The following is a 56,430-nucleotide window of genomic DNA, read 5'->3' as shown; positions in this document are numbered from 1 at the left end:
GGCGCAGGATGCGCATGTTCGCGGCGATGTTCTCTACAGATTATTCCCTGTTGTCTGGCAGGCGCGGATTGATTTCGTGCTGTATCTGTTTTTCTTCTTCCCCGGGATCCTGGCGCTGTTCTGGTTCGGGGCTGAGATCGCCGCCGACAGCTGGCGCTATCAGGAAGTCAGCTGGAATTCACCCGCCAGAATTCAGGTCTATTTTTTCAAAACCCTGATCCCTGTTGCTGGATTCCTGTTGATATTGCAGGGATTTGCCGAGCTTGTGCGGTGCTGGCGCGCCATGCAAACCGGTGTCTGGATGGAGCGCCTTGACGATGTCAAGGAAACCGAAGACGCCCTTATGGAACAGGCCTGACGGCCGGTAACCCTACCTTTGTCTCTGATGTGAGTGCCCGATGACTGATCCACAAGTCGCCATATTGATGCTCTGCATGTTTATCGTGCTGGTGCTACTTGGCTTTCCAATTGCTTTTACGCTGCTCGCGATGGGCGTTGGGTTCGGGTATTACGCCTATTATCAGGGTGGGGTCGACAGCATCGGCGATCTGTTCAACAACAATATCTTCTATCTGTTGAACCAGAACACCTATTCGGTGATGGAAAACGACACCCTTGTCGCCATCCCGCTGTTCCTGTTCATGGGTTATGTCGTCGAGCGTGCCAATATCGTGACGCGCCTCTTCTATTCGCTACAAATGGCGGCGCGCAATCTGCCAGGGTCCATGGCCATCGCGGCGTTGGTCACCTGTGCTGTCTTCTCGACCGCGTCGGGGATCGTTGGTGCCGTGGTGACGTTGATGGGCCTGCTGGCCTTTCCGGCGATGGCCGCGGCCAATTATAACAAGCAGTTTGCCTCGGGTGTGATCTGTGCCGGCGGTACGCTTGGCATCCTGATCCCGCCCTCGATCATGCTGATTGTCTATGCCGCGATTGCTGAACTGTCGCCGTTGCGGCTCTATGCGGCGGCAATGTTTCCGGGGCTGCTTCTGGCCGGTCTGTATATCGTCTATGTGGTGATCCGGGTCTTCATGCAGCCATCGCTGGCGCCAAAGCCGCGGGCCGAGGATGTGCCGCCGGCGGCCAAGATCTATCTCGACCTTGTCGTCTCCTTTGTCCCACTCACGGTTCTTATTGCGGCTGTTCTCGGATCGATTCTCGGCGGGCTTGCAACGCCAGCCGAAGCCGCAGCGATGGGTGCGCTTGGCGGGCTTGTGCTGGCTGCCATCTATCGCTCGCTAAGCTGGACGAAGGTCAAGGAGTCCGTCTTCCTGACGGCAAAATCGACCGCCATGGTCTGCTGGCTGTTTATCGGGTCATGGACTTTTGCCTCGGTATTCTCCTATCTCGGTGGTCACGATGTGATTGAACATTTCGTGCTGTCGATGAACCTCGAACCGTGGCAGTTCCTGGTGATGGTGCAGTTGATCATCTTCCTTCTTGGCTGGCCGCTTGAATGGTCTGAAATCCTGATCATCTTTGTGCCGATCTTCCTGCCGATGCTGGATAATTTCGGGATCAACCCGTATTTCTTCGCGATGCTTGTGGCGCTGAACCTTCAGACCTCTTTCCTGACGCCGCCGATGGCGATGTCGGCCTATTATCTGAAAGGGGTGCTGAAAGACCAGATCGAGCTGATCGACATCTTCAAGGGGATTCTTCCCTATCTGGCGATTGTGATCTTCTCGATGGTCCTGCTCTATCAGTTCCCCGGGATCGCCCTGTGGCTGCCGGAATATCTGTTCGGCCCTTATATTCCATAGGGGTGTGAGCTATGCGCGCCACGGACATGGTGGTGGCTATTCGTGATGGCCACACCACTTCGCGAAAAATCGTTGAGTCATGTCTTGCGAGGATCAACGACGATGCCGCGCTTTCGGCATGGGCGTATGTCGATGCCGAAGGGGCGCTGGCCCAGGCCAATGAATGCGACAGGCTGCGCCAGGCTGGAAGGCCGCTGGGGCGTCTTCACGGGGTTCCCGTCGGGCTGAAGGACATCATCGATGTTGCCGGCATGCCGTGTGAATGCGGCGCGGTTGCCATGGCCGGGCGCGTGCCAGAGGCCGATGCGCGCCTTGTCGAGGCACTGCGCTCAGAAGGTGCGGTGATCCTTGGCAAGACGGTGACAACCGAACTGGCCTTCATGCAGGCTGCCGCCACCCGCAATCCGGTCAACCCCGCGCACACGCCCGGCGGGTCTTCATCCGGGTCGGCAGCCGCCGTCGCCGCCGGTCATGTGCCGCTTGCGGTGGGTTCGCAAACCAACGGGTCGGTGATCCGCCCGGCATCCTTTTGCGGCACCTTCGCCATCAAGCCGACCGCCGGTATCATCTCGCGTACCGGGGTGCTGGCAACGTCCGGAACGCTCGACCAGATGGGTGTCTTCGGCCAGTCGCTCGAGGATATCGGCCTGCTGTGTGATGTTCTCGGCGGCTATGATCAGCGTGATCCGGCAAGCTATGCACGGCCGCGTCCGGCGATGCGCGCCGGGGCCGGTGCCGAGGTGCCGATCGAGCCGAATTTCATCTGGTTCGACATGCCCTATTTCGACCGGCTGACGCCGGCCGCGCGTGCCGGTATGGACGAACTTCTGGATGCGCTTGGCGACCGGGTGGAACGCATTGATGCCGCCGATTCCTTTGCCGGGTTCATCGCCGCGCAGAAGATCATTCACGGCCATGAATATGCCGATCTTCTTGGCTGGATCCTTGATGAAAACCCGGACGGCATCAGCAAAGGATCGCAGGACGCCATCGCGCTTGGCCGGACCTATGGCCAGGCCGCCTATGACGAGGCGCGGGATATGCGCCGCCAGGCCATCGGCTTTTTTGCGACGCTGTTCACCGAGTTTGATGCGGTGATCTCGCCGTCGGCGCTTGGCGAGGCACCCTTGTTTGAGGATGGCACCGGCGATCCGATCTGCCAGACGATCTTCACGCTGGCGGGATTGCCGGCGGTGACAATGCCGCTGCTGGTCGGTGACAACAACCTGCCGATCGGGGTACAGTTGATCGGCGGCGCTGAAGAGGATGACAGGCTTCTTCGTACGGCGAACTGGACGCTGGCCGCGCTGGCGGCCTGAAGGACAGAAAGATTAGGGCCGGCAGATGCCGGCCCGAACCCCGTTGATGCGGGACGTAACAGGAGGACACAGATATGCTTTCACACAAGACACGGTTGGCGACAGCGGCCATTGGCACGGCACTTGTGATGATCTTTGTCTTTGGTCTGGCGCACAGCATCTCAACCGGCTTTGCCGGGTTCTGGGGCGGGCTGCCGTTCTGGATCATCGCCATCGGTGTGATGGCCATGGCCGCCTACGACTTCTATGACGAGGCCGTCCGCAAGCGGGATTAGGGGCGTCAGAACTGGATGTTGTACGGGTGCTGACGATTAGCGGTTGGCCAATATGGCTTTTGGATCAAATCGTCTGATATGTCTGACAAGTGTTGCTGCAACGAAGGCACCGAGGCAGGTGATGACAATGGCATTCAGGATTACCACCAACAGATTTAAGGTAAATGGTGTCAAATCTGTATCGATGGTAATAGAAAATCCACCATCGAACCCGATGATGACAGCTTCCGGCCAGAGCAACCATGCGAGGCCGATTTCCAAAGATAAAATGGCCGGAATGTAAAGAAACAGATATCCGGTGATCCGGGCTGCGGTGCGGCTCACAGACCCCTGCGGCGCAATCTCTGCACATCGTGCGAATGCCTCCCTGAATTTTATCCGCGTCACCGTTCTCGCCGCGATGCCGACACCGGTAGACAAACGAACATAAACATAGACCCCTAGAAAATGGATTGTGAAGGCGACAGCCAGCAATGCCGGAATGGCAATCAGAATACCCAAATAGGCTGGACTGTCTGATTTCAGAAAAAATGTTTTAATCAATGGAATGAATATTAGGTTCAGAGTGAGGTAGGATGTCACAAGTCCAATCAGGAAGAACGTCGCCAGGCCCCACAGCGCGGCAAGCCCCTGTTGGATTGCCACATAGCGAAAGTGGGATTTCGATGGCTGTTGCTCACTGGTGCCAAATTCGGTACTCAGCCATCTTGTCAAGAGCCAGCAATAGCCAAGGAACAGCGCAAGAATATGAAGGCAAAATAATGCCCCTGAAATCAGGAAGAAACTCAGTGGCGCATCGCCTCCTTCTGTCGGCAATGCACGCGCGTCTCCCTTGAAAAGGTTGGCGTTTACAAAATATAGAATGTCAGCAGTCACAACAGTCACCGCACTCACAGCAAGCGGCCACTTGCCGATCTCAAGTCCCGTTTTCAGATCCGAGAGCAGCGAAGGCTGGGATGGTGCTGTCATGTCCGATCACCCCTTTGAATAAGGTTTTCAGGACAGACTGAGGGGTTTAACCTCTTTTGGCCATGCTTTCAATTTCGTGAAGAAATTGTAAATAAACCATTAAATTCAATTGGCAACACAGCCGTCACCCACCCCCGCTCAGCGCGTTCAGGATCGGGCAGTCGGGGCGGTTGTCACCATCACAGGCCGATGCCAGCCCCGACAGCTCGTCTTTCAGTGACTGCAGTTCGGCAAGCCGTGTGTCGATCTCGCCGATCTTCTTCAGTGTCAGCGCCTTGACCTCGCGGCTTGGCCGGTTGCGGTCCTCATACAGCATCAGCAGCTCGCGGCATTCCTCGACCGAAAAATCGAACTTGCGGGCCTTGCCGACAAATTGCAGCTTTGCCACGTCATCATCGCCATAATTGCGATATCCGGTGGCCGGATCCTGATGCGGTGTGACCATGCCGATATTTGCATAGTACCGCACCGTCTTTACCGTCAGGCCGGCGCGCCGCGCCGCTTCACCAATCTGCATCCACATGATCCTTTCGTGCCACAAGGCGGTCTTTCCACGGGAAGGGGCTTTACCTTCCCCTTGGGGGAAGGCTTACATAGGGGGCATGTGGAGGTCAAGATGACAGCAATTACATCGACATTGGGAATCAGCTGGCGGTGCCGCCATACATGGCGGCGCGCGTCCTACAACACCTCATGGTGCCTTCTTGGCTGCGCGATCGGTGATCTTGGCACGATTTTGTTCTTTCAGGTTACCGGCATTCCGTGGCCTGTCTGGGCGATCATGTCGCTTGCCATCATGAATGGGCTGCTGACCTCGATCATTCTGGAAACGGTGATCCTGTCGCGCCAGATGCCGCTGCGTCTGGCGCTGAAGACGGCGCTTGGCATGTCGCTGATCTCGATGATCGGCATGGAGGCGGCGATGAATGTCACCGATGTGCTGCTGACGGGCGGTGCGATCCTGACATGGTGGGCGGTGCCGATCATGCTGCTGGCGGGGTTTCTGGCACCGCTTCCCTATAATTACTGGCGTCTGAAGGCGCTTGGCAAGGCATGCCACTAGGCGGGAAGACCGGATCATGACGCGATTTCTCCTGTCTCTGTTCACCGGCCTGTTCCTGAGCGTTGCGGCACGGGCGCATTCGCCGCTGACATCCGTCACGCCGGCTGATGGCGCGCAGCTGGCAACGGCACCGACGACCATCGAAATGCGGTTTCGCGACGCCTCGCGGCTGATCAGGTTTGATCTTGTCCGTGACGAGGGTGGGGCGGATATCGACCTTGATGACGCGCATCTGATGGTCGAGGCGGTCGACCATGTTGTTGTGCTGCCGCCGCTTGCGGGTGGGCGCTACACCGCCAGCTGGCGGGCGATGGGCGAAGATGGCCATGTGATCAAGGGGCGTTTTTCCTTCACCGTCGCGCCGCGGTGAGCTGGCAGATGTTCGAGATCTGGGACGTCCTGAGGCCGCTGACCAAATTCGGTCTGTATCTGGCGATGTTCCTGGCCGCCGGGGGGCTGATTTTCGAGCTGCTGTTCCGTCGTCAGATGCCGGAACAGACGCAGCGCTTTGTCAGTCTGCTGGTTGCCGTCGCGGCCTGGGCGGGGCTTGTCCTTGTCGGGGCGCGGCTGGCGGTGGCGGCGGGAAGTCTTGGCGGGGATCTTGCCAGCGCGGTTGATCCGGTGCTGCTGGATCTGGTCATCAAATCGCCGCTTGGCCTGTCGAGCGTGGTGGCGGGGATCGGCTTTGCGATGATCACCGTCATCAACAGGGTCAAGGCGCGCGGCGAGCTGTCGGCGCGGGTCGTTGCCGCGGCGACGGTGTTGCTGTCGCTGACCGTTGTCGGTCATGCAACGATGCAGGGTGCCATCACGGGCGTGCTGCTGGCGCTGCATCTTGGCGGCGTGGCCTTCTGGCTTGGGGCATTACTGCCATTGCGCCAGATGTGCGGCGCGGCGGGTGATGCGGATCAGGCATTGGTGCTTGCCGATGTCGCCGACAGATTCGGTCGCATCGCCCAGCATGTGGTTGCGGTGCTGATTGTTGCGGGCGTGGCCTATGCGGCGCTTTTGCTGGGATCGGTCACGGCGTTGCTGACCACCGGCTATGGGAGGGCGCTGCTTGTCAAAATACTGCTTGTGGCAGGCCTTCTGGGGTTGGCGGCGCGGAACAGGTTTCACATTGTGCCGGCGCTTCAGGCAGGTGATCTTTCGGCAGCGACGAGGCTGCGCCGGACGATCGATCACGAAATTCTGGCGGCGCTGGCGATACTGGTGATGAGCAGTTTGCTGACAACGTCACTGACCCTGCCATTGGGGGACATGGGATGAAAAGACGAAGCTTTATCAAGGCCGGTATCAATGCCGGTGTTATGGCAACCATGATGACAGCACTGCCGCTACCATCGCGTGCGGCCGGCGTGCGCCGCTATGCCGTTACCGCCGCACCGGCAGCCCGGCACCTTGGTCCGGCCGACCGCCCGGCGACGGATCTGTGGCTCTATGGCGGCACTTCGCCAGGCCCGCTGATCGAGGGTGTCCGCGGTGAGGAGATCGAGGTCGAGTTCCTGAACAATCTGGAAGTGCCGACCACGATGCACTGGCACGGCATCCGCAACCTGAACGAGATGGACGGGGTGCCGGACCTGACCCAGTCTGCCATCGAGCCGGGAGACAGCTTTACCTATCGGTTCCCGCTGCGTGATGCGGGGACATTCTGGTACCACGCCCACAACAAGGGATGGGAGCAGCTGGCGCGGGGGCTCTACGGCCCGCTGATCGTGCGTGAGGCGGACCAGGCCGCCGGGCCGCGTGATATCACGCTTGTCGCCGATGACTGGCGCCTTGATGAGGATTACCAGATTCACGAAGACAGTTTTGGCTCGCTCATGGACTGGTCGCATCAGGGGCGGCTCGGCAACTGGCTGACTGTGAATGGCGCGACCGATCCCGACATCCAGGTGGCGGCGGGACCGGTACGCCTGCGTCTGATCAATGCCGCCAATGCGCGAACGCTGACCTTCCGCCTCGACAATCTGCTGCCAATGCGGGTTGTCGCGCTGGATGGCGCGCCCTGCACGCCGTTCGAGGCCGAATCCATCCGCGTGGCGCCGGCACAGCGGGTCGACATCATGGTCAAGCTTGCCAAGGGCATCACACGCCTTGAAGAGGTCAGCACCGCAGATGCCGTCAGCGCCGCACGCCTTGTCGCCGCGCAGGATGACATGCCGGCGGGCCCCGTGCCGGTCGGCACGACCTGGTATGACCGCCCGGACACCGCCGGGGCGCGTGTGATCGACATCCATATGCAGGGCGGGGCGATGGGCAATCTCGATTCCGCCATGTTCGAGGGCGAGATGCTGCCGCTTCGACAGCTTGCCCGTGACCATTCGAAATTATGGGCCTTCAACGGTGTGGTTGGTGGCTATGACCACATGCTTGCCGATCTGTCCCTTGGCGAAGTGGCCATTCTGCGCGTTCGCAATGACACAAGATGGGAGCATGCGATGCATCTTCACGGGCAGCATTTCTGGGTGAAATCGCGCGAATTCGGCGATGTCGCGCGTGATGTGCTTCGTGACACCTATCTGATGGCCCCGGGTGAGGTTGCTGATCTGGTATTTGTTGCCGACAATCCGGGTCTGTGGCTGTTCCATTGCCATATGATGGAACATCATGCAGCCGGGATGGGTGGTGTGATCAGCATCGGCTGACGGCCTGTCTGCGCCGGGGGTTACCGAAGACAGGCAAGGGTGGCAAGGCAATTTGCCACAAAGCTGGCGCGCTCCGGTACCGATATGGGCGGGGTGCCGGTATCTGCCACACCGTCCGGCTGATCGGCAATCTGCGCGGCACCGGTGACGATGGTGTAATAGGCCCAGGACAGATCCTCGGCCCCGCTTTTATCCACATAGCCGTAATGCACAAGCAGTGTGGCGAGCCCGGCCAGCTGGTCGGATGTATCGGCTGTCAGCCCGGCGAAAGCGGCGGGGTTCAGCTTTGGTGCCATCGTGGCGGTCAGGTGGTTTGTCAGATGACGCAGAAGTGGCTGCATGGCAAAGCTTTCAACAAACAGACGGTTGAAGCCATCACGGGGCAGGGGATGGCTCGCGGCCATCAGTGAGCGGTTGAAATCCGCCAGCCATCGCTGGACAAGCTTCTGATATATAACCAGAAACAGCGCCTCGCGATTGGGAAAATAATTGTAGAGCGCCGGTTTTGTCAGATTGCAGGCAATGGCGATATCCTGCATCGACAGAGCGTAGATCCCGCGCGCACCAAGCTGTGCGGATGTTACCGCGATGATTTCATCGCGCCGCGCCGCCTTGGCGGTTTCAGATCGTGCGCGTCTGGTGGTCATGGCTCTGTTTCATATTAAATTTATAGCGGTAATTTAATAAAATACCATTAGTAAATTATATTGACGGCTTGCCGATGTAAAGCCCCTGTGTCGCATCCCCGATCCAGCGGACAAAGGCCTGGCCACGGGGTTGCTGTGACGATGGCAAAAATCTTGCTTCGGTTGTGGTTCTGCGATCGCCAGGGAAATCTGATCCGGTCTAGAAGATCAGCTCTCTGTTTTCCTTGATGCACCGATAGCGTTCGACGACAAGCGCCGACCGTTCATCCGATGTCTGGCTATATCCTTCAAAGACCGTGTCGCCGCTGGTGCGCGAGACGAATATCTGGCGATGCTCGTCATCATCGCGTGCCTCGCAGGCCACCTTCATTGCCGACAGATCGCATTGCGAGGGCGCGAACAGCACTTCGTCAGACGGAGCGTCGATGATGGTGGCGCCCTTTGCAGTGTCTATTTCGATGCGGATCCGGCGTGTTGCCTTGTGTCGTTCCTCGATTTTCAGGTCTGCGGCCGTGAAAGCCAGAAGCCGCGATCGGGTTTCGCCGTCACATTGCAGATGAATGTCGTTTATGGCCGGCGATGCGTCGCTGGCCGAGGCTGTCGCGGGGCCCGATACCAGCGCGACGGCAAGCAGAAAGGCAATTCTGTCAGGAAATGTCATCGGCAGATCAGATCAGTTCCGGTCATCGCAGCCGGATGGCTGGCAAAGCTGGTGTCGTGAACGGAATTCCAATCCCTTTCCTTTTGGTTACAACAATCTGCATCAAGGTGTGAACCGGCATGCCGACCGGGCCCGATGGAGGAGCAGTTTTCCGTGCATTTACCTTTACAAGCAATATCTAATGTAATGGGGCAAGGCTTATCCGGCTGAAATCACAGCATCGCATCGGCGGTAGCAGGCTTGTCTTTCAGCCGGCACATGCGCTACCACAGTGGGATGCGGTCCTTTGTTGAAAAAACACCTGCTGAACAGGGGTTTGGCGCCAGCTGGCGACAGGAAGTCGTGCCGTGTCTGGAACGCGAGGAGGCGCGCCGTCGCCGTCGCATCATCGGCGGCAGCCTGATCACCGGCTGTATGGTCGGCGTTGCCGGTGTGGTTCTGTTGCAGCAGGCGCAGCTCGTCAGCCTCGGCTTTCCGGTGTCGTCGCTTACCCGGATGCTTGTCCTGGCACTGGCGGGTCTGGTGGCAGTCATCACCTGGATGGTGCTGTTGCCGGTCAATGGGCCGGGGGCGTTCAAGGGAACGGGTGCCGTGCGGCGTGCCGTTGAGCTGCATTTTGCCAACCTGTTGACACAAGCCGACAATGCCGGCTTTGCCGAGGTGATCCTGCAGGATCTGGTGACGGACAACATTCTTCCCGATCGGCATTACACCCTGATGGCGGCCTATGCCGGAACCTATGGTGATTGCCGTATCTGGATGATTGAGGCCGCTGTCGACCGGCCATCAAACCGGCCATCAAAGAGTGGTCATGACGGGGCGGATCTGCTGGTGTTTCGTACCAGTCTGCCATTCCGGCTGCCGGGGGAGACACGGGCCGACAGTCGGGCTGACCATCTGTCGTCGATAGTTGCCGGCCAGCATGGTATTGCCGGTTATGACGCCGACCATGACGAGGTCAATGAGATCTTTACCATCGCCACAACCGATACAGGCGCGGCGGCACAGCTGTTCACATTTGGGTTTGCCGAGACGCTGTTGCGGGTGCATGAACACCTTGCCAGCCCGTTGTCGCGGCGGCGCGGCGCGCAACCCCACCTTTCGCTACAGGCGACGCGGGGAAGTCTTGTGATAGCGGTCGACATGCGGGCCGGTGGCGGCATCGGCGCCGCGGCACGCGATGCCGAACAATTGGCGCGCGAACTGATCGTGCAGTTTGCCACGCTTCCCGCGCTTGTCGACGGTATGCAGGGCGAGGCGGATACATCGCCTGTTTTTTTGACGCCGGCTTCGGGTAAGGCCCCGCGCCGCGCCATGTCCGTCTAACTCAAAATGGGGGTGGCATTATGAAGCTGTCTGATTTTTCGGTGCTGACTTTTGACTGCTACGGCACCCTGATTGACTGGGAATCCGGGATGATCGCCGGCCTCAGGCCACTGACCGATCGCGTGGCGGCGCATGGCGGCAGACATCTTGACCGCAATATGATCCTCGAGGCGCATGCAAGGCAGGAATCAACGCACCAGCGCCAGACACCCGGCAAGCGCTACAGTGACGTTCTTGCCTGTGTCTATCGCCGACTTGCCGAGGAATGGGGCATGTCAGTCAGCTGGGACGAGGCGATGGCATATGGCCGCTCGGTTGCAGACTGGCCGGCCTTTGCCGATTCAGCGGACGCGCTGGCCTATCTGAAGCAGCATTTCAAGCTGGTCATTCTGTCGAATGTGGACAATGCCAGCTTTGCGCACAGCAATAACAGGCTTGGCGTGGCGTTTGATGCCATTTACACGGCCGAGGATGTCGGCAGCTACAAGCCTGATGACGGCAATTTCACCTATATGCTGGCCCAGCTTGAGACGCTTGGCATCGGCAAGGCGGACATTCTTCACACAGCCGAAAGCATGTTTCATGACCATGCGCCCGCCAACCGTCACGGGCTGGCGAATTGCTGGATCTACCGGCGCCATGCGGACAAGGGATTCGGTGCCACCATGAACCCCGGTGACATGCCATCCTATGATTTTCAATATACCAGCATGGCGGCGATGGTTGAGGCCCACAAGGCCGAGCTGGCGGGTGGTTAGAGGGCGTCGAGAACCCTGATATCCCGGTCTGCGGCATCGCCCAGCGTCGCCAGCGCATCGGCATAGGCATCGCTGTTGTAAGTGTCGATGGCGGCCTGGGCGCTGGGGAATTCAATCAGCACCGTGCGCGTCGCCTGGCTGCCTTCAAGCATTTCGACCGGCATGCCCCGCGACAGGAACGTACCACCGCCGGCCGCGATCGCACTCGTTGCCTTCTTGGCATAGGCCGCCAGTTGGTCTTCGTCATGAATAGCCCGGTAAATGGCCAGCCAGTATCCCTTGCTCATCTTCATCTCCTGTTGCCCTGACAGCCCATGACGGGCGGCATGTCGTTGTATCTCCGGCAACATTAGAAACCGCCGCCACGGCGGCGTCAATGTGCTGTTGGGCGGCTTGACGGTTGAGCGGCGACATTATCGCGGCTATCGTCGGGATATCACCGCTTCATGCAAGGACATCGTGATGATTCTCTATTCTTCCCCGGCCTCGCCCTTTGGGCGCATGGTCAAGCTCACCGCCTATTGTCTTGGCCAGATTGACGATATTGACGTTCGCGCGACAAATACCGGTGACCCCGATGACGGCATCCGTCAGGTAAACCCCCTTGGCAAGATTCCGGCGCTTGTCATTCCCGGTCAGGGCGAGGCTGATGCCGCCACGCTGTATGACAGTCGGGTGATTGTGGAATATCTCGACTCACTTGCCGGTGGCGGGCATATCATCCCGGCTGGTGGGCCTGAGCGGTTTGCCGTGCTGACCCGTATGGCGCGGATGGTGGGCATGCTCGATGCCGCCCTGCTGGTGGTTTATGAGGGCAGGTTCCGGCCGGCCGAAATGCGGGTTGAAAGTTTTGTCGACTATCAGCGCGACAAGATCATTCGCGTTCTGGAAACGGTCGGCACTCCGGTATATCGGAACGGGGCGATGCCCGATGCCGGCGAGATCACCCTTGTCTGTGCGTTGGACTATCTTGATTTCCGGCAACAGCTGAACTGGCGTGACCACGCCCCGCAGCTGGTGGACTGGCTGGCGGCCTTTGCCGCGGATGTGCCCGGCTATGCCGAGACGCTGCCGCGCGACTAGCGCCGGTATATGGTCTGATCTGCTGCTGGCATCGCTGCCGGGTTCCGCTCACACCACCTTCATGATGATGTAGAGCGCAACCGGCACGGTGATGCTGGCCAGAATGGTGGTCATCAGAATGGCCGAGGCGCTGCGTCCGGTATAGCCGCCATAATGATCCGACAGCACGAACACATTCGCTGCCACAGGCAGGCAGGCCGACAGCAGCGCTGCCTTGATCCACAGCGGATCGACACCGGGAAGCAGCAGAAACAGCGCCGCCATCAGCAATGGATGGATGATCAGCCGCGCCACACTGATTGCGGTCAGCTCGCCAATGGCGTTCTTCAGCGGCTGGCCATAGACCGTCGCACCAAGCGCAAACAGCGCCACCGGGGCTGCCGAGTCCGCAATCATGTCCAGAAGCGTGGCCAGCATGCCCGGTGTCGGCACGTCGCCTGCCGCGTAGGCCAGGCCCAGCACCGCCGAGATCAGCAGCGGATTCTTGGCGACGGTGGCAAGGGCCTTCCACAGGGTTCTGCCAATCGCCCCTCCGCCGGCGTCGGTATTCGATGTCGCAAACCAGCCTGTCAGCACCAGAAGGACAACCGTATCCATCGCCAGGATCAGGGCAAGTGGCAGCGCTGCAGCATCGCCAAGCGCAAGAATGGCCAGGGGTACGCCGATATAGCCATAATTGGGATAGGCGGCGTTCAGCCCGAAAATGCCGCTTTCCAGCCGGGACAGTGAAAAGAGTGGCCGGGCAACAAGTGCCGACATGATGAAGACAATGGCGGTCGCCAGCTCATACCGCCAGATGAACCCCCAATTCAGGAAATCCAGCGCACTGCCCGCGCCGATCTTCACAAACACCATCGTCGGCATCGCGATGAAGAAGGCATATTTCGCCATCATCCTGGCATCGCGTTCGTCGACGAAGCCGATCGCCCGGCAGAACATGCCGAGAAAGATCAGCGCGAAGAAGGGGATGGTCAGGTTGAGAACGACGGACATTTGGGTGACGGGGTTGACAGAGGGATGACGAGACAGCTGTGGGGCTGGTGCGCCCGCAGCGACATGCTGTCTGCATTACAGGTAATATCCGGCGGCGACAAGCGCGCTGATCAGGCCCCGGACCGCATCGCAAGCAGTGATTCCATCGCATGATGGCCCGACAGAAAGGCATCCTCGACACGGGCACCGGCCACCCAGTCACCGGCAATGCCGATCATGCCATCGGCCGAATGACGGGGCGCATCCGGTGATGCCGCTTGCACAACTCTGGCAAAGCGCCATCTGTGCGCGGCCATATAGTCCGGTGCCGGCAGTGATGTTCCGGTTGTCTCCTGCCAGGCTGCCAACAGACGTCCGGCAATCTGGTCGGCCTCGCCTTCCAGTTCCGTTTCGCTCCAGTCCGGCGCGCCCTGTACGGTCAGCGCGGCGCCGGGCTGGTCGGTGCCGCCGGGACGCTGACTTTCCCAGCATGCCCATCCGACCGGCCCGCTCTTGGCGCTCACCGGGTCTGCCATGCTGGCCAGCGAGGCGTCGGCAAACCCAAACATGCCGGTCCAGCAGGGTGCGTAGACCGCACTGCGCGCGGTGGTGGCCAGTTCCGGGGCAACGGATTCAAGAAGGCGTGCCGTCTGTGGGGCCGGGGCGGTAACCAGTATCTGACGTGCCTGTGCCACCGGCCCGTTCTTGTCATGAAGCGTCACCACCCCGCCGTCACGTGTGATCGCGGTGATCTCGACCTGCTGGTGGATGGTGTGACCCGCGCCAAGATGGGCGGGAAGGTCACGCATCGTCGGCGCGCCGCAGAAGGCATTTCGGCCAGCAACCTGCCAGGGCACAAGCGCGCCGTCTGCCGTGGCTGTTTCGCAGGCGGCAATGAAATCGGGGTGCCGCGCCGTCAGGAACTGGGCACCGTGATTGAAGGTGAAGCCGTCGGCCCGGCGGGTCGATACCCGGCCACCGATGCGCCGTCCCTTGTCGAAGATACAGAGCGAGCGCCCCGCAGCACGCGCGCGGCGCGCGGCGGCAAGCCCCGCCATACCGCTGCCGATGATAAGGATGTCGAAGGAATGTGGTGAAGACATGAACCTGTTCCGTAATCCGCCCCGGTGTGGATCATTCCATCAACAGGGTACTGGCATGAATTTCTCCGGCATCGATTGCCCTGCTGGCGCCGTCATCCGGATATGGGTATGGTGTCGGCAAATCACCAGCCGGGATCAGGGGATATGCTGTCAACAAACGCCGCTGCCATGCTTCGGGACGAGGCTGCCGCACTTCACAAGATTCATCTTCGCGATCTGCTTGGCGATGCCGGGCGTGCGCAGGGTCTTGTCCATGAGATGGGCGATCTGCGGGTCGACCTGTCGCGGCAGAAGGTAACGGCGCACACGATGCGCTGTCTGCTTGATCTGGCAACACAGACCGGGCTCGAGGCAAGCATTGCCGCCCTGTTTGCCGGCGAGCGGGTCAACCGGTCCGAGGATCGCGCCGTCGTCCATATGGCGCAGCGCGCCGCTGAACGCCGCAACAGCGCGGAATTTGCACGATTGTCTGCCTTTGCCGAGACGGTGCGCAAGGCTGATGTTGCCGATGTGGTGAATATCGGCATTGGCGGGTCCGATCTGGGGCCGGCAATGGTCAGCGCCGCGCTGGCAGGGCATGCCAGCGGGCCGCGTGTGCATTATGTATCGAATGTCGATCCAAGCCATCTTCATGATGTGCTGGTATCATGCGACCCGTCCCGGACCATGATCATCGTGACGTCGAAGACCTTCACAACGGCAGAGACGATGCGCAATGCGGCGCTGGCGCGGGAATGGCTTGGCGCGCCCGGTGCCGGCAGCATGGCGGCGGTAACCGCAGCACCGCAGGTGGCGCGTGACTGGGGGATCGACCCGGACCATATCTTTGATTTCGACCAGGGTGTCGGCGGGCGCTATTCGCTGTGGTCGGCGGTTGGTCTGCCGGTGATGATTGATCTGGGGCCGGCCTGCTTTGCCGAGATGCTGGCTGGCGCGGCGGCGATGGATGATCACTTCCGTACCGCGTCGCATGCTGAAAACCTGCCTGTGCTGCTGGGGTTGCTTCGGGTCTGGAACCGCAATTTCATGGGCTGTGCGACGCATGGCATCATGCCCTATGACCAGCGGCTGCATCTGGTGCCGGCATGGGCGCAGCAGCTGGAGATGGAATCCAACGGCAAGTCGGTGACGGCGATGGGCGAGTCCATCGACTACGCCACCACGCCGGTCATCTGGGGGACGGCCGGCACCGGGTGTCAGCACAGTTTCTTCCAGGCCCTGCATCAGGGGTATGATATCGTGCCGCTGGACATTCTTGTGCCGCTGCAGCCGTCGGGGCTGCAGCTTGCCGGTGACTGGGCGGCAAGTCACCGGGTGCTGGTTGCCAATGCGGTGGCACAGGCCGAGGCGCTGGCCATCGGCAGCCCCAACAGCGCCGAACCACACCGGCATTTTGCCGGTGACCGGCCATCGACCATCATCAGCTGGGATGCCACCACGCCCTTTGCGCTTGGCAGGCTGCTTGCCCTTTACGAGCATGTGACGGTGGTCAGCGGCTTTGTCTGGGGAGTCAACAGCTTTGATCAGTGGGGGGTCGAACTTGGCAAGGTGATGGCCAAACAGGCCGAAGCGGTTCTGGCCGGCGAGGCGAGCGCCGACGGGTTGAGCGTGACAGCGGCCGCGCTTCTGGCGCGCATGCCGGATCCATCTGACGGCTGATCCTTGTTCCGCGGTTTCATTGGCATCGACTGGTCGGGCGCGCGTGGGCCGCGCCAGCCCGGAATCCAGGTCGCACGGGCCGGTCCCGGACATGGCGCACCCGCAACCATATTTCCTGCCGACGGGCGGCATTGGGGCCGCGAGGCGGTCTGTGACTGGCTGCTGGGCGAGGTGGCGGACACATGCGAGGCACCGGTTCTTGTCGGGATTGATTTTGCCTTTGCCCATCCCTTCATCGATGAAGGGGCCTATTATCCGGGGCTTGCTGACTCTCCGTGTGACCCGGCGGCGCTGTGGGCACGGGTCGAAGCCGAATGCCGTGCTGATCCGCATCTGTATGGCGGGGCGATGTTTTCGGCACCGGGGCTTGCCGATTACTATCTGTCGCCGCGCCACCACCGCGCACCGCGCTACCGCAGCCGCCGGCGGGTGACCGAACTGGCGGCGCGGGCCTCGGCGCGGGCACCGTCACCGACCTTCAAGGCCATTGGGGCGGACAATGTTGCCACAGGTTCGATGGCCGGTATGCGGTTGATCCAGGCGTTGCGGGGTGCGCTGGGGCCGCGCCTCGCCGTCTGGCCCTTTGATCCGGTTGATCCGCCAAGGACGGGTGGATTGGCGATGGTGCTGGTGGAAATCTTTCCAAGCTATTATTTCCATCTTGCCGGCTTCAACCCGGCCAGGAATGCCGCCGCCGACCCGGCCTTCATGAATGCGGCGCTTGCCGCCTATGACAGTGCCGGTGTCGGGCCCGATTTCGCGCCGCGCGGGGCCGATGCCGACGAGGCGGACGCCATCATTTCGGCCGCTGCCCTGCGCTGGTTCGCGGGCAGGGCGGATAGCTGGACAAGACCGGCCGCCGCCAGTGAAGGCTGGATTTTCGGTGTGCCGGATTAAATGGTGTTATGGTTACCGAATTCGTCAACAGGAGCAGCACATGCCAAAAATCAACCTTCAGGACGTCCCGGTTCAGGGCCGCCGCGGCTATCCCGAACCCTATACCGGCGAGACGGCGGGTTATGAGCAGCAGCGTGTTGGCGACGCGGCCGGTCTTGCCAAAATGGGAATCAACCGTGTTGTCCTGCCGCCACAGTCAAAGACTGCACTTCGGCATTGGCATGAGGTTGATGATGAATTCGTGATCGTGATCTCGGGCGAGGTGGTGCTGCGTGAAGAGGATGGAGAGACGCTGCTTCGTGCCGGTGACTGCGCCGGGTTCAAGGCCGGTGTCGCGAACGGTCACGCCATCGAGAACCGCGGCGATGAAGCTGCGGTGCTGTTTGAAATCGGTACCCGTGACGATGTCGAGACGGTGCATTATCCGGATGTCGACCTCCGTTTGGAGATACGTGACGATGTCAGGCGCTTCGTCCGGGGGGACGGCACGCCTTATCCAAAATCGGGCGATTGAACGTCAGGCGTTGGCAGCCAGATAGACGGCGCGATGCCAGTGGAAGATGCCAATTGTCAGCGCGATCAGCGCGGCAAGCAGGGCATAGATCAGCAACCGTTTCCGGCGATCGGCCATGTCGGATTTGCCAATCTTGTCGATGGCGAGGAATATGATCCCCGCCGCCAGAAGAAATCCGCCGCCGCCAACCAATACCGTATCCATGCCATCCCTCCGCTGTTGCCGGGGCGCAGTCTTGTCAGGCCTGTGGTCAGCCCATGACGGCGCCTGTGGCAGAATGTCACGGGGTGAGCATGGCATGAAAGTGGCGACGCGACAACGCTGTTGCGCGCAAGGTTTGTGTGGGGATTGTCAGGCGGATTTGCTGACGGGTTCGAAATCGGTGCCGTTGTAATAGAACAGGCTGCCTTCGCCGATATTGTTCCACAGACCGTGGATCGACAGCGTTTCCGCCTCGACCGCTTCGCGAACAAAGGGAAAGCCCATCAGATTGTGCATCGATTCCACAATCCCCTCGCGTTCCAGCGCGGCGATCTGGTCGGTTTCGTTGCCCTTGCCGACAACACGGTCATAGGCCGGGCGGAGAATGTCCATCCAGCGGCCAACAAAGCTCGACCGTTCCTCAAGCTCCGGCGCATCGCCGTTGCACATCCGGAAACAGCCATTGATCCCGCCGCAGCTTGAATGGCCAACAATGATCACATGCGATACCTTCAACGCGCAGACGGCATATTCCAGCGCCGCCGAGGTGCCGTGGTGATCGCCGTCCGGGTTGTAGGGCGGTACCAGATTGGCGACATTGCGGTGAATGAAGAACTCGCCCGTGTCCGAGCCGAAGATCGAGGTGACATGCACACGGCTGTCGCAGCATGAGATGATCATCGCGCGCGGATGCTGTCCATCTTCGGCAAGATGTTTGTACCACACCTTGTTTTCGATGAATTTTGTCGCTTTCCATCCTTCATAGCGCTGCACGAAATAAGGGGGCAGCGGCAATCCGATCGTCATGGCAGTCCTCTTTTCCTGTTCTCCCTTTCTACAGCGCATGGGCGCGAAAATCTACTGGTCCACATCGTCGCTGTAGGTTGTGCGAAGCCTGGTGATGATGTCATCGAGGAACTTTGCCGCCGCCACGGGAAGCACGCGCCCCTTCAGATGGCAGATATGAAGCGTTCCCACCGGCACATCGGCGGGGTCGATCGGCCGCGCGACAAGGCGCGGGTCGAATTCAGACGTCCGGTCGCCGACCCCGCCAGCCTCGGTAGCAGCTATGGCGATGGGGATTTGAAAGAAGATCGATGATTCGAAATGCAGAAAATTCTGCATGAATTCGAAACTGTCCGATTCCAGGACCACCTCCATATCGACATTCCGCCGCAGCAACCCGCTATCCAGAAGTTGGCGCACACCACTTTGTGCGGTTGGCAGAACCAGCCGCTCGCCGGCCAGATCCCGCAGCCGGATCATCTCGCGTCCGGCCAGCCTGTGATCGGTCGGCATCACACAGTGGATCTGCTGGCGAAGCGTTGCCGCGACATGGACATGCGCGGCCCGGATCGGGGCAAAGATCAGCGCAATGTCGGCGTCGAGGGAAAACAGCCGGGCTTCGGCCTCTTCGCCGTAACAGCGGGCCAGATTGAAGCTGACGGCGGGGTGTTCGGCGCGGTAGGCGGCAATGGTTTCCGGCAGCAGCCGTCGCAGCGCATCGGCACCACTGGCGATCTGGACATGGCCGCGCCGAATGCCGCTGAGATCGGCAATCTGCGACTGCACCCGCGCCAGATCGGCGAATTGCGAGCGAATATGCTGCACGAAGATTTCGCCGGCTGTATTCAGCCGCACCCCGCCAGGCAGCCTTTCGAACAGTGGCTGGCCGATTTCGTCCTCTATTTGCAGGATGCGCCTGTTCAGCGCCGTCGAGGTGATGGCCAGTTTGTCGGCCGCCTTGCGAATTGATCCCTCTCGGGCAACCACATCGATGAATCTCAGGCTGGTCATGAACCGCATGGTCAGAAACTCCACAGCATCGGTAACGCGTGGCTTCCTATAGCAGCGTGATGCAAAAATTGCACTGCTTACCTGCAAAATTAGCAGAATTGCATTTCGCCCAGTCCTGATACCACCACCGCATCACAGATGGCTGGTGCCGCACCCCTCCCGCGGGCCAGCCATCAACAGACCTGTCGCATGGAACCGTGATGGCGGCAGCGCAAAGGAAGGACGGACTATGAAATATATCGTGGCAATCATTCAACCCGGTCGCCTTGCCGCCGTGCATGAAGCCCTGGTGGCAATTGGCATCGAGGGGCTGACCACATCGGAAGTTCAGGGATATGGGCGTCAGAAAGGCAAGACCGAAGTCTATCGTGGCTCCGAATACACCGTGAATTTCCTGCCGAAAGTGAAGATCGAAATCGCCGTTGGCGCGGACATGGTCGAAGCGGCCTGTGACGCCATCAAGGGCGCCGCCGAGTCGGGCAAGATCGGCGACGGCAAGGTGTTCGTTCTGGACCTCGAATCAGCCCTGCGGATCCGCACGGGCGAAGCTGGCGTTGCGGCGCTGTAAGACCAAGGAGTTTTCCCAATGTTGAAATCCGTTTCCTCTGTTCTGGCAATCGCCGCCGCTGGCGCGATGCTGGCCACACCGGCACTGGCACAGGACGTGCCGGAACATGGTGTCTTTATCCTGAACTCGCTGTTGTTCCTGATCGGCGGTGTGCTGGTCATGTTCATGGCCTGCGGCTTCTGCATGCTCGAGGCGGGTCTTGTGCGGGCCAAGAACACCACCACCCAGCTGACCAAGAACGTGGCGCTCTTTTCGATTGCCGCAGTCGGCTATTATCTGATCGGCTACAATCTGATGTATCCGCTTGGCACCTGGTCGGTTGACGGAATCCTGTCGGGCGTCATCGGTGTTGCGGCGATGGAGGCTGTCGGCGTCGCGCCCGAGGCCGCCGACGATCTGTCATATGCCGCGACGGCGTCGGACTACTTCTTCCAGCTGATGTTCTGTGCCGCGACGGCATCGATCGTCTCGGGAACGGTTGCCGAGCGTATCAAGCTGTGGCCGTTTCTGCTGTTCACACTCATCCTGACCGCCGTCATCTATCCGTTCCAGGCAAGCTGGAAATGGGGTGGCGGGTTCCTCGACGAGATGGGCTTTCTTGATTTTGCGGGGTCGACAGTCGTTCACTCCGTTGGAGGTTGGGCGGCGCTGGCCGGTGCCCTTGTTCTCGGTGCACGGACCGGGAAGTACAGGGATGGCCGCGTCGTTCCAATGCCTGGTGCAAACCTGCCGCTGGCAACGCTTGGCACATTCATCCTGTGGCTTGGCTGGTTCGGCTTCAATGGCGGCTCACAGCTTGCCATGGGTACGGTCAGTGATGTTGCGGATGTATCGCGCATCTTTGCCAACACGAATGCTGCGGCGGCCGGCGGTGCGATTGCGGCGCTGATCCTGACACAGGTCTTCTACAAGAAGGTCGATCTGACGATGGTGCTGAATGGCGCGCTGGCAGGTCTGGTGTCGATCACGGCTGAACCGCTGACTCCGTCGCTTGGTGCTGCAACCCTGATTGGTGGTATCGGTGGCGTGATCGTGGTCTTTGCCGTCCCGATGCTGGACAAGCTGAAGATCGACGATGTTGTCGGCGCCATTCCGGTACACCTGATTGCGGGCATCTGGGGCACGCTGGCGGTCGCGCTGACCAATGCCGACGCATCGTTCGGCACGCAGCTGACCGGCATTGTGATTGTCGGTGTCTTCACCTTCGTCGTCTCATGGATCGTCTGGACCATCCTGAAGGTGACAATGGGCATCCGTGTCACCGAGGAAGAAGAGCTTGCCGGTCTTGATAACGCCGAACTTGGCATGGAAGCCTATCCTGAGTTTTCTCGCCAGGTGTAATCCTGACCGACGTGATCCTGACCGACGTGATCCTGATCAACGTGATCATGATCATCTCGCCCGACCATAAAACCCCCCGGCCAGCCTGTCTGGCCGGGGCTTTCCATTGCCAAGCTTTCTTTGCAGTTTTACCGCATTGGTCGTATTATTCGGTCCACCGGCGGCACCGTCTGCCGGACCTCTCATTCTGCTGAGCCATTCATGACCGCATCCCCCAGGCCATCCCGCAACCCATCAAGATCAGTGCTGCTGAAGGCCACCGGAATCTGCAAGCATTTTGGGGATTTTACGGCCAATGACGATGTGTCCTTCAGCATCGGCGAGGGCGAGATCCACGCGCTTCTTGGCGAAAACGGTGCCGGCAAATCGACATTTGTGAAAATGGTCTATGGGCTTCTTCAGCCCGATTCGGGCCAGATCGAATGGCGCGGCACGCCGACCAGCATCCGCAATCCACAACATGCCCGCGAACTTGGCATCGGAATGGTGTTTCAGCATTTTTCGCTGTTTCAGGCATTGACGGTGGCGGAAAACATTGCGCTGGCGCTGCCACCGGGAGAATCGCTTGCCGATCTTTCCGACCGGGTGCGTCAGATGTCGAACGACTATGGCATTGGTGTCGATCCCGATGCGCGGGTGCATAATCTGTCGGTTGGCCAGCAGCAGCGTGTCGAGATTGTGCGCTGTCTGTTACAGGATCCGTCACTTCTGATCATGGACGAGCCGACCTCTGTTCTGACACCGCAGGAGACCGGCCAGCTGTTCGATGTTCTGCGGCGGTTCTCCGAAGCTGGGGTCGCCATCCTGTTCATCTCGCACAAGCTGGAAGAAATCCGCGCGCTGACCGAACGTGCAACGGTGCTGCGGCGCGGCCGCAATGTGGGGACAGTCGATACGGCCGGGCAGAGCAGCAAACAACTTGCCGAAATGATGGTCGGTGGCAGTGTGGGAGACATCGACAGGCAGGCGCGCCCCGGTGCCGGGGCGACTGCGCTTCTCGAGGTGTCATCGCTGAACAGACCTGCCGCCACGGCGTTCGCCACGCCGCTTCGCGACATTTGTCTCGCGGCGCGGGCCGGCGAGGTTCTCGGTATTGCCGGCATTGCCGGGAATGGGCAGGACGAGCTGATGGAAGCGCTGACCGGTGAATGGACAAGCCGCGAGGCCGGAGTGATCTGCATCGACGGTGTTGATATTACCGGCCAAGGCCCATCGCGCCGTCGCCAGCTGGGGCTCGGCTTTGTCCCCGAAGAGCGCAACGGCCATGCCGCGGTGCCCAGCATGACACTGGCTGACAATGCACTTCTGACCTCGCATTCACTTGGCGATGTTGTGGTGCGCGGCCTTGTCGACACGAACGCGACCCTGGCGATGGCGGCGAAGGTGGCCAATGATTTCGATGTCAGGCTGCCGCAGGACAATCCGCTTGCCTCGGCGCTGTCCGGCGGCAATCTGCAGAAATTTGTCGTTGGCCGTGAAATTTCCAGACGGCCACGGGTTTTCATCGTGTCACAGCCGACCTGGGGTGTTGATGTCGGTGCTGCGCTGTCGATCCGTACCGCAATCCTCGACCTTGCCGCCGGTGGCTCGGCGGTGGTGATGATCTCGCAGGATCTGGAAGAAATCTTCGCCATATCGCACCGCGTCGCGGTTCTGTATGACGGGTCGCTGTCCGAGGTGATGGTCACCGGCGATGTCACACCCGAGGCGCTGGGGCTTCTGATGGGGGGTGGCGAAATGACGGTTGAAACGGCGGCGGAGGCGAAGGCATGATTTCGCTGACCCCGCGCAAGGAAATCCCGCTGACGCTGACAATCACGACAACGCTTGTGGCGATTGCGCTGACGCTGGTGATCGGGGCGATGATTTTCGGTGTGCTTGGCTATGATCCGCTGGCGGCGCTCTATCAGTTCTTCATCGCGCCGGTGTCGCACGGATATCAGGTGGCGGACCTGTTTGTGAAGGCATGCCCGCTGATCATCATTGCCAGCGGTCTTGTCTTTGCCTATCGGGCGAATGTCTGGAATATCGGGGCCGAGGGGCAGATGATCCTCGGCGCGATGGCGGCGGGGTTTGTGGCGCTCAGCTGGCCGAATCTGCCGGGGCCGGTGATGATGCCGGCGATGATCCTTGCCGGCATGCTTGGCGGGCTGGCCTGGGGGATGATTCCGGCACTGCTGAAGACGCGGTTCAATACCAACGAGATTCTGGTCTCGCTGATGCTGACCTATGTTGCCGTGCTGCTAATCGACTGGACGGTGCGGGGGCCCTGGCGCGACCCGATGTCCTTCGGCTTTCCGCTGACCCCGATGTATGCGGATGCGGGACTGATTTCGCGGGTCGAACTTCCCGGCATCGGTCGGCTTGGCCAGCTCCACTGGGGGGTCGCCGGGGCGCTTGTCTTCTCGCTTGCGGCATGGTTCATCCTCGGTCGATCCATCCTCGGCTTCCAGGTCAAGGTGATGGGCGACGCGCCGCGCGCCGGCAGGTTTGCCGGGTTCAGCCCGGCCCTTGTGACAATCATCGTGATGGCCATTTCAGGCGGCGCGGCCGGGCTTGCCGGCATGGTCGAGGTGTCGGCGAATATTGGCCAGCTGCAGCCTGATATTTCATTCGGTTATGGCTTTACCGCCATTATCGTGGCCTTTCTGGCGCGGCTGAACCCGCTGGCCGTGATTGTCGCCGGGCTGGTTGTCGCGCTGGCCGAACTTGGCGGGGACTCGGCGCAGATTGCGCTGGCGATGCCAAAGGTGGTGACGGGCGTGTTCAAGGGTATTCTGCTGTTCATGCTGCTGGCCGGCGAGACGTTCAACCGCTATCACGTGACATTCAGCCTGCCGCATCGCGCCAGACTGCAGGGAGAGAGCGGTGCTTGAAGATCTCATCCTCACCGTCCTCATGACGTCTGTGCCATTGGTCTACGCGGCGACCGGCGAACTTGTTGTCGAGCGTAGCGGCGTTCTCAATCTCGGGGTCGAGGGCATGATGCTGATGGGGGCGGTGGCCGCCTTTGGCGTTGCCATGGTCAGTGGCAGTCTTGTTCTTGGCGTGATCGCCGGCGGGTTGGCGGGCATGCTGACCGCCGCGCTGTTTGGCATTCTGGTTCTGGGCTTTGCCACCAACCAGGTGGCGACGGGCCTTGCCCTGACGATTTTCGGGGCCGGGCTGTCGGGCCTTGTCGGCGCACCGCTGATCGGTCATGCCATCGAGGGTCTGCCGGTGCTTCGAATCCCGTTTCTGTCCGACCTGCCGACCGTTGGCAAGCTTGTCTTCTCGCATGACCTGATGGCCTGGGGTGCCGTCATTCTGGTTGCCGCGGTGGCGTATTTCCTGAAACGGACACGTGCGGGTCTCGTGCTGCGCGCCATCGGTGACAATCATGACAGCGCGCACGCCCTTGGATATTCGGTTCTCGGTGTACGTTTCATGGCGGTGTTGTTTGGCGGGCTCATGGCCGGGCTTGGCGGTGCCTATCTGCCGCTGATGCTGACACCGCATTGGGCCGAGGGTATGACCGCCGGGCGCGGCTGGATCGCGCTGGCGCTGGTGGTGTTTGCCTCATGGATGCCGTGGCGGGTGCTGGTCGGTGCGCTGATTTTTGGCGGCATCACCATCATGCAGCTTGCCGGTCAGGCGCGTGGCTGGACGATCCCGTCACAATTCCTGTCCATGCTGCCCTATCTTGCTACCATCGTCGTTCTTGTCCTGATATCAAGAAACAGAGAATTTGCGCTGGCGAACTCGCCGGCCTGTCTGGGGCGTGTTTTCCATGCCGGTAAATGAAGTTCGGCCTGTAATGGGAACTCCGTCTCCATACCTAAAGCCATGAACTGGTCAACAAAGGAGTGAAACATGAAACATTTATTGAAGGGCATTGCGGTTGGTCTGGCCGCGCTTGCCGTATCGACAGGTGCGGCGATGGCGGAACCGTTGAAGGTCGGGTTCCTGTATCTGACCAATCCGGGTGACCATGGATGGACATATGCCCACGAGGTGGCGCGCAAGGAAGTTCAGGCGCATTTCGGTGACAAGATCGAGACGACATTTGTCGAGAATGTTCCAGAAGGTCCGGACGCCGAGCGCGTGGTTCGCGAACTGGCGCGTCAGGGCAACAAGGTCATCTTCGGCACCTCGTTCGGCTATATGGACCCGATGCTGAAGGTCTCGAAGGATTTTCCCGATGTGAAATTCGAGCATATCACCGGCTACAAGCGCTCCTCCAACATGGCGACCGGTAACATCCGGTTCTATGAGGGCCGCTACGTTCAGGGAATCGTTGCCGGCATGATGACGAAGACGAACAAGATCGGCTATATCGCGCCGTTTCCGATCCCCGAGGCCTATCAGGGCCTGAATGCATTTGCCATCGGCATGCGCGAGGCCAATCCTGATGCCGAGATCATGGTCATCTGGGCGAACACCTGGGCCGACCCGGTCAAGGAAGCCGACGCGGCAAAGGTTCTTGTCGCGCAGGGTGCTGATGTGATGGCACAGCATACCGATACGCCGGCGATGCTGCAGACGGCCGAGAAGGCGGGTATCCACGGCTTTGGTCAGGCCAGCGACATGAAGGCCTTTGCGCCGAATGCGCAGCTGTTTTCGTCGGTCAACAACTGGGCGCCTTACTATATCGAGAAGATCCAGCAGGTTCTTGACGGCTCCTGGTCGACTGGCGAGGGTCCGGACCACTGGGCTGGCAACACATGGAAGGGCATGGCTGACGACTATCTCGTCCTGACACCGTTCGAGAACATGCCGGCAGACGTCAGGGCGGCAGCCGAAAAGGCCGCTGCCAAGATCGAGGGTGGCTACAACATCTTCACCGGCCCGATCAAGGACAACAAGGGCAACGTAGTGATCAAGGCTGGCGACGCGCTGAATGATGGCACGCTGTGGAGCGACATCTTCTTCTATGCCGAGGGTATCCTTGGCGAAATGCCGGGCTGATCACCCCACATTGCAACAAAATCCGGGGAGGGCATCGCCTTGGCGGTGCCCTTCTGCTATTCAGGCTGAGGCTGTTGGCGGGTGCCTGGCCGACGCGCAACGCCGTACCGTGGTGTCTCTGCAACCCAGCAAGGTGATGGACCTATGACCAGACCAAGTATTTTTGTGACACGACGTTGGCCACAGGCCGCCGAAGAGGCGCTTGCCGAGCATTTCGACGTCACCTTCAACAAGGATGACGCGCCGCTGTCCCAGGCCGCGCTTGCCGAGGGGTTCGCCACCCATGACATCGCCGCGCCGACCGTATCGGACAGGATCGATGCCGACATCATCAATGCCGGTGCGGCAGGAACATGCCGGATGATCGCGAATTACGGCGTCGGGGTGAACCATATCGACCTTGGCGCGGCGGCGGCGCATGACATTCCGGTATCGAACACGCCCGGCGTGCTGACCGATGCCACCGCCGATCTGACATTGACGCTGATGCTCATGCTGTGCCGCCGCGCCGGCGAGGGCGAACGCGAAGTGCGGGCCGGCGCGTGGGCCGGCTGGCGCCCGACCCATCTTGTTGGCCAGTCGATGACAGGCAAGCGCCTTGGGATCATCGGCATGGGCCGGATCGGCAGGGCTGTTGCCCATCGGGCGCATTTTGGATTTGGCATGGAGGTCGGCTTCTACAACCGCTCGGCGATTGCTGATGGGGGCGGCGTTGACGGCACGCAGTATGACAGTGTGACCGCCCTGTGTGCCGCCAGCGATTTCGTCAGCCTGCATTGCGCGGCGACGCCGGACACCTTTCAGATCCTCGATGCGGCGGCGCTGGCCGCGATGTCACCCGATGCCTATCTCGTCAATACGGCGCGTGGTGATGTTGTCGACGAGGCGGCACTTGTCGCGGCGCTGGAACAGGGGCGTATCGCCGGGGCCGGCCTCGACGTCTATCAGGGCGAGCCTGCGATCAATCCTGCCATTCTTGCCGCCCCGCATACGGTTCTGCTGCCGCATCTGGGATCGGCAACGCGCGAAGCCCGTGTCGCCATGGGGATGAAGGTTGTGGCGAATGCCCGTGCCTTTGCCGCCGGTGACCCGCTTCCTGATCCGGTGGGATGATGCCGGTATCGGCATGGAAGGAACTGGTGCGCGGAGCCTTTGACGCGGCCTTGGTGGCTGGCCACCCGGCGGCCGTGACTCTTGCCGCGATGCGCCGTCTTGAAACCCCGCCAACGGCTGTCATCGCCATTGGCAAGGCTGGTGCCAGCATGGCCGGCGCGGTTCGCGAGGCCGGCTGCAAGGCACCGGGGCTGATTGTCACCACCGATGAAAGCCATGCCGAAATTGACGGCATGCAGACATTCGCCAGCGCACATCCGGTCCCTGATGCACGCGGCCTTGTCGCCAGCGCCGCCGTCACAGAGCTTGTCACTTCACTTGGCGAAGATGATCATCTGCTGCTTCTGATCAGTGGTGGCGGGTCGGCGCTGTTGCCGGCGCCGGCCAATGGGCTTGGTCTTGCCGACAAGCAGGCCCTGAATGAAGCGCTTCTTGCCAGTGGACTGGATATTCACGACATGAATGCGGTGCGGCGTCTGTTTTCATCGCTGAAAGGCGGCCGTCTGGCGCGTCTTGCCGCGCCGGCGCGGATCACCCAGTTTCTGTTGTCGGATGTGCCCGGCGACAGGTTGGAATCGATTGCCAGCGGCCCCGCCATCGCCGATCCCGTGCCGCTTGAAGACACGCTTGGGCTGGTAGCTGAACAGGGGCTGGACAGGCTTGACGTCGTGCGGGCGGGACTGGCCCTGATCAGGGATGGCAATGCCGACCTGCCTGTCCGGCCCGGCGACCCGGTGATGGCAAATGTCACCTCGCATCTGCTGGCCAGCAATGATCTCTGCCGGGCCGCGGCGCGGGCCGCGCTGTCCGGCGGTATGACAGGTCTGCATGAACTTGACCTGCCACCGCTGGTCGGCGAGGCGGCGGCGTGCGCCAGAACGCTGGCGGATCGACTGGCCGCTGCCGCTGCCGATACCGGGTCCGGTGTGTGGGGTGTCACCGGCGGCGAGACAACGGTTCAGCTTGGCGATGGTGGCGGTATGGGAGGGCGCGCCCAGGAAATGGGGGTGGCATTTGCCAGCGCCATGCATCAGCTGGCCCCGCGACGGCAATGGGCAGCGCTGATCGCTGGCACCGACGGGCGCGATGGGCCAACCGATGCCGCGGGGGCCTTGATCACCTCTGAACATGGCTTTGACATGGATGCGGCGGCCACCGCGCTGGCGAGGCATGACAGCCATCCATTCCTTGAATCGTGCCATGCATTGCTGCGCGTCGCGCCGACCGGCACCAATCTTGGTGATATTGCGATATTCATTGTTGCTGGGGAGGCCTGAATGAAAAATCGTGATCTGGAATATTGGGGACGCCGCGCCGCCACATGGTCAGCCGACTATCTTGACACGCTTGCCGACAGGCCGGTGCGGCCCCCGACACGGCCAGGCGAGGTGATGGCAAGACTGCCCGCAGAGCCGCCTGTTCAGGGCGAAGCTGTTGAAGATGTGTTCGCCGATTTCGAATCGATCGTCGTTCCGCATGTTACGAACTGGCAACATCCTCGGTTTTTTGCCTATTTCCCGGCGAATAGCAGCCCACCCTCGATTCTTGCGGAATGGCTGACGGCGACGATGGCGGCAAATTGTATGCTCTGGCAGACCTCGCCGGCCGGCACCGAAATGGAAATTCATGTCCTTGACTGGCTCCGTCAGATGACCGGGATTGGCGACGGATGGCACGGCATCATCCAGACCGGGGCCGGCATGGCGACCCTGTCGGCCATTCTGACGGCACGCGAAAAGGCGCTCGACTGGGCCGGCAAGGAACAGGGCCTGTCAGGACAGCCGGTTTTGCGGGTCTACACCACAGATCAGGCGCATTCCTCGGTGGAAAAGGCGGTGTTCCTGTCCGGGATCGGGCGGGACAATCTGGTCACCGTGGCGACCGATGATGACGGCGCGATGGATCCCGATGCGTTGCGCGGCGCCATTGCCGCCGACCGCGCGTCTGGATTTGTACCCTGCGCGCTGTGCTGTGTGATCGGGGGGACCGGCGTCGGTGCCAGCGACAGGCTGGACAGCATCCTGCCTGTTGCCCGCCAGGAGGGGCTGTTCTCGCATGTCGATGCGGCATGGGCCGGATCGGCGCTGATCTGTCCGGAATTCCGCGATATCGCCAGCGGCATCGAGCTTGCCGACTCGCTGGTCATGAACCCCCATAAATGGCTGATGACGAATTTTGACTGTTCGGCGCATTTCATCAGGTCGGTCGAGGATTTCCAGAAGACGATGTCGATCACACCGGCCTATCTGGTGACGCAGGATGCCGAGGGGCTGACCGACTATTCACAGCTGACGCTGGAACTCGGGCGGCGCTTCCGGGCGCTGAAGCTATGGTTTGTAATCCGCTGTTATGGCGTATCCGGGCTGCAGGACATTATCCGCAATCATGTCGCCTGGACCGATGATCTGGCGGCAAGGATTGGAGCCACACCGGGGTTTGAAATCACCAGCGCGCCGCGGCTGGGGCTGTTCAGTTTCAGGATCAGACCGGACGGGATGGATGACGGGGCGGCGCTGGATGCGGCGAACGCCAGGCTTGTCGATGCGGTGAATGGTGACGGCACCCTGTATCTGACCCAGACCGTGCATCGCGGCCATTATGTGATCCGGATCAGCATTGGCGCAACGGCAACCACGCCAGCCGATATCGACATCGCCTATGACCGGATTGTCGCGCTTGCCAGACCGATCCTTGATCCGGCTGGTGGCGATCCGGCTGGTGGCGCAGCCTGAGCCGGGCCGAAAAAAGGGGGCCGGACGACAAAGCAAGAAACCCGTCCGGCCCCCGGCTGCTGATTGGTGCTAAATGGTGCGCTGCTCCCCCAAGCCCGCTGCCAGTGCCAGTCGCCCCAACCAGCTGCAGGTAAAGTCTATTCCGCGGCGATGCTGTCCTCGCCGGCGGTGAATTGCGCTTCCTCGGTCGAGTCGGCCATCGCGGTGGTCGCCGACTGGCCGCCCTTGACGGCAACCGAGATCGCATCGAACCAGCCGGCACCGACCTCGCGCTGGTGGCGGGTGGCGGTGTAGCCTGATTCCTCGGCCTCGAACTCGGCATTCTGCAGTTCGCAATAGGCCTCCATGCCACGGTCGCGATAGCCGCTTGCCAGCTGGAACATCGAGAAATTCATGGAATGGAAGCCGGCCAGGGTGATGAACTGGTACTTGTAGCTCATAGCCCCGATCTCGCGCTGGAAGCGCGCGATGTCATCGGGCGACAGGTTGGCCGACCAGTTGAAGCTTGGCGAACAGTTATAGGCCAGCATCTTGTTCGGGAATCTGCTGTGGATGGCGTCGGCGAAACGTTTCGCCTGCTCAAGATTGGGGGTAGAGGTTTCCATCCACAGCAGATCTGCATATTCGGCAAAGGCCAGTCCGCGGACGACACAGCGCTCGAACGAATCCTTGGGATCGAGACGGAAGAAGCCTTCTTCGGTGCGCTCGCCGGTCAGGAACGGGCGGTCGCGCTCGTCAACATCCGAGGTAATCAGCTTCGCGCTCTCGGCATCGGTTCTGGCAACGATCAGGGTCGGCACGCCTGCCGTGTCGGCGGCAAGCCGCGCGGCGTTCAGGTTGGCGATATGCTGTTGCACGGGAATCAGCACCTTGCCACCCATGTGGCCGCATTTCTTTTCCGAAGCCAGCTGATCCTCGAAATGTACGCCGGCGGCGCCGGCCTCGATATAGTTGCGGGTCAGTTCAAAGGCGTTCAGCGCACCACCAAAGCCGGCTTCGGCATCGGCAACGATGGGGGCGAACCAGTCGATATCCCCATCTCCTTCAAGCTTCTGGATCTGATCGGCGCGTTGCAATGTCCGATTGATCTTGCGCGCCAGTTCAGGGCCGGAATTGGCCGGGTAGAGCGATTGGTCGGGATACATGCCGCCAGCCGTGTTGGCGTCCGCCGCCACCTGCCAGCCCGACAGATAGATGGCCTTCAGCCCGGCGCGCACCATCTGCATTGCCTGGTTGCCGGTCATCGCGCCAAGCGAATGGACATAATCCTCGGTATGAAGCAGGTTCCACAGCTTGTTGGCGCCGTTTCGCGCCAGCGTATATTCGATCGGCACCGATCCGGACAGCCGTTCCACATCCGCCATGCTGTAATCGCGCTTGATACCGTCGAAACGGTTGGATGCGGCGCCGGTGCGGGTTTCGAAGGTGTCGGCTGATGTGCGTGCCCCTGTTTCAGGTGCCTCTGCTCTAGGTGCCATTTTGTCTCTCCATTCTCTGCATGCCATTTTTCTGCATGCCATTCGCTGCGTAACCATGCCCGTATGGACATGATGCGGTCTGTCTATCGCAGGGAAGGTTTGGAGCCGAGGAAAAAAGTGCAAATATGAAAATAGTAAAAACTTTACATTTTCACTTTACAAATTTACCTTTGACCGAAGTTACCAATCAGCACCATCCGAGGTGAGAGGGCGCGATGCAGGAGAAAATCCTTGTCGGGCATAAGCTGCGCCGGTTTCGACAATCGGCTGGTCTGTCGCAGACGGCGATGGCCGAGGCGCTTGATATCAGCCCGTCCTATCTGAACCTGCTGGAACACAACCAGCGGCCACTGACGGTCAGCCTGCTGCTGAAGCTTGGCAATTCATTCGATATCGACCTGAAGAGCTTTGCCGAGGATGACAGCCCTGCGCTGTTGACCGACCTTGCCGAGGTGTTTGCCGATCCCCTGTTGTCCGCAGAGCGGGTGTCGCGGCGTGAGCTGCAGGATCTGGTGACAGCCGCGCCATCCGCCGCGCGCGGAATGCTGAGCCTGTTTCAGGCCTACCGCAAGGTCAGGGACCAGCTTGAAATATCATCCGGCGACGGGCGTCAGGACGGTGGCGGCAACAGCCCGGTGGAACAGGTCCGCGCCGTTCTTCAGCAGGCCAACAATTATTTTGCCGATCTCGAGACGGCTGCTGAAACCTGCCGTGCCGACATTCTCGGCAAGGAGGCGGACCCTGGCATGCTGCTTGAACGGCTGACCCTGCATGTGCGTGATCAGCTTGGTCTTCGGGTGCGGGTGATCCCGGCAGCGGTGATGGGAACACAGCTTCGCCGCTATGATCAGCACCGCCGCGAAATACTTGTCAGCGAGGCGCTTCGACGCCCGCAGCGGGTGTTCCACCTGCTTGTGCAGACAGCGCTGATTGAACAGACCGAGCTGATCGCCTCCCTGTGTGACAGCTATGATGTCAATGATGACTCCGCGCGGTCATTGTTCCGCACCACGCTGGCCGGCTATTTTGCCGCCGCGGTGATGATGCCCTATGAGTCGTTTCTGGAATCGGCGCGTGAACTGCGTCACGATCTCGATCTTCTGGGGCGGCGCTTTGGCGCAAGTTTCGAGCAGGTCTGCCATCGTCTGACGAGCCTGAACGCCCCGAACGCCCGCGGCATTCCCTTTTTCTTCATCCGGGTTGACGATGCCGGCAACATTTCCAAGCGGCTTGCCGCCGGGGGGATGCAATTTGCCAAGAATGGCGGCACCTGTCCGCGCTGGGATGTTCACAAGGCCTTCAGAACCCCGGACAGGATGCTGTTTCAGGCTGCCGAACTGCCAAATGGACAGAAATTCTTTACCATTGCGCGAACCGTGCCGCGCCCCTGGGCACCGCCTGGTGAATCGCCGCCTGAATTCGCTGTTGCGCTTGGTTGTGAAATCCATCATGCGAGGGATCTTGCCTATGCCGATGAATTTGACGCCGCGCGCCGCCGCCTGCTGGAGCCGATTGGCATCGGCTGCGCCGTGTGCGAGCGCATGGACTGCGCCCAGCGGGCGCATCCCCCGGTTGGTCATGAGATGAAATTTGATGGCCATTCGCGGCGCGTCGGGCTGTATGATCTGGACAGTTAGGCCCGTCAGCCTCGCGATGCGGTAATTTTCTTTCAAAAATATCGCTGATACCCCTCGCGCAACAATATTTCAAGAACGCCCCGCGCATTGCCATTTGAGGGGGATCTGCTAATCTTCACGCCGCTGGAAACCCGACAGAACCGTGGTTCTGCGAACAGGGAAAGACAGGGTGTATGGCATCCGAAAATTCACCACATACCCCGCCTCATGCCGAGCCAGTCGAGGCTGTGCATGCAGCTGATCGCCGCGATGACGGCGACAGGCTTGCTGCGCTGTACGGGCTGACACCAAAGGTCGAATCGGCAATTGTCGCGGCGATTACCAGCGGTGCCGAGGATCGGGCGCGCGCACTCGTCGCGCCATTGCACCCGGCGGATCAGGCAGATCTTCTGGAACGCTTGCCAGCGCCGCAGGCGGCGGCTCTTGTGCGCACGCTCGGCGACGGGCTGGATGCGGAAACACTGGCGTTTCTTGACGAAAGCACGCGGGACGAGATTGTCGATGTGATGGGTGTCGCGGCGCTGGCGCGTCAGCTTCCCTCTCTTGATACCGATGATGCCGTCAACATCATTGAAGAGCTTGAGCAGGACGAGATTGAGGATGTTCTGGCGGCGCTGCCGGCCGAAGACCGGGTGCTTGTCGAGGAAGGCCTTGCCTATCCCGAGGATTCCGCTGGCCGGATGATGCAGCGCGAGATCGTGACCGTGCCATCTTTCTGGACAGTGGGCCAGACCATCGATTTCCTGCGAAGCTCGCCATTCGGTGACACGGATTTCTATCTGATCTTCGTCGTTGACCCGGCCCGGAGCCCGATTGGCGAGATCAGCCTTGGCAAGCTTCTATGTACCCCGCGCCCGCGCCGCGTCGGGGAAATCATGCAGGGTGATTTTCGCAAGATCCCGGCTGATATGGACCAGGAGGAAGTGGCAATTCTGTTCCGGCGCTATGGCATGGTCAGCGCGCCGGTGGTCGACGAGCATGGCCGGTTGATCGGCGTCATCACCATTGATGATGTGATTGGCGTCATCGACGAGGAGGCCGAGGAGGATCTGATGGCGCTGGCCGGTGTCGGCGAGGCGAATGTCCGGTCCAGCCTGTGGGAAACCCTGCAGGGCCGCACGTCATGGCTGCTGATCAATCTGCTGACGGCGATTGTGGCATCGGCTGTGATCGGCCTGTTTGACGCCACCATCGAACGTCTTGTCGCGTTGGCCGTGTTGATGCCGATCGTGGCCTCGATGGGCGGCAATGCCGGCACACAGACAGTGACGGTTGCGGTTCGCGCGCTTGCTTTGCGCCAGATTGACCGTGATGCGGCGGCTAGCTTTGTCAAACGCGAGCTTGGCGTGGCGGTGTTGAATGGCATTGTCTTTGCCGTTCTGGCGGCCAGCATTTCCTTTCTGTGGTTCCGGGATCAGGATATCGCCGTTGTGATGGCGGTCGCGATGTTCGCCAACCTTGTTGTCGCCGGTCTCAGTGGCACCCTGGTGCCGCTTGGCCTTGTGCGGATCGGTGTCGACCCGGCGGTGGCTTCCAGTGTTTTCATCACGACAATCACCGATGTTGTCGGTTTTTTCGTGTTTCTGGGCCTCGCCGCCCTATATTTAATCCCATAACGCATCTTGTCCCGAAACAATGTTGCCGTCGGCAGACGGCTGTTTGCTGTGCGAGGGTGATCCGGCATGACCGTGCATCTGAAGAAATTGTCCGTTGGATCGGAGTCACTCGCCAGCCTGCGCCAATGGCAGCAGATGCGCCTTGATGCCGGCCAGGAGTTGATGCATGTCACCCGCAACACGCCGCGCCGCGCCGAAGATGTGCTGGCCGGTGGCAGCATGTTCTGGGTGATCAAGGGTGTGATGTGCGCCCGCCAGCCGATCCGCGAGCTGCGAAGCATGCAACGTGCCGACGGCAAGCCGGCATGCGGCATCGTGCTGGCACCCGAACTTGTCGCGGTTGAACCGATGCGGGTGCGGATTTTCCAGGGGTGGCGGTATCTTGAAATCAAGGACGCGCCGGCCGACCTGCCGGTAACCGATGAAGGCGACGAAACCATGCCACCCGAACTGGTGGCCGAGCTTCGCGAGCTTGGTCTTCTCTAGCCGGTCATGTGCCGGATGGGCCTTGGCGGCTGGATGCCGGTCGGGCTAGTTGGCTTCCTTGGCGAAGGTGACAGCAAACATCGGGTTGCCGTCAAACAGCACTTCACGCTTCGGGCCGTTCATCCGCTCAAACCGCTGCAGGCTGATTGGGCCGACCATGCGATAGCCTTCCGAGGCCAGATTGCGGCGGTGGAATTCAAGCGCCGCAGCTTCGAAACTTTCGGCAATGATGGTGATACGGTCGTCGTCGCTCATGGCTGTCCTCTTGGTGGAGTCTGTTTCCACGCGCCGAATATGGCAGAGCGAAACAGATTTGTCAGTCTCTTTGTCTTTGTCTTTGTCTTTGTCATTTTGTTTGTCGGTCGACCTGCTGTCACGGTGGTGGCAGGGTTCATCAGTTTTTTCGCCGCCAGTCCCATGGTGTCTCGAACGACCCTGCCCACAGCCCACGGGCATTTTCGCGCGCGGTGGCTTCGGTGGCGACATAATCCATACTGTATTGCCGATAGGCAAGGGCAAGGCCCCTGGCAACAAGATGTTCGGCGATATCGACGGCGCCGGCATGACAGCGCATGATCAATCTGCCATAGCGGTCAACATCCATCAGAACACAGCGCAGAGGCGCCTTCGTCGCAATTTCCACCATCGCATCACGGGCGGCCTTCCCACAGGGCCAGCTTGCGCCGGTCGCCGCGATGCAGTTCTGTTTGAGTTCCGGTGCATCGATGCCATGAAGCCGAATCTTCAGGCGGCCACTTCGCAGGGAGTCACCATCGCTGACGCGGGTGACGCTGACCTCACCCTGAAGGGAGAAGGGGCTGTCGCTGGCCGCCACAGCCTGAAGGGATGCCTGCAGGAAAAGACAGAATGTGAGTACCGGAACCAGAAATTTCATAAGCGAAATCTAATGTATTTGGTCTCTGTCATCCAGACATAAAACCAGATTCCGCATGCCTGCGCGTCCTGCCTATGGATGATCGAAAAGGATCGTGCCGACAGCGTCAGTCGGAAGGGATCAGTCGATATAGGGGTTGTCGCGAAACGGATCGTCGTCTTCGGTGGCTTCATCCTCGCCGGAAATCCATTCGGTCTCGGGGTTCAGCGTCGCGGCAATGGCGCTGGAGGATTCCGGAATGGCGACGAACGGACCCTGCGCCTGATTTGGTACGGCGGCGCGGCGGGTCATCCGGAACAGCGCAAAGCCGGCAACCATCAGCTGGATGATCGCCACCAGAATGAAGAAACTGGCCACGCCGAAATATTCCAGCGACAGCGCGGCAAGCGGCGATCCCAGAACGGCACCGGCGCCATTGATCATGACCAGGCCCGATGCCGCGGCCACCATCTGGCTTGGCGTCAGAAAATCATTGGCATGCGCGATACACAGCGAATAGAGCGGGAACAGTGATCCACCATAGGCAAGCATGCAGAGAAGAAGCAGCGCAAAGTCCGCGCGCCCGAACAGCCCCGCCAGCGCCGCTGCCGCGCCGCCCATAAGGGCAACGCAGAGGATCACCATCCGGCGGTCGAACCTGTCAGACAGCCGTCCAACGGGATATTGCAACAGCAGCGCACCGACAACCGGCGCCGTCATGAAATAGCCGACCTCGGCATTGTTCAGTCCGATCGACAGCGCGTACACAGCGCCCATACCGAACAGAATCGATATGGCAACCCCGTTGATGCCAAGCCCGACAACAGCCAGCGGCGAGACTTGCATCAGACGTCGCAAGCTCATTCTTTCGGGTTCTTCAAAGGCTGGCGCAGAACCGACTGACAACAGCACCGGCACAACGGCAACCGACACCAGTACCGAGGCCAGAAGGAACAGCCCGATACTGTCTTCGCCGCCAATACCGATCAGCAACTGGCCTGCCCCCAGCCCGCCCATCGAGACAATCATGTAGAGTGACAGCATCTGGCCACGGGTCTCGTTGGTTGATTTGTTGTTCAGCCAGCTTTCGCAGACAATATACATGCCGGCAAAGCAGAACCCGGTGACGATACGCATCAGCGCCCAGACCAGCGGATTGACCAGCGCGGCAACCACCAGAACCGCGGCCGAGGCAAGCGCCGCCATGGCACCGAAAACGCGAACATGGCCAACATTGTCAAGCATCCGTGGCACCAGAATCGAGCCAAAGAAAATGCCCAGGAAATAACCGGCCATCACAAAGCCTGTCGTGACCTTGGAAAAGCCGGCTCCGGTCGCCTCGGTGCCGAGCAGAACGATCTGCAGCCCGTTGCCGGACATGATCAGCAACAGGCCGAAAAACAGCGTCCAGGATGCTAAGGCGGATCTCAGCATGGCGGATCAACAGGTCCCCGTTCGGTTTCGGGTCACGATTTCACTCTTGCCCGACAACAATTTCAAAAATGTGATGGAATGTCACTAAACGGCCGCGCCGCTTGCGCCTTCTTTGCGACCAAAAACCGGCTCCGTCTGTTCAAAAAATTCCGAAAACAGGTCGTTTTGGCGACAGAGGGGCAAATTCTTTCGCACCCCGGTGGTTTCAGCTCGTCGGCGGTGGAAAAAGCCTGTCAAACAAATCGTCAACCTGCGCCTGATGGGCTGCAATATGTCCCTGCAATGCCTCGATGTCCGGACTGTCGCAGGCGGCGCAGATAAACTGCCGTGCCGCCGGCGACAGCAGGCCCGGATCCATTGCGCTGGTCCCAAGGACGAGCCGCAACGCATGCTGAAGATCGGCATAGAGATTGTCGGCGGCGGCAAGCGCATCGGCATCGTCAGCCGCAAGCCTGCCGGAGTCGACGAGGCGTGGCAGCAGCATGCCCACCGGTGCCACATCGTTGCCGAACAGGTCCGCATGCAGGAACCGCAGAGCCTGCATCAGCAGGTCAAGTTCGCTGATCCCGCCAGGTTGTTTTCGAAGCTGCCATCTGTCGGCATCACCGTAATTGGCGCGCAGGCGGCGTCGCATGTCGTGCAGCGACTCGGCAATGGCATCCTTTGGCAATGCGGTGGTGCGGGGCGCTGCGAGGCTGTCGATGATGGCGGTGCCGCATGTTGCCGCCGGTGTCACCAGCCGCGTCTTGCCAAGTGCCAGCTTTTCCCACAGCCAGGCTTCCTGCGCGTAATAGTCCGTGAACCGCACCAGCGACGTTGCCACCGCCGATTGCTCGCCATTTGGACGAAGCCGCAGATCGATGGTGAACAGCTTGCCTTCGCCTGTGGCACCGGCAAGCCAGTTTGCCAGTGTCTGCGCCAGTCTGGTGAAATAGCTGCTGGCACCAAGGCTTCGTTTGCCATCCCCGATGCCGGTCGACTGTTCGCCGTCCGGGGCGTCCCAGACAAAGACCAGATCAAGGTCGGAGGTCGCGGTCAGATCGCCGACACCAAGACGGCCCATCGCCAGAACGCCCAGATCGCCTTTGATGGTGCCGTGGCGTCGCCGCATGTCGGTGATGGCAAGATCCCTGATGACCCGGATGGCGGCCTCGGCGATGCCGGCGAGTGCGGTGCCGAGCGCGCGTCTGTCGGCAACGCCGCTCACATACTGGACTTCGGCACGGAACTGTCGCTCACGGGTGACGCGCGTCACCGTATCCAGCGCCAGCTCGGTCGGCTGGCCGGCGATGGAAAGACGAAGCTCGGCTTCAAGATCATCGGTGGCGGGAAGCGGTTCAAAGAAACTGGCAAACAGCACCAGATCAAACAGCATCGGATGCCGACGCAGCCTGTCGCCAAGGCGCGGGGACAGAACAAGGATGTCGCCCAGAAGTCTGGTCAGGTCGCGGTTGTGATCAAGCAGTGAGAAAATCTGCACGCTGGCTGGCAGACCTTCCACGAAACCGGCAAAGGCGGCAAAGGCAGCGTCGGGGTCCTGGGCACCGGAAAGATGCGATATCATCGGCGGCATGATCCGCGACAGCAGACTGCGCGCGCGCTCGCCGCGGGTGGCGGCAATTCTGCCGGCCATCCAGCCATCCAGAACGGCGGCAATGTCGGCGGGCCGCTGAAAGCCGTGCGAACCAAGCCAGCTGGCAAGCTGATCCTCATCATCGAACAGCGGCGCGTCGGCGGTGCTGTCCGTGGCGGTTGCCGTCATGCCTTCAGGCAGCTCGTCATCCGGCTCGGCAAACAGACGGTGTGACGTGTTGGTTGCAACCTGATCAAGAATGCGGCTCAGCGCGGCAAGGAAATCATCGGCACTTTCATGGCCCATGAACCGCGCCGCCTCTTCGATGCCGGCCCTGGTTCTTGGCAATGAATGGGTCTGTGCATCGCCCATCATCTGCAACCGATGTTCGGTGCGGCGAAGCGCCAGATACAGCGTGCCAAGCTGGTCGCACTGGTCCTGTTCAATCCAGTTTTCGGCAGCCAGTTCCCGAAGCGCCGGCAATGTGCTGCCGACGCGAAGTGCCGGGCACCGGCCGCCACCGACAAGCTGCAGCACATGGGTCAGGAATTCGATGCTGCGAATGCCGTTCGGCCCCGTCTTCAGATTATAGCCTTCCCATCCGAGTCCGGCAGCCGGGCGTCGCAGCATCATCTTCATGTCGTCCATCACCGTATAGTCAAGCGTCCGACGCCAGATGAACGGGTTGATCTCGGCCAGGAAGTCGGTGCCCATGGCACTGTCGCCGGCAATTGGCCGCGCCCGGATGAAGGCGGCGCGTTCCCATGTACGGGCGATGGATTCATAATAGCCGATCGCGGCTTCGCGCTGGATGCTGACAGCGGTCGCCCCGGGGTCGGGACGAAGCCGCAGATCGACCCGCCAGCCGATGCCGTCACGGGTCGCGGTCGACAGCAGCCGGACCAGTCCGCGTGCCATCTCGACATAGAATCGCTGGCTTTTCTCAGGCCTGGACAGCGGGTTGTCCACAGGGTCATGAAGCAGCACAAGATCGATATCCGAGGAATAGTTCAGCTCACCGGCCCCAAGCTTGCCAAGCGCCAGCACGGTCCAGCCGCACCCCGCACCGCCACCGGTCGCGGCGCTGGCGTCGTCGGTAAGATGACCCCGGCGGCCGGCTTCCCTGAACAGATAGGAAACGGCGCTTTGCACAGCGGCGTCGGCGGCCTCGCTCAGCCACCGCATCTGGGTTTCGATGTCATGCAAATCCGTCATGTCGGCAAGCGCCACACACAACGCGCTTCGCTGACGAAGGCGGCGCAGCGCGGCCATCATCTGCGCTTCGTCGGCCAGCGTGGCTGCGGCATCGTGGCAGCCGGCAATTGCCTTGCCCATTTCGGCCTCGCCATCACCGGACAGCACCGCGGTGACAAGATCGGGATGCGCGCGGGCCAATGTCTGAAGATGCCGGGAATGTGCCAGAATGGCAGCAAGCTGTGCGGGCTGGAATGCGCCGTCGGGCATCACGTCACGGGCCCATTCGATCAGCTCCGGCAGAATGGCGGCGTGATCGGCAAGCGGCAATGCGGGGCCTGTAACCGGCAACAGGGGTGTCGGGATCGCTGTCATCATCGCCAGCATACCCAAAGCAGGGCAAAGGGCACAATATCACCGCGCATAAGGACCACTGCTCATGGGGCCAGACCGGCCTGCCGCCACGCTGCGCGTGCCCGACCCTGCCTGTGGCCATATGGTTGGCGACATCTCAGGCGCTCAGAATGGTGCCGCCATCGCGCACCCGCCGCATCGCGCGATACATGCGCAGGCTCAGCAGCAACGCGGCCACCGTCAGCCCCAGCGCCAGCCCGCCCCATACGCCAGTCGGCCCCAACCCGAAAGTGAACCCGAACACCGCGCCGGCGCCAACACCGGTAATCCAGAAACTGGCAATGGCAATTGTACCCGGCATGCGGGTGTCGTTCAGGCCGCGCAGAATGGACATGGCGATGGCCTGCAGCCCGTCCGGCACCTGGAACAGCGCCGTCAGCAGCATCATCGGCACCGCCAGCGCCATTACCTCGGCGAACATGTCGTCACCGCTGTTGAGAAAGATGCCGATCAGCGTTTCAGGCCAGATCAGCAGGATCAGCGTTGTCACAATGGTTGCGCCAATGCCGAGCCAGAAGCTGGCGCTGGCGCTCCGGGACAGATTGATCCGATCGCCGGCACCGGCAAAATGGCCGATGCGGATGGTGCTTGCCTGTGCGATGGCGATTGGCACCATGAAAAACACCGCCGCCAGCTGGTTGCTGATCGCCGCCGCGGCAAGGCCCGCCGTGCTGAACAGTCCGATAAGAAAGGTGATGGCGATGAACATGCCGGCCTCGGCGACAATGGTCAGGCCAATCGGCACACCGATACGCAGCAGCCTGACGGTGATCTGCCAGTCCATCACCCACAGACGCCGAAAGGGGCTGCCGTTCCGGAATGGCGGCACAAGGGCGATATAGGTAACCAGCCCGGCACAGAGCAGCACATAGACAATCGATGTCGCCAACGCCACGCCGGCAAGCCCCATCGCCGGCAGCGGCCCGATTCCGGCCACGAAAGCTTCGTTCAGGGCCACATTGACGCCAAGCGCCAGAAGCACGGCAACGACCTGCGGCAGCGGTCGCTGATGAGAGATAATATATTGTCGCAGAACAAAGGACAGGAACATGAAAGGCATGCCGAAACTGGACCAGATCAGGAACGGTTCACCAATCCGCGCCAGGTCGGGATCCTGTCCGAGTGCGACCAGCACCTCTTCGCCAATGAACAAAAGCGGCACGGCGATCAGGCCAAGGGTGAAGGCAACCGCCATGCCCTGACGAAAGGCACGGCGAACCTGGCGGTCGTCGCCGGACCCGATCCCCTGGGCCACCAGCGGGCCGACAGCAAGCGAAATGCCAAGGGCAAGGAAATAGAGCGGTTGGTAATAGCGCGATGCCAGCGCGCCGGCGGCAAGGCTGACGCTGTCGATACGCCCCATCGCGATGGTGTCGCTTGTCCAGATCCCGATGGTCGCAAGCTGCCCGATGATCAGCGGTGCCGCAAGCCGCGCATTCCATCGCAGATGGCCGCGCCAGCCAATATCTGGCTGACCCCCTGCGGGCCGGCGCGAGTCGGGTTGTTCCATGGTATCCTCTGGAGACCGCCAGTCAGACAGGGCGGAATGCCGAAGTGTCAAAATGCACCCATCTGTGGTATCGCGTAGGATATTGTGGTGCAAGGATTTTGACGGGACAGCCCGTCATGGAAGCGGGATATGCCAAGGAAACCAGCCGGAAAGACATCGACACGCGGGCCATCGGGGCGAAGTTATCGCAACGATACGGGCCTGACCCGCAAGCCGAAAAAGATGCGCGGGCGCAAGCCGTCATCGCAGCGATGGTTGACGCGGCAGCTGAACGACCCCTTTGTGGCGCAGGCGAAATCCCGCGGGTTCAGGTCTCGTGCGGCGCTCAAGCTGGAACAGATCGACGACCGCTATGAAATCCTGAAGCCGGGTATGGCCATTGTTGATCTGGGATGTGCGCCCGGTGGCTGGTTGCAGGTGGCAGCCGACCGGATCCGGCTTGGTACAGGTGATGCCAGGCTTGTCGGGATCGACCTTCTGGAGACGGATGTTCTGGACGGGGTCGATATCTTTGTTGGCGACATGACCGAGTCGGAGATGATCGAGCAGGTGCGCGCCGCTGTCGGTGGCCGGGCGCACGGGGTGATGAGCGACATGGCCGCGGCGACAACGGGTCACCGGCCGACCGACCATCTTCGCACCACGGCGCTTCTCGAGGCGGCACTGGATTTCGCGATCGAGGTTCTGGTCGAGGACGGCTTTTTTGTCGCCAAATGTTTTCGCGGCGGGGCGGAGCGGCGCGTGCTGGAACTTATGCAGCGCAATTTCCATACGGTCCGCCATGTCAAACCGGCGGCAAGTCGGCAGGAATCGGTGGAAAGCTATGTATTGGCCACCGGGTTTCACGGGGCAGGCGGACGCGATGGCGACCTGCCGGATGACGAGCCAGATGACGACTCCGGGATATCTCTTCCGGACATGACAGGCGGCTATTCACCTCTGTGATCGGGTCGATGCAAAATGACTCATTTATCGCCCATTTTGGGGCTACCTTTCTGACCAACCCTCAGATATAGTGGCGCGCCACCGGACAGGCGGAAGGCACCCCATGAATATTCGCGAAGCTTTGACTTTTGATGACGTGCTCCTCGAGCCGTCACGCTCGGCCGTATTACCTGCGGAAACCGATGTGACGGCCAGATTGACACGCGAGATCAATCTTCGGATTCCCTTGCTGTCGGCAGCGATGGACACGGTGACCGAACATCGGCTTGCTATTGCGATGGCACAGGCCGGCGGCATTGGCGTGATTCACAAGAACATGTCGGTAGAGGCCCAGGCCGGGGAAATCGCCCGCGTCAAGAAATATGAAAGCGGGATGGTCGTGAACCCGTTGACGATCACCCCGGATCGCACGCTTGGCGAAGCGCTGGAACTGATGAAAACGCACCAGATCAGTGGGATCCCGGTGGTGGATGGAGATGGCAAGCCGCCGCACCGTCTTGTCGGCATCCTGACCAACCGTGATGTCCGCTTTGCCAGCGACCTCAGCCAGAAGGTCTGGGATCTGATGACCCGCGAGGTGATCACCGTCGGCGAGGGTGCGACCCAGGAGGATGCGAAGCGGCTGTTGCATGAACATCGGATCGAAAAGCTGGTCGTTGTCGATGGCAAGTCGCGGTGCATCGGGTTGATCACCGTCAAGGATATCGAAAAGGCCCGCAACCATCCGATGGCGGCAAAAGATGCCGCCGGGCGGCTTCTGGTCGCCGCCGCCACCGGCGCCGGGCCGGATGGTGCGGCGCGTGCCGAAGCGTTGATTGACGCCGGTGTTGATGTCGTTGTGGTCGACACGGCGCATGGCCATTCCGAAGGTGTGCTGGCAGCCGTCAGCGCGATCCGCAAGATGGCGAACGAAGTGCAGGTGATTGGTGGCAATGTTGCCACCGGCGACGGCGCGCGGGCGCTGATCGATGCCGGGGCCGATGCCGTCAAGGTGGGAATCGGTCCGGGGTCGATCTGCACGACCCGTATGGTTGCCGGTGTCGGGGTGCCACAGCTGACAGCCATCATGGATGCCGCCGAGGCCAGCCATGCTGCCGGCGTGCCGGTGATCGCCGATGGCGGGATCAAATATTCCGGCGACCTTGCCAAGGCGCTTGCCGCCGGCGGCGACTGTGCCATGGTTGGCTCGCTTCTTGCCGGTACCGATGAAACTCCCGGCGAGGTCTATCTTCACCAGGGACGGTCCTACAAGGCCTATCGCGGCATGGGGTCGACCGGCGCCATGGCGCGCGGTTCGGCGGACCGCTATTTCCAGGCCGAGGTGTCGCAGCCGCTGAAGCTTGTGCCCGAGGGCATCGAGGGCCAGGTACCCTACAAGGGCCCGGTGGAAAACGTTCTTCATCAGCTTCTTGGTGGGGTGCGCGCGGCGATGGGATATACCGGCAATGCGACGATTGCCGAGTTTCAGGCAAATGCCAAATTCCTGCGGATTACCGGTGCCGGGTTGACCGAATCCCATGTTCATGACGTGACGATCACCCGTGAAGAGCCGAATTATCGGCCGCGTGTCTGAGTTTCCGGAGCAGCTTTTCACATGACCCCTGCAGCCCGCATTGCTGCCGTTATCGAGATCCTGTCCGACGCCGCTGAAGGCGCGCCGGCAGGGTCGGTCCTGCGCCGGGGATTGCAGCAACGTCGATATGCCGGGTCCGGCGACAGACAGGCCATCAGCGCGCTGTTCTGGACCGTGCATCGCGCGTTGGCGCGGCTTGGCTGGCATCTGGAACGACTGGGTCATGAGGCAAGTTTCCGGGCGCGTGTGATTGCCGCGCTGCGGCTTGTCGATGAACTTGACCCGGCAACGCTGACATCGCGGTTCGGCGGCGAGGACAAGCATGCGCCGCCGGCGCTGTCCGAGGCGGAACAGGGCCTGCTTGCAGCCCTCGACGGGTCGGTGCTTGACGATCCCGCGATGCCGACGGCAACGCGCCTTGAATGGCCGGAGGCGCTTCTTGCCGACGCGGCGGCGGCGCTGGGTGATGCGGCCGAGAGCGAGCTGGCGGCGATGCGTGGTGAGGCCGGAACCGACATCCGGATCAATCCCCTGAAGCTTGATGACCGGCGACGGCTTCGCGACAGGCTTGCCGGGCGCGGCCTGAAATGTCACCCGACCCGGCTGTCGCCACTCGGCATCAGAATGGAAAAACGGGTGCGGGTGGAAGACAGCCCGGAATTCCGAAACGGTCTGTTCGAAATTCAGGATGAAGCCTCGCAGATTGCCGCGCTTCTATGCGATGCCCAGCCAGGCATGCAGGTGGCCGATATTTGCGCCGGCGCTGCCGGCAAATCGCTGGTGATGGCGGCCGCGATGCAGAACCGGGGCCGGATCGTGGCTCTGGACAGTGATCCTGTGCGGCTTGAGCGCGGTGGGGCGCGGATCAGGCGGGCTGGGATCCACAATATCGAGCGGGTGACGGTGCCTGCCGACTGGGGCACGAAACGGTATCGCGGCAAGTTCGACCGGGTTGTCATCGACGCCCCCTGCAGCGGGTCCGGCACCTGGCGGCGCGCTGTCGACGCCAGATGGCGGTGCGATGCTGACGGTCTGGCCGCACTTCATCGCGAACAGGCGGCGCTTCTTGACCGGGGGCGGGCCATGGTGGCCCCGGGAGGACGGATTGTCTATATCACCTGCTCGCTGTTCCGCAGCGAGGGCGAGGCGCAGATCGAACGGCTTCTTGCCGAGGCGCCCGAGCTGGAAATGGCCGATATTCCGGCAATCTGGCAGGATGTGATCGGTGATGATGCCTGTCCGCCGGTGAATGACGGGATGTTGCGGCTGTTGCCGGGGCGTGACGGGACCGATGGATTCTTTCTGGCCGTATTGCAGGCAAAGCGGCGATAATGACCGGCGTGCAAGGGTGCCGGCGGCTCCAAATCTGATGAATGAAAATCTGATCAACGACAGGACAGGCCCATGAATGATCCGGTGAATGACAGCGTGCTGATTATCGATTTTGGCTCGCAGGTGACCCAGCTGATTGCGCGTCGCCTTCGCGAGGCCGGTGTCTATACCGAAATTCTGCCCTGTACGGTTGATCCGGCCCGGATTACCGCCGCCGCGCCGCGCGGCATCATCCTGTCCGGTGGTCCGAATTCGGTGGCGATGGCGGATACGCCGCGCGCCCCGCAGACGGTGTTTGACCTTGGCGTTCCGGTGCTTGGCATCTGCTATGGTCAGCAGACAATGTGCCAGCAGCTTGGCGGCAGGGTTGAACCCGGCACAAGCCGCGAATTTGGACGTGCCACGCTGACCATTTCCGACGATTGCCAGCTGTTTGACGGGTTGTGGCCGGCCGGCGCGGCGCGCACCGTCTGGATGAGTCATGGTGACCATGTTGCCGCCCTGCCGCCGGGCTTTCGTGTTGTTGCGACGTCCGAGGGGGCCCCCTATGCCGCGGTGGCGGATGATGATCGCCGTCTCTATGGCGTGCAGTTTCATCCCGAAGTCGTGCATACCGAGGACGGCGCGGCGCTGCTGTCGCGTTTTGCGCTTGGCGTGTGCGGCTGTTCGGGAAGCTGGTCGATGACGGCCTATCGTGCCCGCGCCATCGAGGCGATCCGCGCACAGGTCGGTGATGGCAGGGTGATCTGCGGGCTGTCCGGCGGGGTGGATTCCTCGGTTGCGGCGGTGCTGATCCATGAGGCGATCGGCGATCAGCTGACATGTGTCTTTGTCGATCACGGATTGTTGCGCGCCGGCGAAGCGGAAGAGGTGGTGGCGCTGTTCGGCGGCCACTACAATATTCCGCTGATCCATCGTGATGTCGCCGATCTGTTTCTTGGCCGACTTGACGGTGTGTCCGACCCCGAGGCCAAGCGAAAGATCATCGGCGCCAGTTTCATCGAGGTGTTCGAGGAAGAGGCGAGCCGCATCGAGGGCGCCGGGTTCCTGGCTCAGGGAACGCTGTATCCCGACGTTATCGAGAGCATTTCGGCCGCCGGCGGTGATGCCGTTACCATCAAGTCGCACCATAATGTCGGCGGGCTGCCGGAGCATATGAAGCTTGAGTTGGTCGAACCGCTGCGCGAGCTGTTCAAGGACGAGGTGCGCGAACTCGGACGCGAACTTGGTCTGCCTGAAACGCTTGTCGGGCGGCATCCGTTTCCGGGGCCGGGTCTGGCCATCCGCGTGCCGGGCGAGATCACCGCTGAGAAGCTGGATATTCTGCGCGCCGCCGATCTGGTCTATCTAGACGAGATCCGCAAGGCCGGTCTGTATGACGAGATCTGGCAGGCTTTTGCGGTGCTGCTGCCGGTGCGCACCGTCGGGGTGATGGGGGATGCCAGATCCTATGAATATGTCTGCGCGCTGCGCGCCGTGACCTCCAGCGACGGCATGACCGCCGACAGCTATCCGTTCAGCCATGACTTCCTGGCCCGCACCGCGACCCGCATCGTGAACGAGGTCAAGGGAGTCAACCGCGTGGTCTATGACGTGACATCAAAGCCGCCGGGGACGATTGAGTGGGAGTAAGTTCTCTCCTTTTAAAAATAACTAAAATATTGAATTATAATGATTTTTTATAAAATAAATTAGTTTCAAACTTGTTTCAAAGTCCTTGACTTTACTGGATTTCTGGTGGATTCTTTCAAAGAAAGTTTCAAAGATTGAGGATTATTGAACTCAATGAGTTCTAAAGACGAACAAGGTAGAGATATGCACGGCGATCTCCGTATCGGCGAAGTTCCACCTCGTTCAACTCACGCAAATGGACTTACGAGTAAGTTCTACACAGAAGAACACGATGTTTGTGATGGAGCAGTGAAACTTATTCGCACCAAGCAATCGGGTGAAGTCTGGCAGATGCGTTGTTGGATACACGCAGAAAAGAAATACCTTAAAAAGTCTCTACGAACTAAATCGTTGGAAGAGGCGAAAGAGAAGGCACGACAAATCTACTACGCAACGATGGGTAAGATAGATACAGGGCAAAAAATCTTTACCATCACAGCAAGTGATTTGGTTGAGAAATATACCCAATATCAGCAAGACAGAGTGGATGGTGGTTTTATCACCGCAGGGCGATTAGTCACCATCAAAACCCAACTCAAACACTTCCTTGACTTTGTTGGTGCAGATCGCAAGTTGGATACGATTACACGAGATAGATACAAGGACTACTATCTGTTTAGACGCAAACATCACCCTAAGGTAAGAGATGTCACTCTGGTTAACGAGAGGGCAACTTTGGGGCATATGTATAAGTTTGCGTTGGAAAGAGGTTTCATCAACCAAGACAGATTACCTGTTTGGAGTGAAATTAAACGCATCAATGTGGATAGCAGAACATCATTCACAAGGGATGATTACAGAACTCTCTATTCATATCTTAACAATTACACCAAAAAGATCACTGACGAGAGAGAACTCTACTATCGTCAATTGGTAAGGGATTTCATCCTTATCCTTTCCAACACTGGACTTCGTTTTGGCGAGGCAAGATTTCTCAAGTGGAACTGCGTTGAAGTTAAAAAGGGTGAAAACAAATACCCTAATGTCCAAATAAGAGTTGAGGCAGAAACCTCAAAGGTAGGAAAAACTAGAACAGCAATTGGTATGCGAGGCGATTTCTTCAAACGCATAAAATCATACTCAAAACACACCCACCAGATGGATTATGTGTTCGCAGATGTTGATACAGGGCAACCAGTGGCACGGAAACTTCTATACAAAATTTGGAAAATGATAATGAAAGAAAGTGGTTTGGTAGATAGTCCAAACGACTATTCCTATTATTGTCTTCGTCACACCTTTGCGACATACCGATTGCAGTTCGGTAGAGTTGATATTCGCACTCTGGCAAAGGTTATGGGTTGTTCTGTTCGTTTCATTGAACAGCATTACGATAGTGCAAAAGTTGAAAATATGATGGATTACATTACGAGAGATGTTGAGAGAGATGACGCATTTAGTGATGTTGTTTTAACTTAAATACTTTTAACCTCTTATTTGAATTGGAATAGTTATGAAATTAAGAAAAAAAGATCCTTGGAAACCTGCTAGTGAATACTCTAAGGATTTATCAGGTTTAACCATAAATTTATTAGTTGAGGACATTGAACGTTCAATACATTTTTTACAAAAAATTATTGATGCTAAAATTATATACCAAGATCCTGATTTTGCAGCAATAGAAGGGTTTGGAAGTAGATGGTGTATCCATTCATATCATACTTATGATTCTCACCCGTATATAAATATTATAAAAAATTCTAAACAGAAAGGATTAGGAATAGAATTAAGAGTTTTAGGTTGTGATCCTGACAAGGCAGAAGAAAGAGCAAGAAAAGAAAATTATGTTATTTTATCTAATTCAATGAATAAACCTCATGGTATGAGAGAATGTTACATACTTGACGATAATGGATTCTGCTGGGTGCCATCAATTTTAGTCTAAATTTTATAAAATTACCAACCATTGGTTCTTGACCAACTGTCCAGAATCGTCCCGTTTTCTAAAACATAGTTAGTCATACAACCAACCTAACATATCTGTGGAAGTTAGTATTGGAGTTATAGATTAGAAAACTGTTGTCAGTTTTAGGGGGTAGGTGTTGTCATTACATCTGTTCTGGACTACCCCAAATCACCCAAAACCATAAAAATAAAAACATAATAAAAGCAGTGGTTTAGAAAAATCCTAATTCCAGTTCAAATGAAGGGTAATAACAACACCCTGTTTTGAGGTGAATCTAGAGGTTCATCATAGACTGCAGAGTGTTTCTTCGTTTCCTCTGAGCAGTAATCTCCTGCATCTTTCTGTCACGAACCATCTTCAGTCCTTCATTTACCATTGAGTTGATACTGGTGGTGGCAGCGTCCAGTTGTTTCACCTTCAGACAATCCATCCAAAGGTCGTAGTCAATTCTTGCGGCATAATCGTGAGTTATCTTCATTTAAGTCCTTTCTGATTCCTATCCATCTGAGCGTTTTGTTCACCCAGCAGCAATGTCTGTTGAGAAATCTCACCAAACATCTTCACCAGCACCTTCCGTGCGGCAATCTCATCTTTTGATTTGATGTATTCGTTACCGAGCGTGACGAGTTTCTTACCCGATGCGTCTATGCGTTGTTTGAGTTGATGTATGTCCATACCTCTGTTCCTTTCAGAGGTATTTAGGGGGGATATTTAGTCCAATTCTATTTCATACACAGTCCAATTAGTTTTTGTCGCAACTTTGTCATAAAATGCTCGGGCACGATAATTATCATCTTTTGTATTCCATCGGATTTTTGTCCATTTCTCTCGTTTGCCGATTGATTTTATTTCGTCCATCAAAAGTTGTGCGGCATCGCTTCCTCTCTCTTGAGGTATAACCACTAAATCATGCAAAAAACCTACATTTATCGCTCTAAGTGGATTAGGTAATGCCCTGAAATGTGCGAGACCAATCAATTTGCCGTCAAAATCGGCAACAATTCCAGTCAGAGGGTTTTCGTTATCCATCAACCAATTCCAAGTTGTAGACACCCCCTCTTCAGTTAGTTCTGATTGGTAGTGTTCTGCATAAACTCTATAAACCTCTAACCAATCATCATAATCTGACACACTTAACGGACGAATTGAAACCACTGAGCACCCCCAAAAATGTATCTCAAACTCAAATTTATGTTTGTTCTGAATTACTAACTCTTAACAGTAATATTCACAATAAGCATCTTTTGTGTAGCGATCTCTAGGAAAAGGAGTGTTGAAATAAATAATCAGTTTCTTCATCTCTGTTTCCTTTAGGCAATAGAATAAGATGCGAGGGAAACCAATGTTTCCACCGTTCTACTCAACCACATATCCCTATCGGCAGACGCAACGCATAGAGACTGATTAGTGGTTGTTATTTCTGTCGCATTTTCATCAGTTCTTTGTCGGTGTTTTGTTTCTCATCCACACCAATAAAGAAATGATTGTCATAATCATCAAAGTGCATCTTTTTAGATGCGTATTTGGTTGAACCAACCTTATTCCTTATCTTTTGGACTTGAAAATAAGGGTGTTCAACTAAACTCTCGGTAGCAAAATGGAAGGCATCCTTCGTTTGATAAAACACTTTCTTTCGTTTGTTTGAGTTGTGTTTTGTTCCTTCACCTACCATCCATTTCCAATACAAATCGTTCCAAGCATTTGCATCGTGGTTCTTTGGTGAGTGCAGCAGAAGGTGATAATGCAACTGGTGTTTATCACCTGTCACATCACCTTCTTGGAAACCCATAACCCAAAACTTGTCCTCTGGTTTTCTTTTTTCCCATCTACGAGACAAGTGTTTCTTGTTCATCTTGAATAGCAAGAGTCTCAACCTTTCGCACAACTCTGGATACGACAAAGGTTGGGAAGGTGAAGGTTCAATATCAATGCGATGCGTAAAGTTCATCTGGGCAAAATGGTTTTGGAAAATCCATTTACTGAAACCCTTTTTGATTACTTTGTATTCGTCACTTGAGAGATGTTTTTTCCAACAAGCAAAGGACTCCGGTTCATCACAATCACAATGGGTAGAAGGCAAGGAGCAACCTTCTTCCCATTTCATCATCAAGTAGTCTTTCCAAAGTCGTAGTTCTTTATTCTTGTCCATCTCGTTTTGTTTTTTTCACCTCATAAACAACAGATAAGAAAGAAAACGACATCCTATTTTTTCTAATCTTTCTGTTCATATATTTAGAATATCTCTCACTTTCATATGACTTACCCCAAAGTGCGTCACACTTTACGCAAGCATCCTAAAACTTACGCAAACTCTGGCAAAAACTTACGCAGTGTTTGATTAGAAACCTTGAACTCTTTGGTGAGTTTACGGAAACCCCAACCTTCGTTTCGTTTCTGTAGGATTTGTTCCTTCACTTCATCCGTAAGGTTGGATTTTTTACCCCAACTTCCGTCACCTTTGCGTCTGGCATTTGCGATACCAGACTTCACACGGTGACTGATGTTGAAGAGTTCCATTTTGGAAATGGCAGACAACATCGTTGCAACCATCTCACCCATCGGTGTTGAGGTATCTATACTTTCTTTGACTGACACCAGATTTACATTCCAGAGTTTCAGTTCTTCAAGAAGGTTTAGAAGTAGGGCAGGTGTTCCAGCAAATCGTGAGAGTTCATCACTAACCACCAACTTGAACTTCCTTTGACGAGCATTTTTGATGAGTTTGTCTAGAGCAGGGCGGTTACGGGTTGTTCGGGCAAATCCCTCATCAACATATTCTTCTACAACCTCGTATTCCATCCGTTCGCAGTAGGCACGAACCTCGTGCAACTGACGGTCAACATCCTGTCCAAGATTGTCTGTTGAAATGCGAGCATAGATGGAAACTTTCACTTTCAAACCCCTTTCAAAATTTCACCATTATCATACTGAAATTATAGCGAAAAGTTGTTTCAAAGTCAATAGAAAAATAAGCAAAAACAATAGTTTATAGATTTATACACAATCGTCATTTGTTTTGAAAACAAGTGGAACAAATGATTTGTTTTCGTAATGCGTGATAAACTGTTATGGTCATTGAAGAATCACTAACCACTTGATTTGATTTATGTTTTGCGAGTTTCAAAGTAGTTTCAAACTTTTGAAAAGTTGTTTAGAAACAATGACTTAAAATGTTTTCGTTATTGAGTGGGAGTGACCCCGTTCACCCGGGCGCGGCGGTGCGCCCATGCCCCATCGCGCGCGACCTGCGGGTGTCAGAAAAAGTCATGTTCAATGCCTGAATAATCCGTGGATGTCGGCCCGTTCGGATCCAGCGGTTCATTGCGGATATTGGCCGGGTGGAAAGAATCTGATCCGCGATAGGTCTTTCCATCCCCGGTCGGATAATAGGTTTGCGGCGCGTCGTAATGCGTCAGCGACAGGCCAAGCCCCTGTGCCTTTTCGATGAGTCTGGTCCGGGCCAGCCGGTCCGCCGCGGACGTTTCGTCAAAATCGAAATATTGCGGGTCTTCAATTCTGTAGAACGAGAACACCCCGTTCCCGTCATTGCGCCAGACCAGTTTGTCGATCTTCGTGAAATCCAGAAGGCCTGTATAGGCCATCATCTCGCCATGCCATCTCTCGCCATGCTGTTCGTAAACCAGATCGACCCTGCCATCATCTTTCAGGTCACAGGCGGTGATCCAGGCGAGCCAGAAAATGGGGCTGTGATGGATCAGAACTGGCTCTGAAAACGTTCGATCTGTGTGGCGCACCGTCTGGATCTTGAATCCGACATACCAGCCCTTGCGCTTCTTCATTCCCTTCAGGCTCGACAGGACGGCCAGTTCCATTTTTCCGTCGCCGTCAAAATCGGCAAAATCGATGTCATGCATGACCTGATCGTCAAAGCCGCTGATGACCTGCCTGTCTGAAAACTCCCCGGTGCCATCGCCCCAGAAAATAGCCAGCGGTTCTTCATGTCCGTCCAGCAGCACATCCAGATTGCCGTCATCATCCACGTCCCACAGGACCATATTGTAATTGCGCCCTATATCGCTGAACAGCGTGCTGTGGCTGAAGGTGCCGTCACCATTGTTCAGATAGAGCAGAACCTCGTTATTGGGTCCGGGCGTGACCAGAATATCGACATCACCATCATTGTCGATATCGCCGGAACTTCCGCCGTGGAACAGGCTTTTCGGCCCCGGCAGTCTGGTGACTTCATAGCTGCCATCGGGCTGGCTTAGCATGATGTCGTTGTGGCGGGGCTCATAGGGCGCAAAATCCGGCCCATGCTGGATGAAGGCCACGTCATGTCGTCCGTCATTGTTGAAATCATTGGTGATGATCTTTCGTGCCATCTGGAAGCTGGTGTTTGCCGGCACGGCAAAGTCGGCATTCCGGCTGTAGAAATGATACGGGAAGGCAGACCTGTTTCGGGCGCTGTGGTCGGGATGGTGCGGCAACGGGTAATCCCCGAGCGGCTCGTCCCACGCACCGGTGATGAATTCGGGAACGGTGTCGCCGTCGAGGTCCGCATAGGTATAGTTGACCTCGCTGACAATGATGTTGTCACGACCGGAAAATCTGGGTTTGTGACCGGGTTTGGTCGCGACATCACACATGATCGCCGATCGCAGATACCGGGATGAGGTTTGATTGATGTCCGAGGCATGTGCAAGACTGCCAGCCAGTGAAAACACAAAGATCAGGGTAAGTCTTGCCACCATGCCACAGCCCATTTTCCAGAACGCCTCGTCAAACCGGTCATAAAGACTGGATGCTAGTCCATATGCGGCTTCCGGCCAACGCCTGCCTTGCGGCATCGCCGGAAAGACGCCGCCGGTTTCGCCCTGTCTAGCTGCGATGCTCAAGAATGCTGTGACGGTGTTGTAAGCTTGCAAAGCCGAACAAGGACATAATAATGGACAGTCATGATGGTGCAATCAGGGGGCGGGGATGCCGATGTCAGTGATCAGCAATGACACAGCCGAACATTACATCTGGGGAGATGGCTGTGACGGATGGCATCTGGTCATGTCGGAGTGTCTGAGCGTCATCCACGAACGGATGCCGCCAGGTCGCGCCGAAACCATGCATTATCACCAGCACGCCGAACAATTCTTCTTTGTCCTGTCAGGTATCGCGACAATGGAAATTGCGGGGAAGGCATTCACCATTCATCCCCACCACGGCATCCACGTAACCGCCGGGCTGCCCCATCGGATCAGCAATCGGCATCATGCCGATCTGGTGTTCACCGTTACATCGACGCCGCCAAGCCATGACGACAGGATAGAGGTGTAAGGTATCATCTGCACCCAAACATTATATTTATTAAATATAATTAACAATTTATTAACTAACTGTCTGTTATCTTTCGCCTATTAGGGGCCGTATGGCCTTGCCAGCTTTGGTGAAACATGAACAGGACATAATCAGAACATGAAGAGGATTTGTTTTTCATCTGCGGGTAGGATGCTGTTTGCTGGATGTCTGTCCCTTGTCGCCTTGGGTTCGGTCGCGACTGGCGCGCCTCTCTATCCAAATTCCGTGGTGTCGAACGACCTTGAATTCATCGCCACCTCGGACGACAGCGCCTTTGCCTGTCTGAGTTTTGAAGGCCGGCGCGAAGCCGAGATGCCGGACAAGCGTACCAACAGTCTGATGGTCAAGGACGCCTTTATCTTTACCGCCAATTATACAGACGGGACAACGGTCGGGCTGTGGGCACATGCGAAATTCAAATCGGAGAAGAAGGCACTGCAGTCAGTGGAGCCCGTTGCCGAGGCTGTCGGCAAGCTGCCGACATTCATGCGTGCCACCCTTGACCATGTCGTGATCCACCGCGGTGACGAAACCGCCTTTGGCGAGAGCGAGGGCCATTTCTTCGTCCTCTATTCGGCTAACATCAAGACCCGCATCCGCAATCACGATCTTGAGGAAACCGTGTTCCACGAATCGGTTCATGCGACGCTGGACAGTAAATATGTTCGTTCGAAAGAATGGCTGGCGGCGCAAAAGGCGGATGGTGACTTCATCACGAAATATGCAAAGCGCCTGCCGAAAAAGGAAGATATGGCGGAATCGGCGCTGTTCGCCTGGACCATGATCATGCATCCGGGCCGCCTGCCGGCGAATGTCGAGGCGCGGGCAAGAGAGATCATGCCAAATCGACTTGCCTTCCTGGAGGGCCTGTTCCTTGCCAAGCCGGTTTTTTACAAGGTTCGGAACCAGCGCGGGTGCTGACACATGCTGTGTCATGACGGGATGGTGGTATCGCCCCCTTGTGTCCGCATTGAAGCCGCGTCTAGAGTGACGGGATGTACACAACAGGGTGCCGACCCGGACCATGATCACATCCATTGACCATATCGTCATGACGGCCTCTGATCCGGACGCCACGATTGCCTTTTACTGTGACATCCTGGGTATGGAGCTGCAGA

56 protein-coding genes (2 of these 56 cut by a window edge) are annotated in these 56,430 nt (G+C 58.6%); 35 read left to right on the top strand and 21 right to left on the bottom strand.

All coding sequences use genetic code 11. The features are described 5' to 3' along the window. The 4 genes from AB3X55_04675 to AB3X55_04660 form a co-directional block, all read left to right on the top strand. Positions 1 to 358 carry the 3' portion of a TRAP transporter small permease subunit gene (locus AB3X55_04675; GenBank protein ID MEX0502869.1) on the top strand. Its footprint begins 200 nt before the window's first position, so 358 of the gene's 558 nt are visible here — the last part of the coding sequence; its start codon lies beyond the left edge, outside the window; its stop codon occupies positions 356 to 358. 40 nt (positions 359 to 398) lie between these two features. Then, a complete protein-coding gene (locus tag AB3X55_04670) occupies positions 399 to 1,763 on the top strand; it encodes a TRAP transporter large permease subunit (protein ID MEX0502868.1) in 1,365 nt (454 codons plus the stop codon). A gap of 11 nt (positions 1,764 to 1,774) precedes the next feature. Next, positions 1,775 to 3,082 carry an amidase gene (locus AB3X55_04665; protein MEX0502867.1) on the top strand — a complete coding sequence of 436 codons (1,308 nt, stop codon included), beginning with the start codon at positions 1,775 to 1,777 and terminating at the stop codon, positions 3,080 to 3,082. 74 nt (positions 3,083 to 3,156) lie between these two features. Next, complete coding sequence (locus AB3X55_04660) at positions 3,157 to 3,357, top strand: hypothetical protein (GenBank protein MEX0502866.1); 201 nt, start codon at positions 3,157 to 3,159, stop codon at positions 3,355 to 3,357. Positions 3,358 to 3,393: 36 nt separating this feature from the next. Here AB3X55_04660 and AB3X55_04655 read toward each other — a convergent pair whose 3' ends face one another. Continuing rightward, positions 3,394 to 4,326, bottom strand: coding sequence for a hypothetical protein (locus AB3X55_04655; GenBank protein MEX0502865.1), 933 nt, complete (start codon positions 4,324 to 4,326; stop codon positions 3,394 to 3,396). A gap of 124 nt (positions 4,327 to 4,450) precedes the next feature. Then, the gene (gene cueR, locus AB3X55_04650; protein ID MEX0502864.1) at positions 4,451 to 4,843 is read right to left on the bottom strand and encodes a Cu(I)-responsive transcriptional regulator; all 393 of its coding nucleotides are present in this window, start codon (positions 4,841 to 4,843) and stop codon (positions 4,451 to 4,453) included. 99 nt (positions 4,844 to 4,942) lie between these two features. On the opposite strand from cueR, the gene AB3X55_04645 reads away from it, so the two are divergent. From AB3X55_04645 to AB3X55_04630, 4 genes are read left to right on the top strand one after another with little or no spacing between them, the layout of a single operon-like run. Beyond that, a complete protein-coding gene (locus AB3X55_04645; GenBank protein ID MEX0502863.1) occupies positions 4,943 to 5,389 on the top strand; it encodes a DUF4396 domain-containing protein in 447 nt (148 codons plus the stop codon). 16 nt (positions 5,390 to 5,405) lie between these two features. Next, on the top strand, positions 5,406 to 5,759 hold the full coding sequence (locus tag AB3X55_04640; protein MEX0502862.1) for a copper resistance protein CopC: 354 nt from the start codon (positions 5,406 to 5,408) through the stop codon (positions 5,757 to 5,759). Positions 5,760 to 5,767: 8 nt separating this feature from the next. Beyond that, positions 5,768 to 6,658 carry a CopD family protein gene (locus tag AB3X55_04635; protein MEX0502861.1) on the top strand — a complete coding sequence of 297 codons (891 nt, stop codon included), beginning with the start codon at positions 5,768 to 5,770 and terminating at the stop codon, positions 6,656 to 6,658. Further along, positions 6,655 to 8,040: a multicopper oxidase family protein gene (locus tag AB3X55_04630; protein ID MEX0502860.1), complete on the top strand. Its 1,386-nt coding sequence runs from the start codon at positions 6,655 to 6,657 to the stop codon at positions 8,038 to 8,040. The genes AB3X55_04635 and AB3X55_04630 overlap by 4 nt, the downstream gene beginning before the upstream one ends. A gap of 20 nt (positions 8,041 to 8,060) precedes the next feature. Here AB3X55_04630 and AB3X55_04625 read toward each other — a convergent pair whose 3' ends face one another. Beyond that, the gene (locus AB3X55_04625; protein MEX0502859.1) at positions 8,061 to 8,687 is read right to left on the bottom strand and encodes a TetR/AcrR family transcriptional regulator; all 627 of its coding nucleotides are present in this window, start codon (positions 8,685 to 8,687) and stop codon (positions 8,061 to 8,063) included. Positions 8,688 to 8,886: 199 nt separating this feature from the next. Continuing rightward, positions 8,887 to 9,348, bottom strand: coding sequence for a hypothetical protein (locus tag AB3X55_04620; protein ID MEX0502858.1), 462 nt, complete (start codon positions 9,346 to 9,348; stop codon positions 8,887 to 8,889). Between the two features lie 258 nt (positions 9,349 to 9,606). On the opposite strand from AB3X55_04620, the gene AB3X55_04615 reads away from it, so the two are divergent. Both AB3X55_04615 and AB3X55_04610 read left to right on the top strand, forming a co-directional pair. After that, a complete protein-coding gene (locus AB3X55_04615; GenBank protein ID MEX0502857.1) occupies positions 9,607 to 10,674 on the top strand; it encodes a hypothetical protein in 1,068 nt (355 codons plus the stop codon). A 20-nt stretch (positions 10,675 to 10,694) separates the two neighbouring features. Further along, on the top strand, positions 10,695 to 11,432 hold the full coding sequence (locus AB3X55_04610; GenBank protein MEX0502856.1) for a haloacid dehalogenase type II: 738 nt from the start codon (positions 10,695 to 10,697) through the stop codon (positions 11,430 to 11,432). Here AB3X55_04610 and AB3X55_04605 read toward each other — a convergent pair. Beyond that, complete coding sequence (locus AB3X55_04605; GenBank protein MEX0502855.1) at positions 11,429 to 11,719, bottom strand: DUF1330 domain-containing protein; 291 nt, start codon at positions 11,717 to 11,719, stop codon at positions 11,429 to 11,431. The genes AB3X55_04610 and AB3X55_04605 overlap by 4 nt on opposite strands. A 175-nt stretch (positions 11,720 to 11,894) precedes the next feature. On the opposite strand from AB3X55_04605, the gene AB3X55_04600 reads away from it, so the two are divergent. Then, positions 11,895 to 12,515, top strand: coding sequence for a glutathione S-transferase family protein (locus AB3X55_04600; protein ID MEX0502854.1), 621 nt, complete (start codon positions 11,895 to 11,897; stop codon positions 12,513 to 12,515). Between the two features lie 48 nt (positions 12,516 to 12,563). On the opposite strand, the gene AB3X55_04595 is transcribed toward AB3X55_04600, so the two are convergent. Together AB3X55_04595 and AB3X55_04590 are read right to left on the bottom strand one after the other, a co-directional pair. After that, positions 12,564 to 13,508, bottom strand: a complete 945-nt coding sequence (locus AB3X55_04595) for an AEC family transporter (protein MEX0502853.1) — start codon at positions 13,506 to 13,508, stop codon at positions 12,564 to 12,566. Between the two features lie 110 nt (positions 13,509 to 13,618). After that, the gene (locus AB3X55_04590; protein ID MEX0502852.1) at positions 13,619 to 14,590 is read right to left on the bottom strand and encodes an NAD(P)/FAD-dependent oxidoreductase; all 972 of its coding nucleotides are present in this window, start codon (positions 14,588 to 14,590) and stop codon (positions 13,619 to 13,621) included. A gap of 144 nt (positions 14,591 to 14,734) precedes the next feature. Here AB3X55_04590 and pgi point away from each other — a divergent pair, with 144 nt between their 5' ends. The 3 genes from pgi to AB3X55_04575 are packed head-to-tail and all read left to right on the top strand — an operon-like array spanning position 14,735 to position 17,660. Beyond that, positions 14,735 to 16,249 (top strand): glucose-6-phosphate isomerase, encoded by a 1,515-nt coding sequence (gene pgi / locus AB3X55_04585; GenBank protein MEX0502851.1) that lies wholly within the window; start codon positions 14,735 to 14,737, stop codon positions 16,247 to 16,249. A 3-nt stretch (positions 16,250 to 16,252) separates the two neighbouring features. Continuing rightward, positions 16,253 to 17,146: a hypothetical protein gene (locus AB3X55_04580; protein ID MEX0502850.1), complete on the top strand. Its 894-nt coding sequence runs from the start codon at positions 16,253 to 16,255 to the stop codon at positions 17,144 to 17,146. Between the two features lie 40 nt (positions 17,147 to 17,186). Next, on the top strand, positions 17,187 to 17,660 hold the full coding sequence (locus AB3X55_04575; GenBank protein MEX0502849.1) for a cupin domain-containing protein: 474 nt from the start codon (positions 17,187 to 17,189) through the stop codon (positions 17,658 to 17,660). 3 nt (positions 17,661 to 17,663) lie between these two features. Here AB3X55_04575 and AB3X55_04570 read toward each other — a convergent pair whose 3' ends face one another. From AB3X55_04570 to AB3X55_04560, 3 genes are all read right to left on the bottom strand, one after another. Beyond that, on the bottom strand, positions 17,664 to 17,864 hold the full coding sequence (locus AB3X55_04570; GenBank protein ID MEX0502848.1) for a diguanylate cyclase: 201 nt from the start codon (positions 17,862 to 17,864) through the stop codon (positions 17,664 to 17,666). Between the two features lie 147 nt (positions 17,865 to 18,011). Continuing rightward, positions 18,012 to 18,668 (bottom strand): carbonic anhydrase, encoded by a 657-nt coding sequence (locus AB3X55_04565; protein ID MEX0502847.1) that lies wholly within the window; start codon positions 18,666 to 18,668, stop codon positions 18,012 to 18,014. 51 nt (positions 18,669 to 18,719) lie between these two features. After that, positions 18,720 to 19,658: a LysR family transcriptional regulator gene (locus AB3X55_04560; GenBank protein MEX0502846.1), complete on the bottom strand. Its 939-nt coding sequence runs from the start codon at positions 19,656 to 19,658 to the stop codon at positions 18,720 to 18,722. 229 nt (positions 19,659 to 19,887) lie between these two features. Here AB3X55_04560 and AB3X55_04555 point away from each other — a divergent pair, with 229 nt between their 5' ends. The 9 genes from AB3X55_04555 to AB3X55_04515 all read left to right on the top strand — a co-directional run bounded on the left by AB3X55_04555 (position 19,888) and on the right by AB3X55_04515 (position 30,359). After that, complete coding sequence (locus tag AB3X55_04555; protein ID MEX0502845.1) at positions 19,888 to 20,226, top strand: P-II family nitrogen regulator; 339 nt, start codon at positions 19,888 to 19,890, stop codon at positions 20,224 to 20,226. A 66-nt stretch (positions 20,227 to 20,292) separates the two neighbouring features. After that, positions 20,293 to 21,567 (top strand): ammonium transporter, encoded by a 1,275-nt coding sequence (locus tag AB3X55_04550; protein ID MEX0502844.1) that lies wholly within the window; start codon positions 20,293 to 20,295, stop codon positions 21,565 to 21,567. Positions 21,568 to 21,768: 201 nt separating this feature from the next. Then, the gene (locus AB3X55_04545; protein ID MEX0502843.1) at positions 21,769 to 23,340 is read left to right on the top strand and encodes an ABC transporter ATP-binding protein; all 1,572 of its coding nucleotides are present in this window, start codon (positions 21,769 to 21,771) and stop codon (positions 23,338 to 23,340) included. After that, entirely contained in the window at positions 23,337 to 24,443 is a 1,107-nt protein-coding gene (locus AB3X55_04540; GenBank protein MEX0502842.1) for an ABC transporter permease, read from the top strand. Before AB3X55_04545 ends, AB3X55_04540 begins: the two co-directional genes overlap by 4 nt. Then, positions 24,436 to 25,350, top strand: coding sequence for an ABC transporter permease (locus AB3X55_04535; protein ID MEX0502841.1), 915 nt, complete (start codon positions 24,436 to 24,438; stop codon positions 25,348 to 25,350). Before AB3X55_04540 ends, AB3X55_04535 begins: the two co-directional genes overlap by 8 nt. Positions 25,351 to 25,419: 69 nt before the next feature. Beyond that, the gene (locus AB3X55_04530) at positions 25,420 to 26,514 is read left to right on the top strand and encodes a BMP family ABC transporter substrate-binding protein (GenBank protein ID MEX0502840.1); all 1,095 of its coding nucleotides are present in this window, start codon (positions 25,420 to 25,422) and stop codon (positions 26,512 to 26,514) included. 144 nt (positions 26,515 to 26,658) lie between these two features. Then, a complete protein-coding gene (locus tag AB3X55_04525; protein MEX0502839.1) occupies positions 26,659 to 27,627 on the top strand; it encodes a 2-hydroxyacid dehydrogenase in 969 nt (322 codons plus the stop codon). Next, complete coding sequence (locus AB3X55_04520; protein ID MEX0502838.1) at positions 27,624 to 28,904, top strand: glycerate kinase; 1,281 nt, start codon at positions 27,624 to 27,626, stop codon at positions 28,902 to 28,904. The genes AB3X55_04525 and AB3X55_04520 overlap by 4 nt, the downstream gene beginning before the upstream one ends. Continuing rightward, positions 28,905 to 30,359 (top strand): aspartate aminotransferase family protein, encoded by a 1,455-nt coding sequence (locus AB3X55_04515; protein MEX0502837.1) that lies wholly within the window; start codon positions 28,905 to 28,907, stop codon positions 30,357 to 30,359. Positions 30,360 to 30,496: 137 nt separating this feature from the next. Here the strand turns inward: AB3X55_04515 and aceA are convergent, their stop codons facing one another. Continuing rightward, positions 30,497 to 31,837 carry an isocitrate lyase gene (gene aceA / locus AB3X55_04510; protein MEX0502836.1) on the bottom strand — a complete coding sequence of 447 codons (1,341 nt, stop codon included), beginning with the start codon at positions 31,835 to 31,837 and terminating at the stop codon, positions 30,497 to 30,499. A gap of 215 nt (positions 31,838 to 32,052) precedes the next feature. On the opposite strand from aceA, the gene AB3X55_04505 reads away from it, so the two are divergent. From AB3X55_04505 to AB3X55_04495, 3 genes are all read left to right on the top strand, one after another. Continuing rightward, on the top strand, positions 32,053 to 33,474 hold the full coding sequence (locus AB3X55_04505; protein MEX0502835.1) for a short-chain fatty acyl-CoA regulator family protein: 1,422 nt from the start codon (positions 32,053 to 32,055) through the stop codon (positions 33,472 to 33,474). 173 nt (positions 33,475 to 33,647) lie between these two features. Then, positions 33,648 to 35,090, top strand: a complete 1,443-nt coding sequence (mgtE, locus tag AB3X55_04500; protein ID MEX0502834.1) for a magnesium transporter — start codon at positions 33,648 to 33,650, stop codon at positions 35,088 to 35,090. 66 nt (positions 35,091 to 35,156) lie between these two features. Continuing rightward, a complete protein-coding gene (locus AB3X55_04495; GenBank protein MEX0502833.1) occupies positions 35,157 to 35,576 on the top strand; it encodes a DUF1489 family protein in 420 nt (139 codons plus the stop codon). A gap of 45 nt (positions 35,577 to 35,621) precedes the next feature. Here the strand turns inward: AB3X55_04495 and AB3X55_04490 are convergent, their stop codons facing one another. From AB3X55_04490 to AB3X55_04470, 5 genes are all read right to left on the bottom strand, one after another. Then, a complete protein-coding gene (locus tag AB3X55_04490) occupies positions 35,622 to 35,831 on the bottom strand; it encodes an AMP nucleosidase (protein MEX0502832.1) in 210 nt (69 codons plus the stop codon). A 139-nt stretch (positions 35,832 to 35,970) separates the two neighbouring features. Continuing rightward, positions 35,971 to 36,471 carry a thermonuclease family protein gene (locus AB3X55_04485; GenBank protein MEX0502831.1) on the bottom strand — a complete coding sequence of 167 codons (501 nt, stop codon included), beginning with the start codon at positions 36,469 to 36,471 and terminating at the stop codon, positions 35,971 to 35,973. 120 nt (positions 36,472 to 36,591) lie between these two features. Continuing rightward, positions 36,592 to 37,884 carry an MFS transporter gene (locus tag AB3X55_04480; protein MEX0502830.1) on the bottom strand — a complete coding sequence of 431 codons (1,293 nt, stop codon included), beginning with the start codon at positions 37,882 to 37,884 and terminating at the stop codon, positions 36,592 to 36,594. A 205-nt stretch (positions 37,885 to 38,089) separates the two neighbouring features. Further along, a complete protein-coding gene (locus AB3X55_04475; GenBank protein MEX0502829.1) occupies positions 38,090 to 41,029 on the bottom strand; it encodes a bifunctional [glutamine synthetase] adenylyltransferase/[glutamine synthetase]-adenylyl-L-tyrosine phosphorylase in 2,940 nt (979 codons plus the stop codon). Positions 41,030 to 41,162: 133 nt separating this feature from the next. Then, positions 41,163 to 42,575, bottom strand: a complete 1,413-nt coding sequence (locus tag AB3X55_04470; GenBank protein ID MEX0502828.1) for an MATE family efflux transporter — start codon at positions 42,573 to 42,575, stop codon at positions 41,163 to 41,165. Positions 42,576 to 42,704: 129 nt separating this feature from the next. Here AB3X55_04470 and AB3X55_04465 point away from each other — a divergent pair, with 129 nt between their 5' ends. The 6 genes from AB3X55_04465 (at position 42,705) to AB3X55_04440 (ending at position 49,981) form a co-directional block, all read left to right on the top strand. Beyond that, the gene (locus AB3X55_04465) at positions 42,705 to 43,520 is read left to right on the top strand and encodes an RlmE family RNA methyltransferase (GenBank protein ID MEX0502827.1); all 816 of its coding nucleotides are present in this window, start codon (positions 42,705 to 42,707) and stop codon (positions 43,518 to 43,520) included. 103 nt (positions 43,521 to 43,623) lie between these two features. Next, positions 43,624 to 45,093, top strand: a complete 1,470-nt coding sequence (gene guaB / locus AB3X55_04460; GenBank protein ID MEX0502826.1) for an IMP dehydrogenase — start codon at positions 43,624 to 43,626, stop codon at positions 45,091 to 45,093. Positions 45,094 to 45,114: 21 nt separating this feature from the next. Beyond that, a complete protein-coding gene (locus AB3X55_04455; GenBank protein MEX0502825.1) occupies positions 45,115 to 46,425 on the top strand; it encodes an RsmB/NOP family class I SAM-dependent RNA methyltransferase in 1,311 nt (436 codons plus the stop codon). 72 nt (positions 46,426 to 46,497) lie between these two features. Next, positions 46,498 to 48,057 (top strand): glutamine-hydrolyzing GMP synthase, encoded by a 1,560-nt coding sequence (guaA, locus tag AB3X55_04450; protein ID MEX0502824.1) that lies wholly within the window; start codon positions 46,498 to 46,500, stop codon positions 48,055 to 48,057. 153 nt (positions 48,058 to 48,210) lie between these two features. Further along, the gene (locus tag AB3X55_04445) at positions 48,211 to 49,515 is read left to right on the top strand and encodes a tyrosine-type recombinase/integrase (protein ID MEX0502823.1); all 1,305 of its coding nucleotides are present in this window, start codon (positions 48,211 to 48,213) and stop codon (positions 49,513 to 49,515) included. 34 nt (positions 49,516 to 49,549) lie between these two features. Beyond that, complete coding sequence (locus AB3X55_04440) at positions 49,550 to 49,981, top strand: VOC family protein (protein ID MEX0502822.1); 432 nt, start codon at positions 49,550 to 49,552, stop codon at positions 49,979 to 49,981. Positions 49,982 to 50,476: 495 nt separating this feature from the next. Here the strand turns inward: AB3X55_04440 and AB3X55_04435 are convergent, their stop codons facing one another. The 5 genes from AB3X55_04435 to AB3X55_04415 all read right to left on the bottom strand — a co-directional run bounded on the left by AB3X55_04435 (position 50,477) and on the right by AB3X55_04415 (position 54,858). Continuing rightward, entirely contained in the window at positions 50,477 to 50,677 is a 201-nt protein-coding gene (locus AB3X55_04435) for a hypothetical protein (protein ID MEX0502821.1), read from the bottom strand. 36 nt (positions 50,678 to 50,713) lie between these two features. Beyond that, on the bottom strand, positions 50,714 to 51,157 hold the full coding sequence (locus AB3X55_04430) for an N-acetyltransferase family protein (GenBank protein ID MEX0502820.1): 444 nt from the start codon (positions 51,155 to 51,157) through the stop codon (positions 50,714 to 50,716). 259 nt (positions 51,158 to 51,416) lie between these two features. Next, positions 51,417 to 52,151: a hypothetical protein gene (locus AB3X55_04425; protein ID MEX0502819.1), complete on the bottom strand. Its 735-nt coding sequence runs from the start codon at positions 52,149 to 52,151 to the stop codon at positions 51,417 to 51,419. Positions 52,152 to 52,303: 152 nt separating this feature from the next. Continuing rightward, positions 52,304 to 52,894, bottom strand: coding sequence for a recombinase family protein (locus tag AB3X55_04420; GenBank protein MEX0502818.1), 591 nt, complete (start codon positions 52,892 to 52,894; stop codon positions 52,304 to 52,306). 362 nt (positions 52,895 to 53,256) lie between these two features. Next, complete coding sequence (locus tag AB3X55_04415; protein MEX0502817.1) at positions 53,257 to 54,858, bottom strand: FG-GAP repeat domain-containing protein; 1,602 nt, start codon at positions 54,856 to 54,858, stop codon at positions 53,257 to 53,259. Between the two features lie 91 nt (positions 54,859 to 54,949). On the opposite strand from AB3X55_04415, the gene AB3X55_04410 reads away from it, so the two are divergent. From AB3X55_04410 to AB3X55_04400, 3 genes are all read left to right on the top strand, one after another. Continuing rightward, a complete protein-coding gene (locus AB3X55_04410; protein ID MEX0502816.1) occupies positions 54,950 to 55,291 on the top strand; it encodes a cupin domain-containing protein in 342 nt (113 codons plus the stop codon). A 171-nt stretch (positions 55,292 to 55,462) separates the two neighbouring features. Then, entirely contained in the window at positions 55,463 to 56,233 is a 771-nt protein-coding gene (locus AB3X55_04405; protein ID MEX0502815.1) for a hypothetical protein, read from the top strand. 103 nt (positions 56,234 to 56,336) lie between these two features. Next, positions 56,337 to 56,430, top strand: partial view of a VOC family protein gene (locus AB3X55_04400; protein MEX0502814.1) — the 5' portion only. Its footprint extends 329 nt past the window's final position; only the first 94 of its 423 coding nucleotides appear in the window; it begins with the start codon at positions 56,337 to 56,339; its stop codon lies off the right edge, out of view.

The organism is Alphaproteobacteria bacterium LSUCC0719 (assembly GCA_040839025.1).
Lineage (GTDB): Bacteria > Pseudomonadota > Alphaproteobacteria > Puniceispirillales > Puniceispirillaceae > UBA8309.
Note: the sequence above shows the minus strand (reverse complement) of the source record. Positions and strands in the feature narration are given on the sequence as shown.

Excerpts from the sequence above, each read along its gene's own strand:
- AB3X55_04605 (MEX0502855.1), bottom strand. The coding sequence starts at position 11,719 with ATGAGCAAGGGATACTGGCTGGCCATTTACCGGGCTATTCATGACGAA.
- AB3X55_04635 (MEX0502861.1), top strand. The coding sequence starts at position 5,768 with ATGTTCGAGATCTGGGACGTCCTGAGGCCGCTGACCAAATTCGGTCTG.
- AB3X55_04595 (MEX0502853.1), bottom strand. The coding sequence starts at position 13,508 with ATGTCCGTCGTTCTCAACCTGACCATCCCCTTCTTCGCGCTGATCTTT.
- AB3X55_04670 (MEX0502868.1), top strand. The coding sequence starts at position 399 with ATGACTGATCCACAAGTCGCCATATTGATGCTCTGCATGTTTATCGTG.
- AB3X55_04575 (MEX0502849.1), top strand. The coding sequence starts at position 17,187 with ATGCCAAAAATCAACCTTCAGGACGTCCCGGTTCAGGGCCGCCGCGGC.
- AB3X55_04545 (MEX0502843.1), top strand. The coding sequence starts at position 21,769 with ATGACCGCATCCCCCAGGCCATCCCGCAACCCATCAAGATCAGTGCTG.
- guaA (MEX0502824.1), top strand. The coding sequence starts at position 46,498 with ATGAATGATCCGGTGAATGACAGCGTGCTGATTATCGATTTTGGCTCG.
- mgtE (MEX0502834.1), top strand. The coding sequence starts at position 33,648 with ATGGCATCCGAAAATTCACCACATACCCCGCCTCATGCCGAGCCAGTC.
- AB3X55_04615 (MEX0502857.1), top strand. The coding sequence starts at position 9,607 with ATGCGCTACCACAGTGGGATGCGGTCCTTTGTTGAAAAAACACCTGCT.
- AB3X55_04470 (MEX0502828.1), bottom strand. The coding sequence starts at position 42,575 with ATGGAACAACCCGACTCGCGCCGGCCCGCAGGGGGTCAGCCAGATATT.
- AB3X55_04455 (MEX0502825.1), top strand. The coding sequence starts at position 45,115 with ATGACCCCTGCAGCCCGCATTGCTGCCGTTATCGAGATCCTGTCCGAC.
- AB3X55_04465 (MEX0502827.1), top strand. The coding sequence starts at position 42,705 with ATGCCAAGGAAACCAGCCGGAAAGACATCGACACGCGGGCCATCGGGG.
- AB3X55_04560 (MEX0502846.1), bottom strand. The coding sequence starts at position 19,658 with ATGACCAGCCTGAGATTCATCGATGTGGTTGCCCGAGAGGGATCAATT.
- AB3X55_04655 (MEX0502865.1), bottom strand. The coding sequence starts at position 4,326 with ATGACAGCACCATCCCAGCCTTCGCTGCTCTCGGATCTGAAAACGGGA.
- cueR (MEX0502864.1), bottom strand. The coding sequence starts at position 4,843 with ATGCAGATTGGTGAAGCGGCGCGGCGCGCCGGCCTGACGGTAAAGACG.
- AB3X55_04565 (MEX0502847.1), bottom strand. The coding sequence starts at position 18,668 with ATGACGATCGGATTGCCGCTGCCCCCTTATTTCGTGCAGCGCTATGAA.
- AB3X55_04475 (MEX0502829.1), bottom strand. The coding sequence starts at position 41,029 with ATGATGACAGCGATCCCGACACCCCTGTTGCCGGTTACAGGCCCCGCA.
- AB3X55_04525 (MEX0502839.1), top strand. The coding sequence starts at position 26,659 with ATGACCAGACCAAGTATTTTTGTGACACGACGTTGGCCACAGGCCGCC.
- AB3X55_04540 (MEX0502842.1), top strand. The coding sequence starts at position 23,337 with ATGATTTCGCTGACCCCGCGCAAGGAAATCCCGCTGACGCTGACAATC.
- AB3X55_04620 (MEX0502858.1), bottom strand. The coding sequence starts at position 9,348 with ATGACATTTCCTGACAGAATTGCCTTTCTGCTTGCCGTCGCGCTGGTA.
- AB3X55_04405 (MEX0502815.1), top strand. The coding sequence starts at position 55,463 with ATGCTGTTTGCTGGATGTCTGTCCCTTGTCGCCTTGGGTTCGGTCGCG.
- AB3X55_04665 (MEX0502867.1), top strand. The coding sequence starts at position 1,775 with ATGCGCGCCACGGACATGGTGGTGGCTATTCGTGATGGCCACACCACT.
- AB3X55_04485 (MEX0502831.1), bottom strand. The coding sequence starts at position 36,471 with ATGAAATTTCTGGTTCCGGTACTCACATTCTGTCTTTTCCTGCAGGCA.
- AB3X55_04610 (MEX0502856.1), top strand. The coding sequence starts at position 10,695 with ATGAAGCTGTCTGATTTTTCGGTGCTGACTTTTGACTGCTACGGCACC.
- AB3X55_04640 (MEX0502862.1), top strand. The coding sequence starts at position 5,406 with ATGACGCGATTTCTCCTGTCTCTGTTCACCGGCCTGTTCCTGAGCGTT.
- pgi (MEX0502851.1), top strand. The coding sequence starts at position 14,735 with ATGCTGTCAACAAACGCCGCTGCCATGCTTCGGGACGAGGCTGCCGCA.
- AB3X55_04515 (MEX0502837.1), top strand. The coding sequence starts at position 28,905 with ATGAAAAATCGTGATCTGGAATATTGGGGACGCCGCGCCGCCACATGG.
- AB3X55_04660 (MEX0502866.1), top strand. The coding sequence starts at position 3,157 with ATGCTTTCACACAAGACACGGTTGGCGACAGCGGCCATTGGCACGGCA.
- AB3X55_04530 (MEX0502840.1), top strand. The coding sequence starts at position 25,420 with ATGAAACATTTATTGAAGGGCATTGCGGTTGGTCTGGCCGCGCTTGCC.
- AB3X55_04445 (MEX0502823.1), top strand. The coding sequence starts at position 48,211 with ATGAGTTCTAAAGACGAACAAGGTAGAGATATGCACGGCGATCTCCGT.
- AB3X55_04630 (MEX0502860.1), top strand. The coding sequence starts at position 6,655 with ATGAAAAGACGAAGCTTTATCAAGGCCGGTATCAATGCCGGTGTTATG.
- AB3X55_04550 (MEX0502844.1), top strand. The coding sequence starts at position 20,293 with ATGCTGGCCACACCGGCACTGGCACAGGACGTGCCGGAACATGGTGTC.
- AB3X55_04625 (MEX0502859.1), bottom strand. The coding sequence starts at position 8,687 with ATGACCACCAGACGCGCACGATCTGAAACCGCCAAGGCGGCGCGGCGC.
- AB3X55_04645 (MEX0502863.1), top strand. The coding sequence starts at position 4,943 with ATGACAGCAATTACATCGACATTGGGAATCAGCTGGCGGTGCCGCCAT.
- AB3X55_04435 (MEX0502821.1), bottom strand. The coding sequence starts at position 50,677 with ATGGACATACATCAACTCAAACAACGCATAGACGCATCGGGTAAGAAA.
- AB3X55_04505 (MEX0502835.1), top strand. The coding sequence starts at position 32,053 with ATGCAGGAGAAAATCCTTGTCGGGCATAAGCTGCGCCGGTTTCGACAA.
- AB3X55_04600 (MEX0502854.1), top strand. The coding sequence starts at position 11,895 with ATGATTCTCTATTCTTCCCCGGCCTCGCCCTTTGGGCGCATGGTCAAG.
- guaB (MEX0502826.1), top strand. The coding sequence starts at position 43,624 with ATGAATATTCGCGAAGCTTTGACTTTTGATGACGTGCTCCTCGAGCCG.
- AB3X55_04425 (MEX0502819.1), bottom strand. The coding sequence starts at position 52,151 with ATGGACAAGAATAAAGAACTACGACTTTGGAAAGACTACTTGATGATG.
- AB3X55_04495 (MEX0502833.1), top strand. The coding sequence starts at position 35,157 with ATGACCGTGCATCTGAAGAAATTGTCCGTTGGATCGGAGTCACTCGCC.
- AB3X55_04410 (MEX0502816.1), top strand. The coding sequence starts at position 54,950 with ATGTCAGTGATCAGCAATGACACAGCCGAACATTACATCTGGGGAGAT.
- AB3X55_04490 (MEX0502832.1), bottom strand. The coding sequence starts at position 35,831 with ATGAGCGACGACGACCGTATCACCATCATTGCCGAAAGTTTCGAAGCT.
- aceA (MEX0502836.1), bottom strand. The coding sequence starts at position 31,837 with ATGGCACCTAGAGCAGAGGCACCTGAAACAGGGGCACGCACATCAGCC.
- AB3X55_04440 (MEX0502822.1), top strand. The coding sequence starts at position 49,550 with ATGAAATTAAGAAAAAAAGATCCTTGGAAACCTGCTAGTGAATACTCT.
- AB3X55_04520 (MEX0502838.1), top strand. The coding sequence starts at position 27,624 with ATGATGCCGGTATCGGCATGGAAGGAACTGGTGCGCGGAGCCTTTGAC.
- AB3X55_04555 (MEX0502845.1), top strand. The coding sequence starts at position 19,888 with ATGAAATATATCGTGGCAATCATTCAACCCGGTCGCCTTGCCGCCGTG.
- AB3X55_04590 (MEX0502852.1), bottom strand. The coding sequence starts at position 14,590 with ATGTCTTCACCACATTCCTTCGACATCCTTATCATCGGCAGCGGTATG.
- AB3X55_04570 (MEX0502848.1), bottom strand. The coding sequence starts at position 17,864 with ATGGATACGGTATTGGTTGGCGGCGGCGGATTTCTTCTGGCGGCGGGG.
- AB3X55_04480 (MEX0502830.1), bottom strand. The coding sequence starts at position 37,884 with ATGCTGAGATCCGCCTTAGCATCCTGGACGCTGTTTTTCGGCCTGTTG.